49 protein-coding genes (2 of these 49 running past the window's edge) are annotated in these 57671 nt (G+C 40.4%); 15 read left to right on the top strand and 34 right to left on the bottom strand.

Annotation, left to right across the window (positions count from 1 at the left end; translation table 11 throughout):
* Nucleotides 1-679 carry the 3' portion of an SDR family NAD(P)-dependent oxidoreductase gene (locus ACQKL5_RS08515; RefSeq protein WP_427607945.1) on the top strand. It extends 131 nt beyond the left edge of the window, so 679 of the gene's 810 nt are visible here — the last part of the coding sequence; its start codon lies off the left edge, out of view; it ends in the stop codon at nucleotides 677-679.
* Between the two features lie 157 nt (nucleotides 680-836).
* On the opposite strand, the gene ACQKL5_RS08520 is transcribed toward ACQKL5_RS08515, so the two are convergent.
* On the bottom strand, nucleotides 837-1529 hold the full coding sequence (locus ACQKL5_RS08520; RefSeq protein WP_427607947.1) for a LuxR C-terminal-related transcriptional regulator: 693 nt from the start codon (nucleotides 1527-1529) through the stop codon (nucleotides 837-839).
* A 96-nt stretch (nucleotides 1530-1625) separates the two neighbouring features.
* Between ACQKL5_RS08520 and ACQKL5_RS08525 the strand changes: the two genes are divergently transcribed.
* The 3 genes from ACQKL5_RS08525 to ACQKL5_RS08535 are packed head-to-tail and all read left to right on the top strand — an operon-like array spanning nucleotide 1626 to nucleotide 5024.
* Nucleotides 1626-3242 (top strand): flavin-containing monooxygenase, encoded by a 1617-nt coding sequence (locus ACQKL5_RS08525; RefSeq protein WP_427607949.1) that lies wholly within the window; start codon nucleotides 1626-1628, stop codon nucleotides 3240-3242.
* 14 nt (nucleotides 3243-3256) lie between these two features.
* Complete coding sequence (locus tag ACQKL5_RS08530) at nucleotides 3257-4015, top strand: SDR family oxidoreductase (protein WP_427607950.1); 759 nt, start codon at nucleotides 3257-3259, stop codon at nucleotides 4013-4015.
* A gap of 52 nt (nucleotides 4016-4067) precedes the next feature.
* Nucleotides 4068-5024 (top strand): alpha/beta hydrolase, encoded by a 957-nt coding sequence (locus tag ACQKL5_RS08535; RefSeq protein WP_427607952.1) that lies wholly within the window; start codon nucleotides 4068-4070, stop codon nucleotides 5022-5024.
* Between the two features lie 251 nt (nucleotides 5025-5275).
* Here the strand turns inward: ACQKL5_RS08535 and ACQKL5_RS08540 are convergent, their stop codons facing one another.
* The 7 genes from ACQKL5_RS08540 to ACQKL5_RS08570 form a co-directional block, all read right to left on the bottom strand.
* Nucleotides 5276-5791: a cupin domain-containing protein gene (locus tag ACQKL5_RS08540; protein WP_427607953.1), complete on the bottom strand. Its 516-nt coding sequence runs from the start codon at nucleotides 5789-5791 to the stop codon at nucleotides 5276-5278.
* An 86-nt stretch (nucleotides 5792-5877) separates the two neighbouring features.
* Nucleotides 5878-6735, bottom strand: coding sequence for a DUF6843 domain-containing protein (locus tag ACQKL5_RS08545; protein ID WP_427607954.1), 858 nt, complete (start codon nucleotides 6733-6735; stop codon nucleotides 5878-5880).
* Nucleotides 6736-6762: 27 nt separating this feature from the next.
* Nucleotides 6763-7638: a zf-HC2 domain-containing protein gene (locus ACQKL5_RS08550; protein WP_427607955.1), complete on the bottom strand. Its 876-nt coding sequence runs from the start codon at nucleotides 7636-7638 to the stop codon at nucleotides 6763-6765.
* Complete coding sequence (locus ACQKL5_RS08555) at nucleotides 7631-8116, bottom strand: RNA polymerase sigma factor (RefSeq protein WP_427607957.1); 486 nt, start codon at nucleotides 8114-8116, stop codon at nucleotides 7631-7633. The genes ACQKL5_RS08550 and ACQKL5_RS08555 overlap by 8 nt, the downstream gene beginning before the upstream one ends.
* 276 nt (nucleotides 8117-8392) lie before the next feature.
* On the bottom strand, nucleotides 8393-8899 hold the full coding sequence (locus ACQKL5_RS08560) for a hypothetical protein (RefSeq protein ID WP_427607959.1): 507 nt from the start codon (nucleotides 8897-8899) through the stop codon (nucleotides 8393-8395).
* 145 nt (nucleotides 8900-9044) lie between these two features.
* Complete coding sequence (locus tag ACQKL5_RS08565) at nucleotides 9045-11498, bottom strand: DUF2357 domain-containing protein (RefSeq protein ID WP_427607961.1); 2454 nt, start codon at nucleotides 11496-11498, stop codon at nucleotides 9045-9047.
* Nucleotides 11470-13314, bottom strand: a complete 1845-nt coding sequence (locus ACQKL5_RS08570; protein WP_427607963.1) for an HI_0552 family protein — start codon at nucleotides 13312-13314, stop codon at nucleotides 11470-11472. The genes ACQKL5_RS08565 and ACQKL5_RS08570 overlap by 29 nt, the downstream gene beginning before the upstream one ends.
* A 234-nt stretch (nucleotides 13315-13548) precedes the next feature.
* Between ACQKL5_RS08570 and ACQKL5_RS08575 the strand changes: the two genes are divergently transcribed.
* On the top strand, nucleotides 13549-13989 hold the full coding sequence (locus tag ACQKL5_RS08575; RefSeq protein WP_427607964.1) for a very short patch repair endonuclease: 441 nt from the start codon (nucleotides 13549-13551) through the stop codon (nucleotides 13987-13989).
* Between the two features lie 35 nt (nucleotides 13990-14024).
* Here ACQKL5_RS08575 and dcm read toward each other — a convergent pair whose 3' ends face one another.
* A complete protein-coding gene (gene dcm / locus ACQKL5_RS08580; protein ID WP_427607965.1) occupies nucleotides 14025-15272 on the bottom strand; it encodes a DNA (cytosine-5-)-methyltransferase in 1248 nt (415 codons plus the stop codon).
* 246 nt (nucleotides 15273-15518) lie between these two features.
* On the opposite strand from dcm, the gene ACQKL5_RS08585 reads away from it, so the two are divergent.
* Entirely contained in the window at nucleotides 15519-16898 is a 1380-nt protein-coding gene (locus ACQKL5_RS08585; RefSeq protein WP_427607966.1) for a Sau3AI family type II restriction endonuclease, read from the top strand.
* Between the two features lie 49 nt (nucleotides 16899-16947).
* Here the strand turns inward: ACQKL5_RS08585 and dptH are convergent, their stop codons facing one another.
* The 7 genes from dptH to ACQKL5_RS08620 form a co-directional block, all read right to left on the bottom strand.
* Nucleotides 16948-22098, bottom strand: a complete 5151-nt coding sequence (gene dptH, locus ACQKL5_RS08590) for a DNA phosphorothioation-dependent restriction protein DptH (RefSeq protein WP_427607967.1) — start codon at nucleotides 22096-22098, stop codon at nucleotides 16948-16950.
* On the bottom strand, nucleotides 22079-23464 hold the full coding sequence (gene dptG, locus ACQKL5_RS08595) for a DNA phosphorothioation-dependent restriction protein DptG (protein ID WP_427607968.1): 1386 nt from the start codon (nucleotides 23462-23464) through the stop codon (nucleotides 22079-22081). The genes dptH and dptG overlap by 20 nt, the downstream gene beginning before the upstream one ends.
* Nucleotides 23465-23467: 3 nt before the next feature.
* Nucleotides 23468-25807 (bottom strand): DNA phosphorothioation-dependent restriction protein DptF, encoded by a 2340-nt coding sequence (dptF, locus tag ACQKL5_RS08600; protein ID WP_427607970.1) that lies wholly within the window; start codon nucleotides 25805-25807, stop codon nucleotides 23468-23470.
* Between the two features lie 320 nt (nucleotides 25808-26127).
* Nucleotides 26128-26691, bottom strand: coding sequence for a competence protein ComK (locus tag ACQKL5_RS08605; protein ID WP_427607971.1), 564 nt, complete (start codon nucleotides 26689-26691; stop codon nucleotides 26128-26130).
* 161 nt (nucleotides 26692-26852) lie between these two features.
* Complete coding sequence (locus ACQKL5_RS08610) at nucleotides 26853-27884, bottom strand: DNA sulfur modification protein DndB (protein WP_427607973.1); 1032 nt, start codon at nucleotides 27882-27884, stop codon at nucleotides 26853-26855.
* On the bottom strand, nucleotides 27871-28977 hold the full coding sequence (locus ACQKL5_RS08615) for a DNA sulfur modification protein DndB (protein ID WP_427607975.1): 1107 nt from the start codon (nucleotides 28975-28977) through the stop codon (nucleotides 27871-27873). Before ACQKL5_RS08615 ends, ACQKL5_RS08610 begins: the two co-directional genes overlap by 14 nt.
* Nucleotides 28978-29434: 457 nt before the next feature.
* A complete protein-coding gene (locus tag ACQKL5_RS08620) occupies nucleotides 29435-29896 on the bottom strand; it encodes an SMI1/KNR4 family protein (protein ID WP_427607977.1) in 462 nt (153 codons plus the stop codon).
* A gap of 351 nt (nucleotides 29897-30247) precedes the next feature.
* On the opposite strand from ACQKL5_RS08620, the gene ACQKL5_RS08625 reads away from it, so the two are divergent.
* Both ACQKL5_RS08625 and ACQKL5_RS08630 read left to right on the top strand, forming a co-directional pair.
* Complete coding sequence (locus tag ACQKL5_RS08625) at nucleotides 30248-30478, top strand: helix-turn-helix transcriptional regulator (RefSeq protein WP_427607979.1); 231 nt, start codon at nucleotides 30248-30250, stop codon at nucleotides 30476-30478.
* On the top strand, nucleotides 30478-30780 hold the full coding sequence (locus tag ACQKL5_RS08630) for a hypothetical protein (protein WP_427607980.1): 303 nt from the start codon (nucleotides 30478-30480) through the stop codon (nucleotides 30778-30780). Before ACQKL5_RS08625 ends, ACQKL5_RS08630 begins: the two co-directional genes overlap by 1 nt.
* A gap of 103 nt (nucleotides 30781-30883) precedes the next feature.
* Here the strand turns inward: ACQKL5_RS08630 and ACQKL5_RS08635 are convergent, their stop codons facing one another.
* The 7 genes from ACQKL5_RS08635 to ACQKL5_RS08665 form a co-directional block, all read right to left on the bottom strand.
* Entirely contained in the window at nucleotides 30884-31159 is a 276-nt protein-coding gene (locus ACQKL5_RS08635) for a hypothetical protein (protein ID WP_427607981.1), read from the bottom strand.
* Nucleotides 31160-31717: 558 nt separating this feature from the next.
* The gene (locus tag ACQKL5_RS08640; protein WP_427607983.1) at nucleotides 31718-32422 is read right to left on the bottom strand and encodes a S16 family serine protease; all 705 of its coding nucleotides are present in this window, start codon (nucleotides 32420-32422) and stop codon (nucleotides 31718-31720) included.
* A 382-nt stretch (nucleotides 32423-32804) separates the two neighbouring features.
* The gene (locus tag ACQKL5_RS08645) at nucleotides 32805-32972 is read right to left on the bottom strand and encodes a hypothetical protein (RefSeq protein ID WP_427607985.1); all 168 of its coding nucleotides are present in this window, start codon (nucleotides 32970-32972) and stop codon (nucleotides 32805-32807) included.
* Between the two features lie 341 nt (nucleotides 32973-33313).
* Nucleotides 33314-33928, bottom strand: a complete 615-nt coding sequence (locus ACQKL5_RS08650; protein WP_427607987.1) for an ABC-2 transporter permease — start codon at nucleotides 33926-33928, stop codon at nucleotides 33314-33316.
* Nucleotide 33929: 1 nt separating this feature from the next.
* Nucleotides 33930-34790: an ABC transporter ATP-binding protein gene (locus ACQKL5_RS08655; protein ID WP_427607989.1), complete on the bottom strand. Its 861-nt coding sequence runs from the start codon at nucleotides 34788-34790 to the stop codon at nucleotides 33930-33932.
* A 2-nt stretch (nucleotides 34791-34792) separates the two neighbouring features.
* Nucleotides 34793-35170 carry a GntR family transcriptional regulator gene (locus tag ACQKL5_RS08660; protein WP_427607991.1) on the bottom strand — a complete coding sequence of 126 codons (378 nt, stop codon included), beginning with the start codon at nucleotides 35168-35170 and terminating at the stop codon, nucleotides 34793-34795.
* Between the two features lie 182 nt (nucleotides 35171-35352).
* On the bottom strand, nucleotides 35353-36936 hold the full coding sequence (locus ACQKL5_RS08665; RefSeq protein ID WP_427607993.1) for an amidohydrolase: 1584 nt from the start codon (nucleotides 36934-36936) through the stop codon (nucleotides 35353-35355).
* Between the two features lie 276 nt (nucleotides 36937-37212).
* Between ACQKL5_RS08665 and ACQKL5_RS08670 the strand changes: the two genes are divergently transcribed.
* The gene (locus ACQKL5_RS08670) at nucleotides 37213-37605 is read left to right on the top strand and encodes a hypothetical protein (protein WP_427607995.1); all 393 of its coding nucleotides are present in this window, start codon (nucleotides 37213-37215) and stop codon (nucleotides 37603-37605) included.
* A 436-nt stretch (nucleotides 37606-38041) separates the two neighbouring features.
* On the opposite strand, the gene ACQKL5_RS08675 is transcribed toward ACQKL5_RS08670, so the two are convergent.
* Both ACQKL5_RS08675 and ACQKL5_RS08680 read right to left on the bottom strand, forming a co-directional pair.
* Nucleotides 38042-38803, bottom strand: coding sequence for a uracil-DNA glycosylase family protein (locus ACQKL5_RS08675; RefSeq protein WP_427607997.1), 762 nt, complete (start codon nucleotides 38801-38803; stop codon nucleotides 38042-38044).
* Nucleotides 38804-38889: 86 nt separating this feature from the next.
* A complete protein-coding gene (locus ACQKL5_RS08680; protein WP_427607999.1) occupies nucleotides 38890-39633 on the bottom strand; it encodes a hypothetical protein in 744 nt (247 codons plus the stop codon).
* A gap of 187 nt (nucleotides 39634-39820) precedes the next feature.
* Between ACQKL5_RS08680 and ACQKL5_RS08685 the strand changes: the two genes are divergently transcribed.
* A complete protein-coding gene (locus ACQKL5_RS08685) occupies nucleotides 39821-40339 on the top strand; it encodes a YfiT family bacillithiol transferase (protein ID WP_427608001.1) in 519 nt (172 codons plus the stop codon).
* A gap of 43 nt (nucleotides 40340-40382) precedes the next feature.
* Nucleotides 40383-40571 (top strand): hypothetical protein, encoded by a 189-nt coding sequence (locus ACQKL5_RS08690; RefSeq protein ID WP_427608003.1) that lies wholly within the window; start codon nucleotides 40383-40385, stop codon nucleotides 40569-40571.
* Between the two features lie 111 nt (nucleotides 40572-40682).
* Here the strand turns inward: ACQKL5_RS08690 and ACQKL5_RS08695 are convergent, their stop codons facing one another.
* From ACQKL5_RS08695 to ACQKL5_RS08715, 5 genes are all read right to left on the bottom strand, one after another.
* Nucleotides 40683-41852 carry a sugar ABC transporter permease gene (locus ACQKL5_RS08695; RefSeq protein WP_427608005.1) on the bottom strand — a complete coding sequence of 390 codons (1170 nt, stop codon included), beginning with the start codon at nucleotides 41850-41852 and terminating at the stop codon, nucleotides 40683-40685.
* Nucleotides 41830-43368, bottom strand: coding sequence for a xylose ABC transporter ATP-binding protein (locus ACQKL5_RS08700; protein WP_427608007.1), 1539 nt, complete (start codon nucleotides 43366-43368; stop codon nucleotides 41830-41832). Before ACQKL5_RS08700 ends, ACQKL5_RS08695 begins: the two co-directional genes overlap by 23 nt.
* 69 nt (nucleotides 43369-43437) lie before the next feature.
* The gene (gene xylF, locus ACQKL5_RS08705) at nucleotides 43438-44520 is read right to left on the bottom strand and encodes a D-xylose ABC transporter substrate-binding protein (RefSeq protein ID WP_427608009.1); all 1083 of its coding nucleotides are present in this window, start codon (nucleotides 44518-44520) and stop codon (nucleotides 43438-43440) included.
* A 452-nt stretch (nucleotides 44521-44972) separates the two neighbouring features.
* Entirely contained in the window at nucleotides 44973-51341 is a 6369-nt protein-coding gene (locus ACQKL5_RS08710) for a hypothetical protein (protein WP_427608011.1), read from the bottom strand.
* Nucleotides 51334-52041, bottom strand: a complete 708-nt coding sequence (locus tag ACQKL5_RS08715) for a hypothetical protein (protein WP_427608013.1) — start codon at nucleotides 52039-52041, stop codon at nucleotides 51334-51336. The genes ACQKL5_RS08710 and ACQKL5_RS08715 overlap by 8 nt, the downstream gene beginning before the upstream one ends.
* A gap of 285 nt (nucleotides 52042-52326) precedes the next feature.
* Here ACQKL5_RS08715 and ACQKL5_RS08720 point away from each other — a divergent pair, with 285 nt between their 5' ends.
* Nucleotides 52327-52734, top strand: a complete 408-nt coding sequence (locus tag ACQKL5_RS08720) for a DUF1648 domain-containing protein (RefSeq protein ID WP_427608015.1) — start codon at nucleotides 52327-52329, stop codon at nucleotides 52732-52734.
* 187 nt (nucleotides 52735-52921) lie between these two features.
* Here the strand turns inward: ACQKL5_RS08720 and ACQKL5_RS08725 are convergent, their stop codons facing one another.
* Entirely contained in the window at nucleotides 52922-53257 is a 336-nt protein-coding gene (locus ACQKL5_RS08725; RefSeq protein ID WP_427608017.1) for a DUF5658 family protein, read from the bottom strand.
* A 482-nt stretch (nucleotides 53258-53739) separates the two neighbouring features.
* Here ACQKL5_RS08725 and ACQKL5_RS08730 point away from each other — a divergent pair, with 482 nt between their 5' ends.
* The gene (locus ACQKL5_RS08730; RefSeq protein WP_427608019.1) at nucleotides 53740-54150 is read left to right on the top strand and encodes a hypothetical protein; all 411 of its coding nucleotides are present in this window, start codon (nucleotides 53740-53742) and stop codon (nucleotides 54148-54150) included.
* A gap of 85 nt (nucleotides 54151-54235) precedes the next feature.
* Here the strand turns inward: ACQKL5_RS08730 and ACQKL5_RS08735 are convergent, their stop codons facing one another.
* Nucleotides 54236-54796, bottom strand: coding sequence for a hypothetical protein (locus ACQKL5_RS08735; protein ID WP_427608020.1), 561 nt, complete (start codon nucleotides 54794-54796; stop codon nucleotides 54236-54238).
* A 142-nt stretch (nucleotides 54797-54938) separates the two neighbouring features.
* Between ACQKL5_RS08735 and ACQKL5_RS08740 the strand changes: the two genes are divergently transcribed.
* The gene (locus ACQKL5_RS08740; protein ID WP_427608022.1) at nucleotides 54939-55628 is read left to right on the top strand and encodes a hypothetical protein; all 690 of its coding nucleotides are present in this window, start codon (nucleotides 54939-54941) and stop codon (nucleotides 55626-55628) included.
* A gap of 148 nt (nucleotides 55629-55776) precedes the next feature.
* Here the strand turns inward: ACQKL5_RS08740 and ACQKL5_RS08745 are convergent, their stop codons facing one another.
* Both ACQKL5_RS08745 and ACQKL5_RS08750 read right to left on the bottom strand, forming a co-directional pair.
* The gene (locus ACQKL5_RS08745) at nucleotides 55777-56208 is read right to left on the bottom strand and encodes a hypothetical protein (protein WP_427608024.1); all 432 of its coding nucleotides are present in this window, start codon (nucleotides 56206-56208) and stop codon (nucleotides 55777-55779) included.
* A 90-nt stretch (nucleotides 56209-56298) separates the two neighbouring features.
* Entirely contained in the window at nucleotides 56299-56844 is a 546-nt protein-coding gene (locus tag ACQKL5_RS08750; protein ID WP_427608026.1) for a GNAT family N-acetyltransferase, read from the bottom strand.
* 471 nt (nucleotides 56845-57315) lie between these two features.
* Here ACQKL5_RS08750 and ACQKL5_RS08755 point away from each other — a divergent pair, with 471 nt between their 5' ends.
* Nucleotides 57316-57671, top strand: partial view of a hypothetical protein gene (locus ACQKL5_RS08755; protein WP_427608028.1) — the 5' portion only. 142 nt of this gene lie beyond the right edge of the window; 356 of the gene's 498 nt are visible here — the first part of the coding sequence; it begins with the start codon at nucleotides 57316-57318; the stop codon falls past the right edge of the window.

Raw genomic sequence — 57671 nt, forward strand, 5'->3', positions numbered from 1 at the left:
GCGAGTAGTTGCTGAAGTAAAAGCTACAGGCGGAGAAATCGTAGCAAAACAAGTTGATATCGGTAATGAAGAAATGATCAAAGACATGATTCAAACTGCTGTTGATACCTACGGCCGTCTAGACATTTTACACAACAATGCTGCACGCTTAGACTTCCAAAATGATGTGAATGTTCGTGATATGGACATATTCGAATGGGATGAAACAATGCGTTACAACTTAAAATCAGTGATGCTTGGTACAAAATATGCCATTCCTGTCATGCTTGAAAATGGTGGTGGCTCAATCATCAATACAACTTCCATGGGTGGGCAAGTTGGTGAAATGACAAAATCCGCTTATGCTGCTGCAAAAGCGGGGGTTATCTCTTTAACTCGCTCAACAGCTGTACAATTCGGTAAACAAGGCATCCGTTGTAATGCCATTTCACCAGGTATGGTTTTGCCAAAAGACAAAATCGACAATGCACCTGAAGGTTTAGCTGCTTTAATTGAAATATACAAAGACGTCAAGTTATTAGACCGTATCGGTGATCCGATGGATATTGCAAACTTAGCTCTATTCTTAGCAAGCGACGAGTCTTCTTTCATTACCGGTCAAACTATCAATTCTGACGGAGGTATGCTTGCACAAAATCCGACTGTAAATGCTGTGAAGAATGCTAATTTAAGTTGGTAACATCTTCAATACTTATGTAAAAAAGCTTACTCAAATTAATTTGAGTAAGCTTTTTAAATTTTTAATTTGCAGTCATCTAAAATACGCATAGTTATAATACATAGAAGTTGAAGTTATATCACTGTTAATCGTAATCCACCATGCTACATACAGCTTATTAAATCAAACCCATTTTACAAAGCTTTACGATGGCTTCTACACGATTTTGTGCCTGCATTTTTTTTATCGCTGATTTTATATACTGATTCACTGTTACATCACTTATTTGAATGGAAGAAGCTATTTCTTTCGTACTATCCCCTAATGCTACATACTGCATCACTTCAAGTTCACGTTTGCTTAAAGGACACACGTCTAAGGATTGATCTTGCATTACGAAGAGCTCCCCTGTTAAACGACCGAATAATGTAAACGCTTCCAATAAAGTGTTTGAAATTTGAAAGTTTTTATCAAACTCGTCTCCACATATATAGCCTAGTGATACGTTTCCATGAAAGATAGGAACGACGATAAATTGCTCAGACCCTTTGTTTGAAATGTATTTGCTAGGCATTACTTTTAAATAGTCGATCCCTTTTACATAAAGAGCACGACGTTCTTGCAAAGCTTGCATAATAATGGGTACGTTTCGGAGGTCCTCTGCATAATGCGTAATAAATTTATAATCATTCAATTTAATTGCAATAATACCTTCCCCTATATGGCCAATTGGAGAATAACGAAGTAAATATGCACTTTTTACGGGAAAACTCTGCAAGTATAATTCTAGTAATTTTATAAAAATTTCTTCTTGTGACCGAATGCTACGTAGCGATAATATGTTTTTTAAAAAGGTAGTAGATAATTGCAAATTCATTCCCCCTTATTGAATATAGATTACCCCAATCTAGAGGAATTTTCAATTTTCTGTATTTGTATTAAAATTTAAACATAAAGGAGGTTAATAATGCAAAATAAACAAGTAGATGCAGTCGTTGTAGGTGCAGGATTTGCTGGAATTTACATGCTTCATAAACTTCGCGAATTAAACTTAAATGCTATCGTATATGAGGCTGGTGCAGAAGTTGGAGGTGTATGGTACTGGAATTTGTATCCGGGTGCAAAATGTGATATTGATAGTATTTATTATTGTTACACCTTCTCCGAAGAGTTGTATAAAAAGTGGAATTGGACTTCTAAATACCCAATGCAGCGAGAAATATTAAACTACTTAAACTTTGTAACAGATGAGTTAGATCTAAGAAGAGATATCCAATTCAATACGCAAGTTGTAAGCGCAACATTCGATGAGCAACAGAACGTTTGGGATGTACGACTAAAAAATGGAGAAGTCGTAACGACGAAATATTTCATTTCCGCAGTTGGATGTTTATCAGCAACAAATTTACCTAAAATTGAAGGAATAAATCAGTTCAAAGGTACAGCTTATCATACCGGAAAATGGCCGAAAAACTCTGTCGACCTTACTAATAAAAGAGTAGGTATCATTGGAACAGGCTCTAGTGGTGTACAACTAATTCCTGAGGTAGCAAAAGTTGCAGCACAATTGACTGTGTTTCAACGTACAGCACAATACGTTTTACCAGCAAATAATCATGAATACACAGATCAGTTTATTGAGGAATCGAAAGACAACTACGAAGCAACCCGCAAATTATTACACCTTTCCCCATCCGGTAGCGCTATAACGGTTCGAAATATATCCGCATTTGAGGATTCACCTGAAAAACGTGAAGCTGTATTTGAAGAATCTTGGAAAACAGGTGGTTTTAATATGACGACCACATATAATGACTTAATGGTCAATGAACAAGCGAATTCATTTGTGTCAGATTTCATACGCAACAAAATTAAGACGATTGTTCAAGACACTGAAATAGCCGAATCATTATTACCAAATTACATGTATGGTGTTAAACGCTTAACTTTGGGGACGAATTATTATGAAACGTATAATCGCTCGAACGTCCGTTTAGTCAATTTACGTAAAACGCCAATTGAAAGAATTACCGCACATGGTATTCAAACGACGACCGCAGAAATACCATTAGATGTCATTATTTACGCAACAGGCTATGACGGTATGACCGGACCGTTGCTAAGAATGGATATTAAAGGACGACAAGGCATATCATTAAATGAAAAATGGGAAAATGGCGGTAGGGTTCGAACATTTCTCGGTATAGCCACAAATGATTTCCCGAATTTCTTTATGATTACAGGTCCAGAAAGCCCATCAGTTATTGTCGTGATGCCGACTGCTATCGAGCAGCATGTAGATTGGATAAGCAATTGTATCAAATATATAGAAAATCATGACATTGATGCGATTGAACCATCGAAAGCTGCTGAAGAAGCGTGGAGCAAACATAATCGTGAAGTAGCAGAAATGACACTGTATACAAAAGGTGACTCATGGTACACCGGTTCCAATATTGAAGGAAAACCGCGTAGTTTTCTTATTTATTTAGGTGGCTTTGATCATTACCGTGCGAAATGCGATGCAGTTGCTGCTGCGAATTATGCTGAATTTCAGTTGTATTCATCTATTCCAGAAAATTAAAGGAGTGTAACGACATGATACTACACGAGAAAGTAGCGATAATTACAGGTGCGGCACAAGGTATCGGTAAAGCCACAGCACTCTTATTTGTAGAGCATGGAGCAAAAGTAGTTATAGCTGATATTCAAATTGAAAAGGCAAACAAAACAGTAAATGAAATTATCGCAAACGGTGGAAAAGCGATAGCGTTAAAAGTTGATATTACATCGGCGAATGATGTTGAGCTTTTATTTCAACAAACGTTAGAAGCTTATGGAAAAGTTGATATTGTTGTTAATAATGCAGGCTTCATGGACGATTTTTCTCCTATAGGCGATATTCAAGATGATTATTGGGCTAAAATCATCGACATTAATTTAACGGGCACAATGCGGATGTGTCGCGCAGCAGTTCAATCATTTTTACCACAACAGCATGGCGTCATAATTAACTTAACCTCAGTGGCAGGCATGAGCGGTGCACGTGCAGGCGTAGCATACACTGCAGCCAAACATGGCATCATAGGTTTGACAAAAAATACGGCATTTATGTATGCAGATCAAGGGCTTCGGTGTAACGCAATAGCTCCTGGTGGAGTTAATACAGAAATGGGGACTGTGTTTAAAAAGCCAAATGAGTTAGGCCAACTTAAAGTGGGTTCAGGAGCTATGAACGCACCCAAGTTAGCAGAGCCAACCCATATTGCGAACGTCATATTGTTAGTGGCGAGTGAGCAGGCGAGCTTTATTAATGGTGCAGTCATTCCAGTAGATGCAGGTTGGTTAGCGTATTAATATTGACATTATTTCATAGGATTATATAAGCGTTATCAAAGGAGGATCACTTATGAGTAAACGTGTTCACCCGGAATTACGAGGCTTGTTAGATGCATTTCCACCATTAAATTTTGATTTTTTAGATTCAGTACGTGAGGGGATGGCGAGTTCGCCAAGACCACCAATTGCCGAAGATATAGATTTAGTAAATCAAATAATTGATGGTCCGGATGGTGACCCATTACGCGTGTGTGTTTATAAGCTGAAAAGCGAGACAAATAGATTGCCAGCATTGTTGTGGATTCATGGTGGTGGTTATGTAATGGGCGTACCAGAAGGTGATGATGGATTATGTCAGCGCTTCGTGAAAGAGGCAGGCTGTGTGGTAGTGTCTGTTGATTACCGTTTAGCGCCAGAGCATCCTTATCCAGCACCTTTGGAAGATTGCTATAGCGCCTTGAAGTGGATAGTTGACAATAGTGAAGAGTTAAATATTGATTTGAATCGCATCGGTATTGCAGGCGCGAGTGCAGGTGGTGGCTTAACCGCAGCGTTAGCGTTATTAGCAAAAGAACGCCAAGGACCGAATTTAATTTTCCAAATGCCTTTATATCCTATGATTAACGATTTAAACGATAGCTTTTCAAATAAAGAAATCACAGGTAATTACGTATGGAATTATAGCCTAAATGAATATGGGTGGTCGATGTATTTAGGTGATTTAAAAGACAGTGAAAATATTCCACATCATGCGGCACCAGCTCGAGCAACTGTCGAAGATTTAAAAGGCTTACCGTACACATACACGTGCGTAGGCCAACTCGATCCGTTCCGCGATGAGACACTGCAATATGTGACCAAATTAGCACAGGCAGGCGTCGATGTCGACTTCCACTTATATGCTGGTGCATACCATGGCTTCGAGTCATTAAATCCACAAGCTGACCTCTCGAACAAAACAATTCGAGAATATATTGATGCAGCCAAGTATGGATTGAATCGAACGATAGAAGTAGAAGTGAAATAATTGTGAAAGACTGTCCTCTTACAAAGAGCTCAGTATTTTTTAGATGATTAGTCCTATCGAAAGGAAAGGAAAAAAGCATTCAATCTGGAAGAAACACCTGGGTTCAGAATAAGTGTCTTAACTGATGATGCCTCTTAATCATTAAGGGCGGCGGTGCTTTGAAGCAGGTATTCATTTAGGACAAAAGAGAAGTGGATATTCTACTAGTGTGTAGAGGGATCCACTTCTCTTTTGTATGGTTTTTTAGAATGTTATGTAGGGATTTCTTCGTACGCCAGCTTCATGATGACATCTCTATGTTGAGGATATTTTGACAATAGCTCTTCTTGGGTGAACAACTCAAAGTCCTGAAACTCAAAACCAGGCGAAACCATGCACCCAACTAATGAGAACGTATCTTCATCTCTGACGGAAGAACCGAAGATGGAGTTTTTGGGCACCAATACTTGTGGAATTTCCCCTGCGTCCAGGTCAATCCCCAGTTTACTTTCTTTATAGTCCCCATTTTCATCAATCACAGAGATGGTTAAAGGGCTTCCCGCATGGTAATACCATAATTCATCGGATTTCAGGCGATGTAGGTGGGAGATGTCATTCGAACCCAATAGAAAGAAGATACTTGTATAAAGCTTTCTCTTTCCTTCAAAATTCACTGATAACTCCTGATCTGAAGTCCGCTCCTCGGATTCAAATGTCCGTTTATAAAACCCACCCTCAGGATGTGGTTCCATTCCGAGTTTCGTCACATAATAGTTCGCATCATTCATAGCAAATACCTCCAAGGCAAAAAGTCCACTCCGCCGTAAGACGGCGTCGTTCATTTGATACTACCATACCCTTCCTACATTTCAATCTAGTAGGTAAGCTTATCCAACCCTTCTTCCTCGATAATTTGGTCTACCGAAATGCCACGGGGCATATCGGGTGGATAACTCCCCTCCCCAAACGCTTCACCACATTGTGTCTGGGTGACAAAAAAGTAGGAACTGGAGTATTCGTATTCTCCGTTCCCCAAACCTTCCGTGCCTCCATAATTGATGCAACGATTGTCAATCTTTTCTTTATTTCCTTCTGCATCTACATAATAATATTGATCATTGATGATGCCTTCACTTACAGGAAGGGGGGTGAGTGTGTAGCCTTTATCATTGAATCGGTACACATCAAAGCCATCACTTTTCTCAGGTGGCGGCGCATCTTCGATATTGTGCACCACCCTCACTTCCCCCTCATACCCTTTTGGAATAAGATACGATTGATTCGTATACTCTTCAAACATCCTATCCGGAAATAGCACTAACCCGAATCCAGCCAACGAGAAGAAGAGGACGGTGGATAGCCCGTTCATGAACATCATCTTGTTCGCAGGCTTTTGCCCCCTGCCGTTTCCTCGTGCTCTCTGCCATTCCTCTGAAAGAAAGAAAAGCAAAGAGCAGACGACGGCTAAGACTCCGAACTTACCTAAAACGATGAAGGTTAGAAACCCAAACACCGAATAGATCAACGAAGCCAAAACAAAACGATACGGGCCTGCCTTTTTCGTGACAACATCCGATAAAAACGAAACTGGGACTCCGTATACGGCACACCCGATGAATGCATAGATCAACACGATTACAAACATCCAGCGCTCCAGAAGAAGAAAGAACCCGCTAAGGATAACGCTGGCAACTAGGACAGATTTAATTTTTCTACTGAGTATGTGCTGCATGGCATTTCTCCTTTAGAAACAACTAAATTAATCGATCAGACCGTTTAGCTGACTATTTTCTTCGTTTAGATAATACCAAATTATACCAACAACAATGAATATAATAAAGAATAAGATAGGTAACTGAAAGAAGCTCCAATATGAAGGCCCATAGTATTTTAACTGGTGATGCCTCTCAATGGTGCTTTCATACGAATCTTTGTATTCGTATTGAACAACCCATTTATCATTTGCCATAACAACATTTCCTAAATCATAATCACTTGGAGTAATTTGTTCTTTTCTATCAATGAATCCATCACTTCCAATGACAAGCATTGCCTTCTGATAGTCAACTGGATAAATGGTAGTAGGTTCCTGTTCTACAGATTTATTCTCTTCTACCCAATCTTCTATTTCTCCTGCAGGAAAAATAGACAAGTAACTGAGTTTATCTTGGTACTTATCAAAGATATGAAGAAGTTGTTCTTTCTCTTGTTTTGAAACACTATTCGAGGAACCAAGAATATGGAAAACATCAGTCGTAATCCCCTCTTTTTCTTTATCTACTACATCATACTTCCTTAATTCTTGTTTATATTCTTTCATCTCTGCAATTGAATTAGTCAGAAAGAAAATTCCTAACACCAATGAGATAAGTGCTAATGATTGTACATAAAAAGTGAGTTTTTTCTGGCTTTTAAAAATTTCCGATAGTTGTTTAAATGGTTTCTTCGCTTTCATTCTTTCTTTTGTATTCAGCTCATCGGGAAAATCAACTTCAGATTTCATATGATTGAGTATATTTCTGCATGAATCACACGAGCCTAGATGTTCCCCCACAAACTGCTTGCTCTCTTTACTGCATATATCATCTATATAAGAAGGCAATAAATCTCTTACGATAGCGCACTTATCATTCATAGCCTAACTTGCTCCTCTCCTTTAATTTCAATTTAGCTCTATAAAACGTAACCCTAGCCCAGTTCTCATTCTTCATTTGAATTTCACCGATTTCTTTAAAACTAAGATCACCTAATATTCTAAGAAGTAAGACCTCTTTATAAGGTTCTTCAAGTAGGTGGATGATTCGATATAGTGCAATTTTATCCTCCGAATGAATAAATTCAGTTTCAGGTGAAGTATGTAAAATATGGTCTTGAACAGCATCTCTCTGTTCCTTTTTATTCTTTTCCAGATACTTATAATAGGTGTGCTTTGCTATCTGGCATAACCAAACTGACATTTTACATTCGCCATTATATCTATCAATCGATTTTACAGCTTGATAGAATGTTTCTTGTGTTAACTCTTCTGATAAATCAACATTACGACAAAGACACATGAGATATTTAAAGACGTCTTGTTCATACCTATCATAAATTTCATGGAGATCCCCCAAGGCATATCCCCCTTTCACTCTATATATCCGAAATTCACTGTATTCGTTACAAAGAATAATAAAAAAATGTAACTCCCTACAGATATCAAAAAAACAGCTGCCAACTTTGTCGACAGCCTTAGATCACTCTTTTATCTCCATTGTCTTAGAATGGTGGATTAAAAAACCTCTTCTTCCCCATTTTCTCAGGTATAATTCGAAATTATCTTTTCTATGGCTTTTCCGTCTCTATTTGAATGATGACATTAGACCTTTTTCATAAAACTAAAACCAATTCTAATTTCCCTTAATCCACGATGCGAAGAAATTCCAATCTCGAATCGTTCCATCATTATGTAAAATTTCTAGATATACACCATCGCCTTTTCCAACCTGCCATATGGCTTGGGCTGAATTAGGCTTGTCCGATATCCCCATTATTTTCATATAGTGAAAGAATTGCTCTTTTCCAATACAGTGGTTTTCCGTCACATACGCCACTAAATACATATCAATACAGTTTGCCCCGAATTGTGTAGGTTCCCCTTTTAGAATATGATCTCTTATCAGTTTGATTCGTTCATTACCTTCTATAGAAAGTAAATCGTTCTTAATGTCTTCAAGCTGATACGCCTTAAAACACCTTTTCTCCCACTGTTTTAATTTGGATACATCACCATTCGCTTCAGTTAGTTTAGTTAGCATATTCTTCAAATTACAAACCGTCGGAATTACCTTTTCTTGCAAACTTCTTCCTCTTAATGTGCTGGGCAAATTAATTGTTTCGAAACGATTAGTTACCACACACATTCCCTCCCTTTTCTCTCAAGTTATTTTTTACTTAAATTACTTTTAATGTAAGTATAACGATAGTGACACATTTATTCGATACAATAAATTCCAAATAAAAAAATCCACTTTACGAATAGTAAAATGGATTTGCATCTTATTAAAGCATTCTAAGCACTTCCCTAAATACCTTCGATGGCTGGTGAATCAATAACTCTGTACTTAGTACCTGTATCTCGCTATTCTTACTTATCGATAAGGTTTGTTCTTCTTGGTTCAACCGAATATCGATATCTTTAAATGAAAATGTTCCAATCTTAGAGGCGTAATCGACGACCTGATTATCCAGGCTGATTTGAATCTGATCCGATATCCTTCTAAGCATCCTCCAAAGAGTTGTTTCCTGTTTGTTCTTCATGTATAACTCTGGCAACTCTTTCGCTTCGTTTAGTTGAGTTAGTGTGGTTGTCATATAGGTGGCGATTCCGTATTTAACCGGACGGATTACCTGCTTCGTATTCTTCCAGACTTCCACATAGAACTTCACGAAATGTTCATCCGTTGATAACCTCTTGATTTCACCATACTCTGTAATGCCGTTCTCTCCAAGATCCGAAGTCTTATAAAGGGCTACATATTTCGCTTCCTGCCAGCCTTTTCTCAAACTAGCAACCGGGATTTGATAGTATCCTTGTTGGATGAAATCTCGATAATCCCCCTCAGACGAAACCGTTCCGACAAGTACTTTTTCCTCTAAAGTGGATGTCCATTCCTCTTTCGTTCCCCTAGGTAAGATCCCTTCCGCTTGGATTTCCTCAGGACTTTTTTCAATGAGGTGTTCGATGAATTGTTCGACCATATCCGTGGCCTGTGGCAAAAATGGCAGGCCGCCAATATTGACCGAATCGATACTGTTATAAAAGTGGTGCTCTTTATAGCTTTGTTCATCAGACCAGGGAAACAACACATAAGCCCCGAATGCCGTCCGCTCGTATGGACCGTCATTCATCGAAACAATAGAATCCCGGTACCGATGCATCGTATTGATATCCTCTTCCATGGGTCCAGGTGTTTGATAACGACTTTGATAATAGCTGTCCGGCTGGGCATAATCAATTCGATATTTGGCATCGAATACATAGTTATAGCTGTGGTTCTTGCCTTTTTTCGCAATCGTCAGCATCGTATCAGGCTTTTGCGATACGGTCGGCAATTTCCCGACATACTTTTGATACGTGAGTTCGATCCTTTCCTTTGTCACTGGGTGCTGGAAGACTCGTCTTGCCGTACGATTGGCTTCCAAGTTTACGAAGAGCCCCTCTCTGTTCACACTGACAATATCTTGACTCACCAGCGTATACTTCCTGTTCAGAATCTGACCAAGCTTCAAAAAGGTCCAGTATTCATATAGGGTAGCCACGTCCTTCACTGACATTTGATAAAGTTTTCCTTGCAGCATAAGGCCTTTGGAAACCGTTAAGAAAATTTGAAACGCATCTCGATAACCCGGTGCCATCTGCAACACCAAACTCAGCACCGAACGATCAAGCCTACCGATCCTCTGCCAAAATACATTCTTCTTTATCGTTTCAAGCTTTTGTTTCATTTCACTCAAACGCAACAAAAGTTCCGGATCTGGTTTTTCCTTAAATCGTTTATTCTGGTTCGTCAAAGCCTCCAACAAATCATCGAATTTATGTATCAACCGTTCCATCATCCATTTGACATAGCGATTTTCATTCGTATCGTACCGCAGCTCTTTTTTGGGCTTGATCCCAACTCGTGGCATCATCGTCTTCCCATGAATGAGAACCCCTTTTTCCACTTCCACGAACGACTGACTTCGCTTTTGCAGATACTTCCGGGTATAGGAATCAGCCTTGCTCATTTGATCACCGCGTACTTTCACATACGTCGTTTCCAACTTGTGATGTGGTTGGCGCTCAATACGATTGACTGCCCGGACGAACTGGTTGAAGTGCTTAGTTATCAATCGGTAAAATTCCGCAAGGCTTGGCTTTCCATCCAACTTAATGCTCGCCCCTAAGTAGGTTTTTCGGATAAAGTGAAAAGCCAAGTTATAGATCTCATCATTCACTTCATCCAGCAACTGCCGGTAATCCTTCTGATAATCCAACTTGACCGGGAAAATCTCAAGTGTCACTTCCACTAGCACGCGATCTTTGGAGCGAACTTCGAAAGTCGTATACCCGACCTCATTCTGAAACTGAAGATTCCCCATCAACATCGGAATTTCCGCTAGGTCCACTCTTGATACCGCTTGGCGAAGGATGGGATGCTCATGATAGAATTCCATTTCTTGATTCCGTTTCGAAACCACAATCACTTGATACGTCCCATTCTCGAAGAAGATTGGGCGGACGTCCTGGGAGTCGGTTAACTCTCCTGACTCAATATCATAGACTTCCACATTTTGTATGCCTTCACCCTGTACGGAAAATTGCATCACATCATGATAATCCATCTTGCGGTACTGCTTTAATCCTTCATACCGGTGATGGAACGGCTTTCCCTTGATTGCAAGAGAAAGGCTATCAGTCTCTATTTTGACCAGCGTGACATCATCAGGAGATCCAGAAGGAAGTGAAGCCATCTTCTTCTAACCTCCCTAACATCTCGACTACCTTAGCCGCACTCTTTGGATACTTCAGCTTACCACTTTCATTCCAAGCTGGATCGTCGCTATATTCTTTGTTGGTAAATAACTGATATAACCCTTTAAGTAGCCTATCCACCCGACTGTCACTTCCGGAAATGCGCGGCAGAATCTTTTGTAATATGCAATGATCGAACGCTGTATTGAAATCCATCAATTCACTTTCTTCATTATAGGCAAGATAGAAGCAAATCTCATCGCGAACCCGATACCCGATATGGGCATTTGTTAGCTGCAACGATTTATTGATTTCTTCCAATTCATTCGTGACCTTTTGAACCAATTCTTGATTTCCGAGATAGAGATCCTTCAGGTGCAAATACTTCGACCTGAACATATGGTCCTGAACCAGCTTTGGCTCAACTTCTTCCTGTTCTTCCAAAAAGGAAAGATTCGATAACTCGACTCTGTTAAATTCAATCGTATTCGCCCGGTCAAGCACCTTTTTACTAAAAGGATGAGTCGTTTCATCCATATTGACCGTCCCGATGACATACATATTCACAGGCAGCCTGATATCCCGCTTCGCCATTTCCGCAGATAAAAGAGTGGACGTAACCATCTTTCCGTCCTCCCACTTCCGGCTCTCCATCACACTCAGCACATCACTGAAGTAATGCTCCACCCGTGCCAGGTTCATCTCATCCAGCAACACAAAATAAGGATCATCCGGATTCTGCTCTGCCTTTTCAATCACCCTCGTAAACGGACCCTGCTTGAAATCGCCCTTAATATCCACATACCCAAGCAAATCTGACCCATCATTCCAATCCGGACGAATCGGAATTAACGTAAACTGCCCATTCTCTTCCGTCGCCCCCACACTCTCCGCAAACCACTGCACAATCTTCGTCTTCCCCGTACCGGAAATACCCGAAAGGATTACGAATGGCTTTGTTTTTAGAGAGAGAAACAGATTCGTGACTTCTTCTCTCGTGTAGAAGAAACCTTTGGCAGTTATGTAGGAATGGATATGGGTGATGAGGTCTTTGTTCGATAAAAATGTATAGGAATTCTCCCTTATTTCACTGGGGGTTTCATTTTGAATAGGAACCTCATTTTTTTCTTCCTTTTCATCTAATTTAATAGTTTTTACAGCCACCTTTTTATAAATCCATTCTAGTTCACTCATTACAAGACCCATAACCTCGGTCATTTCTTCTTCTTTTATAACAGTTTCTTTCTTGAATACCTTGCCTACACGAATCCAATTTTTATTATCACTATTCAATACTTCCAATAGATTCTCTTTTACGCTTTTATCATGTATGAATTCAGCTAACGTATGATAGTTTAAATATTGCTCATCTTCGTCTTTATTAGTCCATACTTTATATTCAGTTGCATCAATGGATTTCTCTTTAATCCATTCCTCAATCAAAAAAATCCATTCATTATGTATTTTTCTCATGCCATGCAAATTTTTATCTTTATAAGCATGCCACTCTAAATAAACCCTTAAGTTATCCTTACTAATCATGGCAGCAATGCACGAACGGCTTTCCAATAACCGACTATCCTTTACCCTCGACCAAAATCTTTTGGATAGGTTCCCGCTATTTTGCCACATTTCCGTACTGTCAACTGATAGTCCTTCACATTTTGAATCCTTCACAGAAACACTAACAATCTCTTTCCATTCATTCCAAGCAGACGAATAATCACCTTTGACCTTCTTGGAATCTTCCCCGCCTACTCTATAAATAAAATCCTCTCTTTCAAAAACTTCAAATGATTTATTATCAATTCTCATGATTTTCCCTTCCCTGTATCTTGTAATTTCAATTTTCGCCACTGAAATAAAAAACAATCTATCATACATAACTATTATATATACAATGAAGTATTGCAATGTGAGATTCATTTCATTCAGGATATTTCCCCTTAACTTCTCACTTAATAAAAAATCAGTTTGAAAACTCGAGAGATTGGTACTAATAAAGTAAGGGGCTAAACTTCACTTCATTGCTGAAAGGGGAATCTTCAATTGAACAATCATGCACGAGTACCAGAGACGAAAGAAACCCGGAGTAAGATTATGTCATCCATTAAGGCTGTTTCGAAACTGGAAACCTTCGTTTCACACGAACTATGGCATAGGGGTTACCGATTCAGGAGAAATGTTAGGGGAATGAAGGGGACACCTGACCTTGCCATTAAGAAATATAAAGTCGTCATTTTCATCGATTCATGTTTTTGGCACTTCTGCCCGATTCACGGGAAGATGCCGAAGAGCAATGTGGACTTCTGGGTGAAGAAATTGGAGAGGAACCAGGAACGTGATGACGAAACCACCCAATATTATATTGAAAGAGATTGGAATATCCTCAGGATTTGGGAGCATGAGGTACGCAAGGACTTCGATAATACGATAGAGAAAATCACCCGTTTCATTGATAGAGCAAGACAGGATTCGGCTCATGCATGAGAAAAGCCCCTGACCTATGGTCAGGAGCTTTTTGTTTAGAATAGACTAAGTTGCTGAGGGTTCACTTTAATAGCTTCCGCATCTTCTTTATCGATTTCCATTATTCTTTTGGCCATTCTTTCAATCAAGCCGACCACCAAGGCATTTCCCATGCAGAAATACCTCATCCTCTCGGACATTCCTTCCGTCCAATGATCGGGGAATCCATTCAAACGTTCACATTCCAATGGAGTCAAAATACGAAGTCTTTTCGTTTCCGGATCCTCTACGACATGGCTGCTCCTGTTAGAAGATCCTTCACTTGTCAACATCGTGCGTCCCGGTCTATCCAACGGATCCGGGAAAGCCATTCCGCCCTCCGAGAAGATATACTTATGGCCATTGGCTGCGGTACGCTCTATTTTTTTGGGACCTTTAAGATAACGGAACTTTTCAATTGCTTCCGTACTCAGGTAATACTTTTCGTCGACGCCGGATTCCAAGATATCACCAAGCATCCGCGGCCGCTCTTCCATAGGAAGCAGTTCTTCCGTATAGACAGCCCCGTTCCTCATGATTCCCGCATTCAAGTAGGACATCGTGAACTGATCGGATATTTCCACTATCCCATCTTCCATTGCAAAAGAATGTGGAGCATGTCTGGTCGATATTTCCCACTTGACTGGAAATGCACTGGCGAAGAAACCTCGTTCATGCAACATGGATGCATCATCTTCTTTAGCTCTACTTATCATATAAGGTGTATCATTCCTGATGGCAAAGATGAAAACACGACGCCTTCTCTGGGCTTGTCCATACTCGGCTGCATTAACTACACGCCATTCTACAGAATAATTCAGATCCCTGAAACTAGCCAACATGATGGAAAAGTCCCTACCCCGCTGTTTAGATGGGGATTTCAATAACCTGTCCACATTTTCCAGCAAGATATATTTAGGCCTGATTGCTTCAGCCAGCCTCATGATTTCCCAGAACAGGACCCCTTTTTTCCCTTGAATCCCCTTTTCTCCGGAAAGGCCACGGGCTACCGAATAATCCTGACAAGGAAACCCTCCAACAATCAATTCAATACCTTTATTCACAAACATCTTTTCATCCACTGTGGAAATATCCTCGTTGGAATGTATTCCCGTATTGAACTGTCTTGCATAACAGTCAAAAGCATGTTGTGTTTTTTTCGAAGGTTCCCACTGGTTACCCCAAACCACATCAAATCCTTTTGCAGCCTCAAGGCCAAGGCGGAATCCGCCGACCCCTGCAAACAATTCAATTGCATTTATCATGACCGAACATCCTTTCGGCTTTTATACCTATTATAATGATAATCCCTAAAATGATCAAGGACTATCAATGAAAATTCTCAGGATTTTTCCTAAAACCTGTTTCAGTAATTTTTATACCAGAATTTTGAATATAGCAGTATAATATTATATATTCTAACCTTATCATTTTAAAGTGTTTCGAAGCAATTGTAAAAGATATTAAAGCTCCATTTTAACAGAACATCATGGAAAGGGGCCAGTTAAATTATGGAATACAAAACCACAGAGGAATTGATGTCCAAAGCACAGGAAGCTGTCGGAAAAACATTCGGGGAAATAGATATGAAAGGCCGGCTTGCAAACACCAAAGCCAAGGGAGGGCTCGGCCAGGTAATTGAAGAAAGTTTCTTTGGCTATAAAGTGAATTCCGATGCAAGACCCGACTTTGAGGAATTGGGCATCGAACTGAAAGTCACCCCCTTCAAGCATAATAAAAACAAGACCATTTCCGCAAAGGAACGATTGGTTTTAAATATCATCAACTACATGGATGAAGTAAAAACCACTTTCCAGACGTCTAGTTTTTGGAAGAAGAATAAGAACCTTTTACTGATGTTCTATGAATGGCTACCGAACTATGACCCTAAAGACTTCTACATATATAAGAGCGTACTGTTCACGTACCCCGCTGCAGATTTGGAAATCATTAAGCAGGACTGGGAAACAATTGTGGGGAAAGTACGAATTGGAAAGGCTCACGAGCTTTCAGAAGGGGATACAAACTATTTAGGCGCCTGTACTAAAGGGGCCACTAAGAACTCCCTACGTGCACAGCCACATTCGGATGTTTTGGCTATGCAAAGGGCCTTTTCCCTTAAACAATCCTATATGACAGCCTTACTTCGTAAATTTGTTGGAAATGAGGAGCTTGTATCTTTCGCAAAACAAAGCGACTTACAAGAAAATTCACTGGAAGGATTGCTACAAGACAAGTTTGCTCCATATATAGGTTTGAATACCAAAGAAATAGCCTCAAAGTTGAATGTTCCATATAATACAAACTTCAAATCCGTCGTACCTTCCTTAGTAAGCGCCCTATTAGGTATTAAAGGAACCCGCTTGGATAAAATTGAAGAGTTTGCAAAAGCAAATATCCAATTCAAGACAATTCGACTAGAACCAAATGGAAAACCTGAACAAAGCATGTCATTCAAAAATATCGACTTTCAACAATGGACGAGTGAAAGATGGGAAGAAAGCTACATTCGCGAAAAATTTATGACTACGAAGTTTCTTTTTGTCATCTTCGAATTCACCGAGACAAAGAAACAAAATCCAAACCGGGAATTGCAATTAAAGGGAATCAAACTATGGAATATGCCCTTACCGACAATCGATCACGAAATCAAGCAGGTTTGGGAAGAAGTAAATAGACTTATAAATCAGGGATTGCATATCGAATTTAAAAAACGTGGTAATAAAATGGTAGAGACGAATAATTTACCTAAAAGTAGATTTAATGGAGTGGCCCATATACGCCCAAAAGGCAAGGATGGCAGTGACAAAGTTGTTTTACCTAATGGGCAGACCATAACAAAACAATGCTTTTGGTTAAATAGTGGGTATATATCCCAAATAGTTAATTAAATAGGAAGAAGAAGGTTCCTGTTATTCAGGAGCCTTCTTCTTCCTATTTTTATTTCATTCTCTTATCCAGTGAACTTATATCAATAACTACCGGCCTACTATGTTGCAAACTACCATCTTCTTGAAGCATAGGGCCTGAAACAATGCATTGCCCTTTCTTCAATGTGGACAATTCTCGTTCCCATTCTTTCCTGGCAAGATTATCTTGAGCAAGGTTTGCAGCGATTGAAGTTATCTCGTTCTCCGGTGGCATAAAGTAAACCTTTTGACTGGAGCCTTGCAATCTTGAAACCTCATCATGTGCAAACTGTCCTTTGAACGATTGGGTTGCATACCATCCAGACCAGCCAAACTTTCTACCTTCCGAAAGAATCTTTGCACTAGGAGACTTTTCACGGTGATCTAAATTTTGTGCTTCGTCTAAAATCACAGCCAGGGGCCTTGACTTATCTCCATGGTTCAATTGATGATTCCACAAATCCCATAAGATGAACTCGGTAATCATCATTTGTACCTCCCTGATGTATCCAGTCAGCTGAACAATGAATACCTTGCCTTTTTGTGAGAGAATTTGTTCCCAATCATACTCACCGTCACTATCGAATGGATTCTTATCGATTAGCGGCTTAATCTGTGAACGAACGGTTTTGGCTGGACCTGAATTATCCTCTTCCAGTTCGACCAAGAGCAATTTTAGATTCATGCTATCGCCATACTTATCCAGCCCTCGAAGAGCAGCTTCGTATATTGCATTCTTCTGCTGATTTCCCAGATCTTTGAACACGGAAGAAAAAACACCCTTAATCCTCTCCGCGATGTCCATATTGTCCTCATCTATATAATCATCTTCATCGAGTTCTTTTTGGTTTCGCTTAAATGGATTAATTGGAAACTTATCCCTAGCGACCAGGAATTGTTCTAGGTTACTTCCTAAATGTTCTTTGAATAATGGTTCCAGCTTGGAGTTCTTAAATCCATCTGTATAATCAAATATAATGCTGGATATCCCACTTGTGGATAACTCCAGTAATAAACACTGGATGAAATAACTCTTACCTTGTCCTGATTTTCCTGAAATCAGGATATGACGATTTGCAAGTTCCTCATGCCCATATTCCCAGTACACTTCCTTAGTGGAGCCTTCTACAGTTCCCAGCAGCACCCTCACATCTTTCAATTCCTGAGTATTAGGACCAATTCGCCGTATTTGATTCGTTTCTGGTTCACTATCTATTTCCTTGTCTATTTCTATTTCTTTTTCTATTCCTTTTTCTATTTCTGGCAACTCTAATACTGAATCCAGCTCTGTACTAATCATTCCTCTTCCCTTATTATATTGATATTTATGAAACAATAGGCTAGACGGATTGATGTCCGTTTCCCCATTCCTCATATTTGTTTTAAGGGACTCAATCTCGTTAATTACACCTGAATATCCATCTTTCTCGGTTAATTCCACTACCAATATATCCTCTTCCAGTTTTATGGATTTCCAAGTCTGTTCCTTTTTAAAAGATAGAACAGCTCCCTTACCCATGAATGGGTTAAGGTGGTCACTTAACTGGTAATCGTCATTCAATAATCTTTCTTTTAAAAGATAGATTTTGGAATAATCCTTTTCTGGCCAAATATCATTATCGATAAATTTTTCTGCATTAGATAATAATAACTGGATGAAGAAGTTCCTAAAGAACTCGTTCTTAAATAGAGGTACATTATCTTCATCCATCTTGGCCAATTGTGTAGAAAATAATAATTTCGTTTTATTTATTTGTACTTTAGCCTTAGAAATTGTTGATTCTTGATTAAATCCTATTTTCACTTCCACAGGATAATAATGAACGAATAATTGCTCGCCCCTAGTTTCTATACCGATTAGCAATAAATCATCACTATGCATCCCTTTGACATCCAGGTTTTTAGCAGAGAAAACCCCTTCACTTTTCGTCAAACGGACCATTCCGGCAATCCGCAATATTTCCTCCATGGATATCGGCACCCATAGGATGTCATCATGATCGAATATACTTAAACTATATTTTATCGCTGAAATGATACTCAACTTTTCTCGGGAGAAATGGCCTTTACTCCCAATGATTCGAAGAAGCCACTCTCCATTCAGGCTATTAAAGGCTCGGATGGCCGTTTCAATCTGAGATGAGGTTGCTACAATTTCTTTACCTGCAAGGTATTGTTCAATGATTAATTTATATTGAGCCGATTTATCAGTAACCGTTATGGCATCATATTGGGTGGATGAAGAGTATTGATCGCTATAATGTATTACTAACAGATTACGTGAGGAACTCTGAAAAAAGTTCAAATCTACGTTTGGCTCAATGAACGTCACCCAGTAAGACATATCATAAAGCCTATTTAATATCTTCTCGTCATAATTAGCTGTCCTTGTGACTATGGTTTCATCCTTATGATATGGACTAGTTCCATCAGAATCTAAATTACTGGCTAGCTCATTCAAGCATTTAGCCACCGAAATAAGATTATTTGATTGATGTTCAGCATTCTTCAAACCGAACCCGGTACGGTAATCCTTTTCTGTTTCCAAGAATGAAATAGAAGATAGAAGACCTTTCAATGATAAACCCGTTTCAATTCCTTGAATTTTATTTTTAGCCGGTAAATCATTTGAATTCATTTTATAAAAGGAGATATGGGCATAACCATACTCTTTCTTATTTAGTGGTGTGTAATAAAGAATATTTTCACGGATTAATCTTAAAACGTCCACTGCGTCTAATTTTTTAGTTGTCAAAGAAACATTGAAAGTTGCTTCGAACTCTTCTACATCATCATTCAGGGAAAATTTCTCAAACTCACTGACAGCATTTAAATCATTAAATATAGCAACCTCTATTGGAACGATACCAGCTGCACCCTTTTTATCAATTTGTTTTTTGATGAAATGAATCAGCCCTCGTACCACCTCATGGTCATTACTGATATTAATTACATTTAATTGAATAGGGGACTTGGACTTTTCCAGAAATAAGAATGGAAAATGTTGCACAAATTGATTTAATTTCTCTTCTACTACATGCGAAAGAAACGCATTTGATTCACCTATTGCAACTTTGTGCAACGGTTCATATATCATCCATTGTGGGACATTCTTTTGATTAATGGGACGATAGATTTCTTTATTGTCTCCATAAATATATGGTAACAGGTTATTCGGATGCAACCGATCTAGAATGTGCAAATCAATTGGTTCACTGCCCAACCTATTCTGTATTTCCAATTGATAAGCAATATTCAATGGGTGCAATGGCGTTAAAGAAATCCTCTCATCTTCCATAATTGTTCCAAGCCTAAATAAATCCTTGGACTCTTCATCCATGATGGCATTCTCCTTGATGCCTGAAACAAGTTCGATAAAAGAAGTTACAAATTCAAGAGAAAGATCTAAAAGGTCATCATTCATGTAGGCTAGGCTAGGTAATAGATTTCCAAACTTATAATAGTCCATTAACTTTGAATAAGACTTTTCAATTTTGTCATTCAATTTCAAGTCTACATTTTCAAGACCAGAAACTGTCCTTATGGCACATCTAAGCTCTTTATCTATCCATTCCTTTTCGACTAACAAATATCTTTTTGTTTCCTCATGGGCTGAAAATTCATAAGTATCCTGTTTTAGCTTATTGGATTCCAAATCGTATCGGAAATCGTTCATTTTCTCCCTTTTAAGTTTCCAAATTCTGTTCCCTGCAATTGGGATGACCCTCGAGACTTCTTCCTTAATTATGAACGGAATGAGAGTGTCATTTCTTTGAATTTGGAAACTCAACATATCATCATTCCATGCTGTTGATGAACTGGAAATTTCGATTCCTCTGTTTGCAGCAATAATGACTTGATTTTCATCTTCAATGATGACTTCATCCATTGCAACATCCGAAACTCCAAAGGTAATCGATTCGTCTTTTCTATTTAAAATGATTTTCTCCGTTTTCCCATTCACCTCATAAAGGGTTTTAATTCCCAAGAGGTAATCCTCATCACATTCCACGATTACAACATTGAATTCGAATTTTGATTTGGATTGATTGTTATGGGTATAAATAATTTGATAAAAGGAGGTGCTATTCGGTTCATGCAATAATTTCATTATTATTTTTTTCCCTGAGACTGTACACCATTCTTCAGATTTCTTATGAATGAAGTCCTTTTTCAATCGTTCATTGAATTCAAAGGTAAGATTCACTTCTTTCTCTTTTGAAGAGTTAAAGACAATCAAATATCGTTTACGTTGCCCTGTTTTGGTTTCTTTATGGGGTTTCTCCCAATAGGCTAACCCTTCATCAGATTTCTTTTTCATATTTTCCTTATATTCAAGGGGCCTGTCTCCATCTATTCCCTTTTCCCTTGATTCCTTGACAAAGGTGTAGTCTTTTTCTTTCCAATTGTCTTTTTTCAGCGCTTGGACACCTTTATCATCAAAAAGCTTTTCTAATTGATTCTGCAGGTTCTCATACTCATGTATATGTTGCACCTGTTCAAATAGGTTGTAATTTTCCTCTAATCTTTTTTTCATTTGACCCGGATACTGGTTCAGATGTCTATCGTAGAATAGACCCAGTTGCGAATAATCTTTTTCTTTGATTTCCCCTTGTGACAGAAACCCTAGTATTTCCTCGTAATCCCATAAAGAAGACTGGATGAACGATTCCTCCAATTTCTTTTTCAAATGGAATTTCAGCACTTCTTTTTGGTCAGTATCAAGAGTTTTGTTTTTATCAATCTCTTCTTTCAAAGTCTTCACTATTGACTTTACATTCAGAGGCATTCCTTCTTTTTGTAAATCACTGCTGCCACCCCTGATACTATCAAGCGTTTCATGACAAATACTCAACAGCCCAGTTCCTGACCAAATCCCTTTCTGCTCTCCCACTTGATTGCGGAGCGTCACTAGGAAATCCGGTGTAACGTGTTCGGTTGTTGCCGCAACTACGATTTTCACACTTCCTGACTGCATGGCAAAGGTTGTATAGGGGGAACCATGATGATGTTGATATCTGAATTCCTCAGTTTTTCCATCTGATTTCAGGAATTCATAAAATTCCTGAACTTGCCGTTCATTATCAAATTGTAAATAGAACCGTTCCCCACCTTGCAATGTAATTTGATTAAAGTAACTGATTAATTTCTCTGATAGGTATTTATAAAATTGGTTTGACATATTGGGCATCACCACTATCACTCTTTTTGTCTAATAAATTCAATTTATCATATAGTTTTACAATTTCTTCACGAGAATATCTATCGAAATATAACCCTCTATGTTCTAATTCCAAAAAAACCTGTTTCAATGACTTTCTCTCCTCTTTAAGGCTAAGGGCCGTCAATAATAACAATAAATCCTGGCTTACGTTCAACATATATCCCAATGAACCCCTTGTTTTCATGAAAAACTTTTTCCCTATCTCTTCGATAGAGAGTTGATAACGGTTACGTGGTCCCTGCATCGTCGGCTTTTCATAGGCCTCCTCGATGCTGGAATATAGCTTGTCAACCAAAACATCATATTCTAAATCTTTAGCCAGATATTCCTCTTGTAAGGACAAAATTGAGCGGTATTCAATAATCCATTCACGAACCATAGTCAAAAACATTTCTTGTTCTGTCGTAGTCAACTGTTCATAGGTCGACTGTAGTTCAGGATAGCTCTGGGAGTCATCTGTGCCCATTATGAAATTCAAGTGTTCCAGAGTATTAATGTCAATCAGTAGATTTCGGGAAGCTTCCTTAATCATCTGATAACCAAAACCATATCCTTTACGGTTTTTACTGGTAGCTTCCCAATCCAAGGTAAAATAGACTTCATTATTCGAATTAAATCTACCTTTTGCTTTTTGGGAAAACTTCAAGGTAACTTGTGTAATATAGTAAAAATAGTAATAGCTTAGGAATATTTCATAATGTCCCTTAAAATAATCCTCATGTTTAGTCAAGTAAAGGAAATCTGCTTTAAAGACTTCAGATAGATGGGGAAGTTTGCTCTTGTATTTAATCTTTCTTTCACTCTTCTCCAAACCATCAAGATGATGCAATATCAATTTGGCAACTAGGTCCTCAGATGAGCTTTTTTCGAAAAACAGTTTAAATTGCTCATTATTCTCATTTAAGATATCCGATAAAAATCTTGCTATTTCCTGTTCCCCTTTAGCTTCAGGCCCTTCACTAAACGGCAAGTATTGAAAAACATGGGGATGAAATACCTTCATGTTCCCTTTCTTATCCTGTAGAAAACGTCGCAGTATTTTTTCAAAGAATGGCTTATCCTCGTTCGATATATCAACGACCTTACTAATATTCTTAATTAAATAGTCAAGGTTCAGGTCTTCATTCAAGTGATTATCGGAAATACTTCGGGTAAAGCCCCCCAACACTCCTTCAAATCCCTTACGGAACTTTGGTCTCTCTGTTGCTCTAGTTGTAAAGGGAAGAAAAATGCTCTTTCGATTAATTGTATGTGAAAGGCCAGATTTATCTGCTTTAATAGATAAGGACTTTCTTAATTGCTGTAAATTTTCAAGTTCAACCATCATTTAATCCCTTCTAAATGTAAATTCTTCATAATCATCGTCATAAATCAATTTGAAAGATTTATTTAATTGAAGGTTTACGAATAATAGTTCTTTATCTTTGTTTCCGTGTTTCATTATTTTATCGATATATTCAACAAATTGAATACAATCTTCCTTATCTTTCTTATTCGGACGGTATCCACGGGTCAACTTGACAAGCATTTCATAAAGTGGATAATCAATCTCTAAAAAGTTAGGATTAGTCTTATCTTTATCACCAAAAGCTAAAATAACAGATAAGTGAAAGTGTTCTAGAATATCACGCCTATTTTCTTTCAAGTGTCCGAAGTATGGCTTAATAGTCAAGGATTGTGCCACCTGAATGTCTTGGTTCGACTTGTCTATATAAACGTAATCGTTCTTCGGTGTACCATTCCAAAGAAAAATGGACTCTTTCAATAAAGAATTTATCTTTCTTAGTCCAGTTCTGTCACCGATATTGTAATAATACAAATATGCAAGATACTCATTGTACTCATGGTCGATAAAGACTTCCTTCACAGTATTATCCGCCAAGAAAAAGGACAAACGAATTAGGGCCTTATTATATAATTGACGTGAAGCATCTGTTAAGTTATGGAACGCTCCCACGCCTACCAATTCTTCTCTCCAATTAGCCAGAGACGACAATTCGACATATTTAACAAATGTCGATTCTACATTCAAAGAATTATTCAATTCAATCAATATCTGATCAATTACATTCGACCGTTTATGGATAGGGTCTAACTCTGCCATGACTGACAAAAGCGGAGACCTCTCTTTTCCTTCGAATAGAAGGTAGGGTAATAACCCTTCGGTCTTCTGAACAATATCCGCATTACTAAAATCATCAATGTCGTTAGCCGGTACAAGGATATCATGGATGAAGTTGAGCAATGAACGCGTCGAAATAATCATTTTGTATTTAATGATTGCTTGAATTAAGAGATTGACTATCCCTGTTCTCAACTCCGGAAGCATAAGCAATTCATAGTTAGTCATGAAAAACCCTTGAATTTTATTTTCCTTATCCTTGAGATAAGCCCTGTAAAAAGGATTATCATCTGATTTTGTAATCAAGCGTTCTAATAAGGAAGAATAATATTCTGAAACGACATCACTTTTCGTCAGCTCGAAAGGTTGATAATCACTGAAGCTGAGCAAATAAAAATTATCACCCTCTAGACTTTCTGTAATTGAAGACGTTTCAAACACATTGGTCGTTTCAATGAAAGCAGCTAACTTTTTGAAATTTTCTTTTGCGTAAATCGATTCCATGAAGTTATGAAGGACTCCCAGGTTGATTGCCAAGATTAGCTTATCTTGTGATTCTTCTATTCTTTCGTCATTGAAGGGTTCCAAGACTTCTGCCAAAGTGTCCAGCGAACTCTTTTGTGGATTGAAACTCTCGGTTGCGTCATTATGCACCTGGAACCGATTGACCAAATCCGAGTGTTTATTTTTCATATAAGCAAGCAAATGCGACTTTCCATCCCCTACACTTCCGCATAGAAGTATCAATTGTGAGTGTGGTTTTGCCGCCGCGCGATTAAGTACCATCTCCAAATCGTCTTGAATTGACCTTTTGACATGCAAATATTCTTTGAATCCACTAAATTGATTAGCGTTTTCTACCGCTTCTTGTGCGGACTCCTTAAGCTTCGAAAGTTCCTTAAGTAGATGGCTCTCCCCTTCATCCAGTCTGAATTCAAATTCTTCGTCAATCACCGACCGATTAGATAATAGCGGTAGCTCACTTATGGCTCCTTCAGACTTTATATTGCTTTCCCAGTCAACAGCTACTGCAGTTGTTTTCGACGCTTCCAAAATCAATTCCAATTTCTCTTCTAGACTCGTGGTTTTTTCCTTCAATTCACGGAAAAGATCAGAATCTTTCTTAGGTTGAGGATATTTATATTTTGGTGCCTCGAATGAATAATCCCCATACAACTCCATAAACCAAACGGATACTTCAAACAATCGCTTGTGCATCTTAAAAGCATTTTCCAAATCCACTTCCAAAAATTCATGAGTTGCCTTGTTGCCCAAATGACGAATCGTATCAAAAGATCTAGCAATCTCTTTCGTGAGGATATCCTCACTTTCCAGAAGTTGAATTCTTTCAAATAGCTTTAAATACTTTATATTGCTCAACTCTTCATGATGTTGAGCAATTTCTTTTATCAGCTCTTCTGTAAAAACCCTTCCCTTCATCAACACCGCTTGAGGATCTAGATAAAACACCTCTTCTATCTGTTCACCAATTTTATACATATTTGGAAACTTGTTCTCTAAAAACCCAAAAATATTATTCTGCAATTGCTAACACCTCGATTTTTGTGTCAAATCTCGAATCTATTTAGAATTATATATAAAGTCATCATAATCTAATCCCTTTTTTCAAAAGCAAAAATACTATAAACGCAACAAAATACTTATAAATTCACCCTTCATTATAGCAAATGCTAGACGATGAACCTAGGATAATCCCTATCTCTGCCAAAATCCCTTCACGAATACAAAGATACATTACTAGAGGTTGAGAATAATAGTTATGAGCGAATATTATTCTGCAAAAGGTTGAAAAACTCAAACAAAAAAACAGCCACCCCTAAGGTCAGCTGTTCTCCAACTAATTCTTATTTTTCTTCATTTTCCCTCACTCTATAATTAAGATCACCAGGATCCTTACATAAGGTAAATCCGCTTTCCGGTTCATATAAGAATTTCTTGATTCCTTGCCAACGTCCCACGAAGGTTGTGTGCAGGAAGGCTGATTGATTTTTCTTGAGATCGATATGGTTGAGACTCATGGGTACGGGTATGCGATGACCATTGCTCGTAACGACCATGGTTTCTTTTTTACTTATTGGCACTAAGTCATGTATGTGCTTATAGGCTAACCAGATGCCTCCGCTTTTCCTGAAAGAGTTGGAGGAGAACCAGACCATTCCGAGCTCTGCGTTAATGCAGACTGGCACCATGTATCTTCCTCCAAGTAGGGTTTTGGCTCCTTTGAGGGCTCCTTCCAGATCAAAGCCTAAGTGGATGAAGGTGTTATTTAAGATATCGAAAGGAGTTTCGTTCACTAGGAACATCTCTTTTCCTTCTATTACTCTCGTCATTTCTTCTCCGTTGTGTTGGTATTCCCCTACCATTGCTTCTGTGTTCTGATTGATAATATAACTAGTTCGTATACTCATGTCTTTCGCCTCCCATTTAATTTTTTTTATAATAGGAGTATACTGGACATAGTGTCAGGTATACTCCTGATCGCAAGCCCTTAGGTGACGGTCCTCCACGACTTTCTCACCTAAGGGTTTTTCCTGTTTGTGCACATCACATTGTTCTCACCTCCTTCACTTCAGGTTTGATATAGCCATCTAACTAGTTCTTGAATGTTCTTTTTGTCGTTGCTTATATGAAAAAGCTGTGGTCTCCCTTTATAGGTCCCCTTGAACTCTTTCCACTCAGGATTGGTTGGGCTCCAGTCCACCTCTTTTAAATGGGCCATTCTGGTTGTAATCCGTTCTTTTCTTTGTTCAAAAGGCTGATTTTCCATTTTGTCATTGGCGTATAGTGCAACAGAAACAAAAACGGGATAACTTGCGAGCATGCTTTGCGTGTAGTCACCCATCGTTTCCGCTGGATATAATTTAAATAGTTCATTGAGCCAAAGATGAATAAGCGCTATATACTCACTGTTTGTTAGTGGACTGGATGAGACTTTTTCTTCTATATTCATATAAAGCTTTCCGGTCATGAAGATCCCGATTATTTGCCTTAGTTGGGATAGAGATAGTAGTTTTTTGTTGGCTGGCCGATTGATGGAGCGCTTTTCAAGTTCTATCCCGGCCGTTTTTAACAACGGATGGGTATGCAGCACCTGATTTGTAATGACGTTTAAGTTGTTACGTGAGTCGAATGATATTCGTTTGGATAGTGCCACTTTCTTTCCTTTTAAGTTAAGATCCAAGTAGAGTTGAGATTCTTCCGCTTCCGTTAGGTTTTCGAAGATTTGGATGGCAATTTGAGAATCCTTCATAAAGGAATCAAGCTTATACGCCTGTTTCATTTTTTCCTCATCCTTCTTTAAAGCGTTTAGAATCGTGTCCTCTAATTGCATAAAGGCAGCTAATCTTTGTGACCCGTCAATAATGTTCAATTGGATCGTTTCCGGTTGTTGTAGAGAGCCTTCTTTCAAAGAGCCTACAAGGGGAGGCAAATAGATATTTTCCGTTAAGGCATTATCGAGAATGTAGTTTTTAATAGACCGAACCCGTACCTGATTGATTTCACGGATGGAGATTTGCTGATTATGAAACATGTTAACTAATTCGTTTATGGAAAGGGAGGTAATGGCCCTTCTTTTTCTGTCTAATTCACTTAGTATCAATCATCTGCACTCCTTCTTGTTCTATTTTCCTCTTGAATCCCAAGGCAGTCCTCTGCATGGCATTTGTCGCGGAATGATTGATGATTCTTTTTTTGACGGGATCGTAAATATGGGCATACAAGGGATCGTCATGTTTCCAAGAGCAGGCTACCTTTAACAGCAACAGTTGGTTGATTGCTTCTTCATACGATATGTCGTAATGCTTGTGAATCTGATACACCGTTTGAGCCAGAGCGATCTGGATTCCTGTATAACCTGCTGTGAATTTCTTTCGGTCTGTCATTTTCTTCGGGAAAATTTCGAGCCATGATTCGAAAAACAATCTGGCAACGCTTACAATCCTGTCCCTTGTCAACTCCCCATGATTCACTTTATTGTCATTTGAAGTTAAACTTCCTTCAAATAATGCAATGAGACAGCGGCGCATAACGGTTAATGAAGTCAAAGCCGAGTTGTTCACTGTAATGCGGGAAAGCTTCGATTCAACTTCCATTAGATTTTCTAGTTGCCCCGCGATCAACCGTGTTAGTTCAGCGTACTCATCCCGTTGATCATATTGCATCACCAAGCCAACATGAGGTTCTTTTCGCTTTGTGTTTATATCATTGAATAGCTGCTTCTCTTCCTTCGTTTCCAGGTCCAGATAAATCTGTATCGAGACAGGGTACGTTTTTAACTTATCAATCTGACTTTGCAGTTGCTTGGCTTCTTTGAAATTCCCCATCTCTTCTTCCGTCTCCATGCGTGCCCTTAAATGGTTAATCGCCGATAACAGACCATATGTTCGGTGTTGACCGTCCAAAATGTATATTTTGCAGCCGGGTGGCAATTCTCCGCCATCCGGTACTTCCTTGATATTTCCCCTGCTTGAAAAGATGAACGGTGAAAAGTAAAAATCACCTTCCGCAACGGATTCGATGATGAACTCCCTGATTTCTGACCGCCTTTTAAGATCAAGCTTCCTTTGAACTGCATCGTCGACTTCGAATATTGCTTCCAGTGTAGAGAACTGAATTTGCGAGATTAATATCTTTTTCCCAAATTGAGTAAACGTCTTACCCGGGATTGTCACTTTCATCTCTTGATATGTCATATCATCACCCCTGTGAACATTATCCTATTTTATGTAATTTTTGTAAAACCACTCTAATTCGGTATACCTATAAAATACTTGTTCTTTTTGGTTCTTATACGAGTTCAATTGGCTTACTATTTACAAAAATAAACTACCAAGGTATAATATTTTGTTTCCTTAATGAATGTTCCATTAATCCTAGTAATTTTGCTTCTGAGTTGTGACGTTTAATAGAACTTTTAGATTTGGACCCATTGAAAATGACAATTCGATGAAATTTACAATGCACGCATTAAAAATTGTCCACGTTCATGAAAACATTTCAAAACCACCTTACTTTCCTCTCCTATTTTCACGCTTTCCTTTGTTCGTCTGCTAATCCCTTTTTTACTAGTTTTTAAATTCATAGAATAAAAAAGAAAGCAACCCTAATGGCCGCTTTCCTACTTTCTTATACACTGTACGTGTTGTTGCGTTAGTCCTCATCTTCCCACACGGTTAATCCATTTAAGAATGTTTCAAAGTCGGGAGCTAGATTAATAATCTTCTCCTCTTCCACATCAACGAATATAACAGGTGGGTTTTCTTTCGTCTTCCTGTAATCGAGAGCCGTCCATGTATGTCCATCGCCGGATATAAGAACAATATTTTTTGGCAAGTCCCATTCTTCGATTAAATAATCGCTTTCCAGGATGCCGTCTTCTTCGGCAATTCCGCTGATATATTCCACGTTCACATGGTCATCCGCCCATGATGTCGGAACATCAGTTGGAAAAGCGTTGCATTCAATATAGCCACCGTTCTGTTCTTTGAGGAGCATTATATAAGCTTGTGGTAATTTTACTTTCAACTGTTTTTCTGCTTTTTTGACCATTTCATCTGTTAATGGTTCTAACTTCTCGATTTCTACGTCTTCTAACCAGATGCTTTTCCCCATTGGTTGCACTTCCTATACGTTCATATTTTCATTCAAGACACATGATACATGGTTCATTATTACTTGTATAGGATTTTCATCCTTTTTATAGTGCTATTCAATATTCTGTTTGGACTCCCCAAACTTATATGTAAAGTAAATTTACGAACCAAATACTCAATGATTTCAAATCCCACATAATCTCTTTTGGCTAAATATTTACTTCGATAATAAAAATTCCACTACTCGACTCTCGAAAAGTATATTGCAAATTTTACGACCTTTCTTTAAAACGAAATGTAAAACAAACTTTATTTTTAGTTAAGTTTGTTTTACAATTAGTTAAACATATTTTACATAAGGAGGATATTAATGTTAGAAAACGGATGTGCATTATCAAATCGAATCCGTATTTTGAGAGCTGAACGAAAAATGACTCAACAGGATTTAGCTAAAAAAGTGGGGGTTAGTAGACAAACAATTATATCTACGGAAAAAGGTAATTATACCCCTTCATTAGTGTTAGGCTTTGAAATTGCAAATGCTTTTAATGTCGGGATTAATGATGTATTCCAATATAAAAAAGAAGGGGAGGGGCTCTAATGGAAGCGCTACTATTTATTAGTAGATTAGTTTATATCATTATATTTTTTGTATCGGTATTCTTCAGCCTGAAATTCCAATTCGGTGAAGAAAGTCAGGATGAAAGAGGCAAGAAGATATTAAATAAATCCTATGGAGTGGCGTTCCCTATATTTATTTTAGGATGGTTGCTGATTTATTTAATTGAGGAATTGATTACACCTCTTTCTTTTGAAAGTTACAAAGTAGCCATATGGTTCCTGATAACTGGTGCATATATTGTTCACGCTGTTAGCCTGTTTCATTTAAAAAGGATATCCTAATTTCTTAACACATAAAAAACCCAGATAAGGGATACTTTTTATGTGTATCCGTTATCCGGGGTATCGTTCAATTAGTTAGGTCGTGGTTTATTTACCGTTTGAGTCATAACTTTTCACCAGTGTTATGCCTTTTTTTCCATAAAAGGTCAAGTTCTTCTTTTATGCCATTTACATGATTAACTGATTCCATATAATGATCATAATTTATTAATGCCAGACCCTTGTATGATAATACTGGGAATTCCTTTGTGGAAAGCAAGAGAATTTTTGTATAAGCTTTGTTTTTAATTCTTTTCTTTTTACTTCTTTTTAATATGAGGATTTGTTTTTTAATTTCGGGATTTTTGTAGGGAGCTTCTAACATATCATGAATTACCATTTGTTTATCTCCATTCTTTGTTGTGAATCAATGCTGTGAATCAATATAGCATACCATATTGTTTCTGAAGCTTGTTATTTAAGCCATGTCACTTAAGAAGGGTGCGCCTCTACTCACTGATGTTTAAACAACACATTTCGTTTCCGGAAATTTAAAACGCTTCTATATTCTGAAACTGAAAATCCTAGATTTCAAGACTAAAATAGCAATGGTCTCTGGTATGGTTGGGCTAATATCTTTCGTTCTTACTGGATTCATATACTTACGATAAACAATATCATTTAACGCAGTATTAAATAAAGAGATACTCCGATAAAGTGGCACTTATGTCAATGGACTGCGAACGTTTAGTCATTCATGAATACTTGTTATACCTTAAGGTATGGAGCTTAAGGTATAGAGCTTACGGCTTTAGCCGTGGGAGTCTCAATTGTATAGGATTTTTATCCTTTTTTAAGTTATTCCACATTCATATTGGGGGATACCCCATGCTTAAGCTATATGTATAAAAGATTTACGAATGAATGATATCAAAACTACTTTCAAACAAAAAGTATATTATTTATATATATCGTTCAGGTAATTAATTTGTTTCACTGCTTCATCTACCTGGTTTACATCAAGAATACGGATATTTGCATGAAGTTCTTTTTGAAAAGTCTCTGCTTCTTTGCCATTTTCACTTGGGATGATCATGAATTGAAAACCGGATTTTTCTGCGATTTGTATTTTTTCTTTGATGCCTCCCACAGCTGTTACTTCTCCTTTGCCATTTATGGCTCCAGTAACCGCTATTGGTATGTGATTTTGAAAGGTTCCGTTTATTATTAATTCAGTGAGTAGTATGGCAAGCCCTGCACTATTTCCTGTCGCATGATCGTTATGAAAGTAGTCGGTAAGTCTTTGCTCTTCTTTCCCGAAATATTCTCTTAAGTCCTCTCTCATCTTTTCTTTTGGCGATTTTGCATTTAGCCCGAACCAACTTAGTAGAGTCCTATTTTTGTTTGTATAGCTCATTGAATTGTTTATTTCGGTAATGGTTAAGACATCTTTATGCTCATTGGTTAATTGATCACGAACCGCCTGTTTACTTTCCATATTATTTAATGTTTCCACGTCTATACCAATTATATAAATTCCCGAGCGTTCTACTGTCTCACTTGGCTCATGGTAGATGTCTGCTATATGTGATTGTACTGCGAAACCTATAAGGGGCAGCTCATAGCAAAATAGCAGGAAGAGGATGGATAGTGAGATAGTCATTTTTCTTCTTATCTTATGTTTCTTCCGGAGTACTACGATTGAGATCAATAAAATCACTAAGCTAATAAGCAATATAACTAAATATGAAATTTCATCAATCACATCTTGAAGATATAAGAAAAGAAAGAGGAGATAAAAAAGAAGTGTTAAAGAAATATGGAGTATAGTAGTAAAACGTTTTGCTTTTTGAATGTTAATCAGCCCTCTCTTATTAACTTTGGGGACAGTCTTCTTTTATTGTCAACTTAAAGGGAGTTACTATCATTCTCTAAAATTATTCCATGTATGTTAAACCCGTAATAGAATCTATTAAAAAAAGGTCAACCAGTAAAAATCGGCTAACCTTATCATACGATCGCCCCCGTTCATCCTGTAAAGTTGTTTATTTGTTGTTTTTTAACATTCGAACCTCTTCTTCTAATTGATCAATTCTTTGTTGAAGTTCTTTCTTAGGTTCTAAAATTCTTCGACTTAATATAACGAGGAAGCCGATAATAGCAATAACTCCCCCAGCAGAGGCAATAATCAATATCAAGGCTATGTCAACCATAAAAACAGCTCCCAATTTATTTTCTATAATGCAGGTGAATTCCTCAAAACAGGTAATTAGGTTAATTTTAACATAAATCCCATTACACTATAGACTAATGACAGCTCCTAATATCAGATATTGAAACCACTTTATATTGGTATAATTTATTCAAGATTGCTGAACAATGAACAGCCGCTGCTAGGCGTATCCGAATACTATAAATAATTAAGAAACCCAGCTAATCTTCTGATATGAAGGTAGCTGGGTTTTTAAAGTTGGATGTTCAAATAACACGTAAAAATATACGTCATTTATCGGTCAAAGTGGCACCTATTGCTTAGAAACGGACTTATCTTCGGTTAAAAAACCTTCCTATTATAAATGCGGATTGACAGAAGCCAAGAGCCGCTGTACAAAAGCAAAATGATAATTGTTGCTGATCCGTACAACTGAAGGTCAGTTAATTCAGCTATCCATTGAACCAAATTTGCGAAAGCATCCCTGAAAACATAAAGAATAATCTTGTAGGTGAACATAAATAGTCCAATCAAAAAGAAGGAAGCAATCAACAGGAATTGTTGCTTGAATTTATAAAAGAATGGAAAGATTAACGCGGTCAAGGTCATCGTCATGCCAAAGGTGAAAAGCATGTCCTTCCATGAGAACGGAACATCCTTTCCATTCACGATTAGGTTACTAATATAGACGACACCGATGATAACGGCCGTATAAAAAAGGGTACCGACATATTTGGAACTGACGATTTCTTTTCTCGTATATGGCAAGGAGTTGAACAAAACATGACTATTCCCTTTTTCCTCATAATAAAAGGCATTCATCATAAGCGTTATGCTCAAGAGAAAAATAAGGAACGAAAGCGGCGTTCCCAAAAATAAATATACGAGTGCAATAGCAAGATACAAGGGAATAAGTGACTTTTGGACCAATGCGTCCTTTTTAATCAGATTGAACATGTCATTGCCACCCCTGTTTTGTGTAATACATAATATGTTCGAGAGTAGGTTTTTCGATGATGACCGTATCTCCAAATAGGTCTGACATGCGATTTTTGCAGGCCGTCAATGCCTCGAAGCCGCTGTTCGCCGTGCGAATCCCGATGAATTCCTTCTCCATGTCTCGGTCCAATAGATCGAGCGTTCCTTTCACAAGGGCGTATTCTTCCTCAATTTTATACAGCTCCTTCGTGAAGATCAGCTCCCCTTGATGGATGAAGATAATATAGTCGGCAATCTGTTCCAGATCCGTGGTGATGTGCGTTGAAAAGAATATAGTCTTATTTTCTTCCTGCATGATATCCTGCAATGCACCGAGCAATTCCTTGCGGGAAATTGGGTCGAGGCCGGATGTCGGCTCATCCATAATAATCAATTCGGCATGATGGGAAAAAGCGATCGCCAAGGAGGCTTTCATCTTCATCCCTTTCGAAAACGTCTTGACCTTTTTCTTGAGTGGCAGCTCGAAATAGTCCACATAGTGTTCAAAGACGGCATCATCCCAGTTATCGTAGGCAGGTTTGATAATGTTTTTCATTTCCTTCAGAGTCAAATGCTCATAAAAGATGTTTTCATCATAAACAAAGCCTATCCGCTGCTTGATCTGTCTTTCATGCTCCTTGTAATTCAATCCGAATATCGAAATCGTTCCACATTCCTGCTTCAATAAATTCATAATTAGTTTGATTGTGGTCGATTTTCCAGCCCCGTTTCCACCTATGAAACCTGTTATGAATCCCTTTTTGACTGAAAGAGAGAAATCTTTCATTTGAAAATCCTTAAAGTTCTTTTCGATGTTCTGCAACTCTATCACATGTTCCATCATCATTCATCCTCCGTAAATAATAATGTAAGCATTTCCTTCAATTCCTTTAGGCTGAACCCCATTTCTTTCCCATTTTGGACCGCAATCATCAAATTCTCTTCTATGACCGCTATCTTCCTCTCTCTCATCATCTCCTTATTTTGTTCGGATACGAAAGATCCTTTTCCGACAATCGAATAAATGAACCCGCTCTTTTCCAGTTCCTCATAGGCCCGTTTCGTGGTGATGATGCTGATCTGGAGATCCCTCGCCAGCTGACGCATCGACGGGAGGGAATCCCCTTCCTGCAAGTCCCCGCTTAAGATCAACTTTTTGATTTGATAATAAATTTGTTCATAAATTGGCTCCTTGGAGCCGTTCGAAATCATAATTTGCATGGTTTACCTCTTTACTTATTGTATATATACGTTATATACAATATATACTATATTACATTATTTTACAAGGTAATATTTTCTAAATATTCGAATTCCCAAAAAAAGATTTTCCTTATTTTTATTAAAAATCTCAATCACGTAAAAAAGAGATACTCCAATATTCGAAGTATCTCCCCATCTTTTCAATTTTCCCTTTCAAATACGACCCTTCCCGCCACGACTGTTTTCAAGGCTTTTGCTGTAAGCATCTCGTCTGTCGTGCCATCGAATAGGTCACGATCGAATACCGTGAAGTCTGCGACGTAGCCTGGTTTGATGTAGCCACGTTCATGCTCTTTGTTGATCGCCTGGCTACTGCCGATCGTATACAGTTGGATCGCTTCGAAACGCGATAGCTTTTGTTCGGGTATGTAGCCACCATGATTAGCATCTGGTTTTTTCCGCTCGACTGCTGCATAGATGGTTACGAGTGGATTGATGTCCTCCACTGGTGCATCCGTTCCCGCTGCACACATGATGCCCCGGTCCAGTAGCGTTTTCCATGGATAGGCTAAGTGGAGCCGGTCTTCACCCAGGCGGTCGATGACCCAAGGGAAGTCGGATGGGACGAATGCCGGCTGGATGTCCACGACAAGCGGTAGTTTGGCCATCCTTTCGACTAGGTCCTCGCGCAATACGCAGCAGTGGATGAAGCGGTCCCGCTTGCCGCTTGGTGCCGGGTATTTTTCAATGGCACGGAGAACTTGTTCCGTCGCCGCATCCCCGATCATATGGACGGCAACGACTTCGTTATGCTTGCGTGCCAGTTTCACCAATTCTTCTAATTCTTCATCGGTTTGGATGAAGAGCCCTTTGTTATCCGGCTGATCGGCATACGGTTGGGACAGGGCCGCGGTCGAACCGCCAAGGGCTCCGTCGGCAAAGATCTTCATCGCGCCCGGTTCTACATAGGGCTCGTCAAACGCTGCATCCGCTTCGATCATTTTCTCAAATACGGCGTTATGTCGCAATATATTCACGCGGAAATGCTTCTTCTTGCCAACGACGCGGTGAAACGCCGTTAGTGGGTTCCTGAAGTCTCCGAAATAGTTCATTTCCTCAGTATGCCCACCCGTCAGGCCATAAGAAAGCATGTTATCCACAGCAAGGTTCAGTGTGTTCGTCAATGAATCGATGTACGCTTCCCCTTCTTTTGGCACAGCTTCTGTTACGCTATTGATCGCTTGGTCGAACAACAGACCATTCAATGTGCCTTCTGCATCTCTACCGATTTCCCCACCCGCTGGAGATTGACTGTCTGATGTGATGCCTCCGGCTGCAAGGGCTGCTGAATTGCCCAACACGACGTGATGGCACACCCGCGTCAACAGGATCGGTTCTTCCCGGATTGCATCAAGTTCGTCAATCGTCGGAATGCGCTTGTCAGGAAAGTTATTTTCATTCCAGCCTTCCCCATACAACCAGCTGTCCCTAGGGGCCGTTTTCGCTGCCTCCTTCACCATGTCCAACATTTCGGTTGCTGAACGGGCTTTTGTTAAATCGAGGCGAATTAACTTCTCACCTTGGAAAAGAATATGAAGATGGCTATCAACGAACCCCGGATACATGGTAGCCCCTTTCAGATCCATCCGTTCATCAGCCTGGGCGCTCAGTTCTTCGAATGATCCCGTAGCGAGTATATTGTCACCCTCGACAAGGACGGCTTCTACCGTTTCATGTTCTTTCTCCATTGTGTAAATTGTGCCGCCATACCAAAGTTTCTTCATCGAAAGATCCCTTTCTCTCTCTGCTGTTTTCGTATAAAGCAGGGCTTACCCCACTACTATACTTTGTGTTACTTTCGCCACTTTTCTCATTTTTACCTTTTTTAAAATGAAATAATTACTTTAAAATAAGCTTATACCTATACTACATCCTTACCAACCGTTTTTTTCCATAAAGAAAGCTTACTCTTCGTTGTAACATGTTACAATGACATATGATTTTTCTTATACGAGGCTCGTTTATTATCAAAGGGATAGATAAGGAGTAGAAAGGGGGAAATGGCTATTATTTTAAAGAGAAAACTGTTAACGGCTTTTCTTAGTAGCTTATTATTTGCACTGATCTTTTCATCGCTTGGTGGCTTTGATGGGAATGCCTTTATGAATTTTTATTATTTAAACCTTATGATTGTCATAACCTACGGAGTGATTACTTCCTTCTTTAGTGACTGGCTTAGTAGCAAGGTCTCAAAAAAAGCTTATATTCGTGAAATTATCTCCTTCTTACTTCATTGCTTATTCGGAGGCACATTCCAAGTGCTAAGTCTTGTTTCTTCCGTTTTATTCTTTATTGTTGACCGTTTGTTATCAAGAGTGAAGATTGGATGGCTGTCCGTCATCATCGCTTTCTTAATCGTTGTACTAGTATTTATTATTGCGGTTAATAGGTAGCTAAAAAATACAGGATGCGAGAATCCTAATAACAAGATTGCTGGCATCGAGGTACTTCTGTTCCGTTAAATAGATTAGTACCTAAGTTATTATGATATTTTATATATAAGAGCCCTATCAAGTAATAGTGCGTCATATAAATGGAACGAAGGAGAAAATGAAGGTGAAACCAACGTTTTATTATTTTTTAATCATGTTATTTCTCTTAAATATGAAAGCTACATATGATAATACGCATATTTTTTCGCTAATAATCATAAGTACATCGATATTAATCATACTAATGATCAAACTGAAAGCAGCTGTAGAAGATGATTTTAAATTTAGACATTTATTTATAGGTTTTATATGTTCACATGGAGTCTATTATTTAGAGGAACTTATAAGGAATTAATTCATGCACTAAGGCATTATTGAATCTTTTCCCACATCAAACTTACTTGTCCATCGGATGCTGCAAAAAGTAATCCCGAATCATCTCTTGCATCTGTTCTTTATTCTCTGCGAATTGCCGGTGCCTGTGTCCATTGCCCCCGGAAGGATGCGGGAAACCCAAAAGCAGGTTGCCGGAATCGAGGTACTTCTCTTTTGCCAAGTAGGTTAATACCTTGGAGACGTTGACGCCCAGTGGAATGATGAGCGGCTGATCCATGTTGCTGATTTCGGTCGCAAACCCTTCCATGATATGTTTCCGTAGGAGCTCTGTCTTTAAGATGTCCGGCGTCGTCCCGCTGTAGTTTTTCCCCTGATAAAACACCGGGTAGTTCAGGACGGATCCTGTATGGACCAAGGAATTGGCCTCATCGAAAAGCTCGATTGTGGAGGACAGACCTAAGTATTCGTGTAAACCTAACTCGTCCAGCATCTTAACCAGGTTCTTGCGCATCGGTCCTTCAAAGCTGGAGCGTTTCTTCACTTCATGCAGGATGTCTTCCTCACTATTTAGTTGATCCTTTGTTTCAATGACGGTCGAAAAGGACTTTTTCATTTGGTGTAATCCGGGGGTGATCCCCACGATCACGACTTTGGCGCGTTCATTCACATATTCAAAAGGAGCATAATAGATTTCGAGTTTTTTCTTCTCATCCCGATCAAGGAGAAACTCCTCGTTTCTGATCATGTCCACTGTATAGGAGGATGGTAAAGCATACAGTAGATCTCTGTATTGCTTGAATTTAGAAAAGCGTACGATACTCATGTATGTTGATCCCTTCTTCTTATAGTTAGCTGCCTCTAGGTGAGTGATTTAACGTAGAATAAGTGTTTCATGAATAGGCGGATCTATCAATGAATCATACCAAATTCATCGCAACTGAATTCGACGGTGAAGGCTTTCTTTGTCGCTATCCGATTAAGCGTATACACCCCTTCAATAAGAAGGCTATATGTGCGGCCATTATCTATAAGTTTGGCCTCCGAGAAGGTTTGCTTCCATTCTCCACTAGACGAACTGGCTATGTGTGAGGTAATCTGGTCTACCTTTGAAAACACTTGACCTTTGCGATATCCACTGAATTGCGTATCAAATTCACCCGAAACCTCGACTGAAAAGACCTTATCGCTAACATAAAGATACGCTGTTTTCTTCATTTCTCCATTCGAACCCCTAACGACTTCAGACTTAGATGAGGATAGATTGCCTAATGCCTCACGTTCACTTGCCAAGAAGGAATCGATATGTTCCTGAATTCTCTGTTCATATTCCTCCGGCTCAGCCCAATCTTCCGGTTCGAACTCCTCAATCGAAGGTACGCCTAGATTAATCCCTATTTTTGTCTCGTTCGCCTGATTCACCATTTCCTCATACTGCTTGTGGTACGCTTCCTTTTGTTCCTGCGTTAATGGCAGAGGGCTTTTCGTTTCGACCACAGCGTTAGTAGGCACAGGCCTATGTTCATTAGTTTGTTCATTGGCTAACACTTTAGCCGCTTCATCGCTCTTTGTTTGAGCATTCGTTTCCTCCTTTGCACTACACCCTGCTAACATAACGGTTCCAAGTAAAACGCCTATGTATAAAGCCTGTTTCATATTCCCGCACCCCATATCTTTATCATTAATAGATACTCCAATTGTAAACTTTAGTCAAAATAATTAGAATAGTTAATTTCATACAATGAAAATTGTCTCTTGCCTGCTGGTTATCAGATAGGCAGGATTTAAAGGATAGGACAAAGAACTTAATCAGTACACTGAGTTTTTAAAGGAGGAATCGTGGATGGATGAGAGATATCCCATCGGCTATTTTGAACTGGAGGGGGAGATGACTCCTAGTCTTATTGAGAGTTGGATCCAGGAGATTGAAGCGTTACCTAAGTCATTGCGGGAAGCTGTTCAGGACTTGGATGAAGAACAGCTTGATACGGCTTACCGTGTCGAAGGTTGGACGGTCCGACAAGTGGTGCATCACCTCGCGGATAGCCATATGAATGCCTATATCCGCTTTAAGTTGGCACTTACGGAACTGCAACCCGTAATCAAGCCGTATGAAGAAGCGAAATGGGCCGAGCTTTCGGATTACACATTACCGATTGAGATTTCATTATCGCTGCTAGAGGCATTGCATCAACGATGGACCACACTTTTACATAACCTAAGTCCTTCTGAGATGAAAAAGACATTTATTCACCCAGATTCGGGCGAAGTTTCAGTCGGTGAAAATATAGGCATCTACGCTTGGCATGGTCGACACCACCTCGCTCATATTACTTCTTTATCTAATTGTAAGAACTGGTAAAGGGCCATAACCTTTTAGCAAGAAACGGCTGGAGGTCATTGACATGATCAAAAGGATACGAGTGATTATTGGATTAATAAGTTGCCTTGTTATATGTATTTGGGGAGGCTATCGTTTGATAACTGGCTATCCCCAATCTAGTTCTTTATTTATTCCTCTACTATTTATAGTTGGTGGCTTTATCGGATTTATTAGTAACATGATAGAATTAAAAAAAATGAATGTTTCCTGACTAACAGATGCATTCCTTGTTTAAAGCGCATTAGTGGGAAGTAAAAAAACGCCAAGTGGCGTTTTTTTGTAAAATAGATTTCACCTGTTTCTTCCTATTAAAAATGGACTATTATTTTTTGTTTGAAATATCAAGCCACACAGCAAATATCAAAATCAACCCTTTAACGATATATTGCCAAAACGTCTCGATATTCATCATGCTCATTCCATTATCAATGCTGGCCATGATAAGTGCACCAATGATTGCACCCACGATTTTTCCTTTTCCACCCATTAAACTGGTTCCACCGATGACACAGGCGGCAATTACATCTAATTCAAGCATGTTACCTGCACTCACGGTTGCCGCATTCAACCTGCTTGTTAAAAGCACGCCAGCCAAACCGACAAGTGCCCCCATTAAGATAAAGACATACAGGACATTACGTTTAATGTTAATCCCTGAAAGTGCTGCTGCCTCAACGTTCCCACCAATCGCATATACGTATCGTCCAAAAGACGTTTTCAGAGATACGAAAAGAAATAGTCCGGCAAACGAAACAGCAATTAACATGGCAATCGGGATTCCTAAATAACGATTTAGCATATATGTAATGAATAGCGTGAAAAAGGAATAGACGGTCATTTTTCCATAATCCACTAGAGTAGAAGGGACCGATAATCCCATACTTTGGCGTTTTGCTCTCGTTCGTGCTGTTATCACAAAGAGAAGGACAACGCTGACAGCAGCAATTATATACCCCCAAGTATATGGTATGTAGTTGTTACCAATGTGTTTAAAGCTATCATTCAATGGGGCAACTGTCTGTCCTTTACTAATGCCAATTAGAATTCCGCGGAATATCAACATACCGCCCAATGTGACAATAAACGCCGGTACATGACGATAAGCAACCCACCAGCCTTGCCACAAGCCTGCAATGGCGCCAACTACAATGGCAGCTAGGACGACAACGCCTGTACTCATTCCAAACCAAACTTGGAGAATGGCTGCGATTCCACCCGTTAAACCAACTAGAGATCCAATGGATAAATCAATATGTCCGGAGACAATAACAAGCGTCATCCCAATTGCAAGGACGGCAACAACAGACATCTGCGTAAACAAATTGGATAAATTACGAGAAGATAAAAATTCGCCATTGGTAAAAAAACCAAAAATGAGGGCGATTAAAATGAGTGCAATGATTAAGGTATACGCTTGAAAATCCAATTTAAAGCTTAATTTTTTGCTTTGCCTTGGCTCTAAATTGCTATTAGTGGGCAATGGACTGTTCACTAAACTTCCCTCCCGTGGCACATGCCATGATTTTTTCCTGTGTCGCTTCTTTTCTTGTGAATTCACCACTGATTCTTCCTTCTGTCATGACTAATACTCGGTCAGACATCCCAAGAATCTCTGGTAATTCAGATGATATAAGGACAATTCCTACTCCTTGATCTGCGAGTTCATTAATGATTTTATAGATTTCATATTTGGCGCCTACGTCAATTCCTCTTGTGGGTTCATCTAAAATAAGGATTTTGGGATTATTCAATATCCATTTACTAAGGACAACCTTTTGCTGATTCCCACCGCTCAACTGACCGACCTTGGTTTCAAGGTTAGGGGCCTTTAATTTCATCTTTCTTGTCATTTCATCCGCACGCTTCACTTCAAGAGCATTATCAATGATATTGAATTTCATGACTTTGTTTAATGCAACAAGTGTCGTGTTCTTTGCGATATCCATACCTAGGATAAGACCGTACCTTTTTCGATCTTCTGAAACATAAGCTAAGCCTTCTTTAATGGCATCGGCCGGCTTTAGAATAGTGACTTCTTTTCCATCAATCTTCACTTTTCCTTGCTTCTTCTCATTAGTTCCTCCAAAAAGGCCAGTGAATAGCTCGCTTCTTCCGGCACCCATCAATCCAGAAAAGCCAAGAATTTCTCCTTTTTTCAATCGGAATGACACATCTTTTATGACTGCTTTCCCAGTATGCGCTTCGAAAGAAGAATAGTTCTCCACTTCCAAGACCGGTTCTCCTATTTCTCGAGTTTCGTAGGGGAAAAGCTCCGTTAGTTCCCTTCCGACCATTTTGGTTACTATTTTATCCTCTGACATATCAACAATGGAATCGGTACTGATTGTTTTGCCATCACGCAAGATGGTTACGGTATCAGCTAGTTTCATGACTTCTCCAAGTTTATGAGAGATATAAATACACGTGACACCCTGCGATTTCAGATCCTTTAATAACCCTATTAATATCTCAACATCACTTTCTGTTAAAGCAGCAGTCGGTTCATCTAGAATTAAAATATCCGTTTTATTGGTAAGGGCCTTCGCAATTTCGATTAATTGCTGTTTTCCTACCGTTAACTCCCCAACCTTTGTGTGCGGATCAATAGACAATCCGATGTGGGAAAGCCACTTCTGCGCTTGTGCATCTATCTTGTTCCAATTAATCACTTTTTGTCTCATCAGGTCATGACTAAGAAATAGATTCTCAGCAACAGTCATTTCATTTACAAGAGCCAGTTCTTGGTGAATGATTGATACGCCGCTCTCTCTCGACTCCTTTATTGATTTAAAGGATACATCTTCTCCATTAATCACAATCTGACCACTATACGTACCTGCTGGGTATACACCACTTAAAATTTTCATTAACGTTGATTTCCCAGCTCCGTTTTCCCCACACAACGCATGAATTTCACCCTTACGTACGGAAAAAGTCACGTTATCTAACGCCTTTACACCTGGAAATACTTTAGTAATGCCTTCCATCTGAAGCGCGAAAGTACCCATGTCGATAACCTCCTTAGTAAGAATAGGGGGAGACTCTGCTCCCCCACATTCCTTGTTAGGCTTTCACTATTACGGTTTTTTTGGACGTTCGCTCTCAGGAACATTTTTATAAACATCTTCATATGAATGGAATTTGTCTTTCACAACAGTATCCATGATATTCTCTTGATCTACCATAATTGGGTCAAGCTTAATGAACGGTACATCCATTTTCCCATTGTTAATGGATCCTTCCGCTTTAACCTTCTCACCATTTGCAAGTTTAACCGCTACTTCTGCACTCGTTGTTGCAATCGTTTTAATCGGCTTATAAACGGTCATGGATTGCGTACCTTCTGCAATACGCTGGACCCCAGTGATATCTGCATCTTGCCCCGAGATCACTACTTTACCATCCAAGTTTTGTCCTGATAATGCCTGAATGGCCCCACCAGCCGTGTTGTCGTTTGAAGCAACAACCGCATCAATTTTATTCTTATTAGCTGTAAGTGCATTCTCCATGATTTTCAGTGCTTCGTTTGCATCCCAGTTCTTTGCCCATTGATCTCCTACGATTTCAATGTCGCCTTTGTCCACAAGGGGTTGGATAATGTTCATCTGTCCCTCTCTAAACATCTTTGCATTATTATCTGTTGGTGAACCGCCCATTAGGAAATACTTCCCTTTAGGCATTTTTTTCACTAAGTATTCTGCCTGCATTTCTCCAACGCGGATATTATCGAATGAAACATAGGCATCGATTTCCGAGTTATTGATTAAACGGTCGTAGGCTAATACAGGAATATCTTCCGCTTTAGCTTGATCCACAACAGGTGTTAGGGAATCAGAATTGATTGGAATGATAACAAGTGCATCGATTTCCTGTGAAAGCATATTCTGAATCTGGGACAATTGTTTCGCTTCATCACCATCTGCTGATTGAACGACTACTTCTGCACCTAATTCTTCGGCCTTCTTAACAAATAAATCTCTATCATGTTGCCATCTTTCTAGAGATAAGTCAGAAACAGAAAGACCAATTTTGATTGTCTTATCCTTCTTCTCCTCCTTGGTACCGCTTACATTTTTGCCTGTATCCTGCCCACAGGCTGCCAGGATAAATACTAATACAGATACCATTAAAGCACTTAGTAACCCCTTACGTATGCCCATTTAATTAGCCTCCCTTTTTCATTTAAATTTAACAACTATTCCAAATATTTCAATTGATTATAGCATGGCGAAATAAGTTTGTCTATCGGATGAACAAACTTTTTCTGTTATCGTCCCCTCTGTCTGAATAGCTTTTTTTCAATGGCCCGATGATAACGCTCCAAGCTGAGAAGAAGAATGATGAACAGCTGCATTGCTTCACCTAATGCTTAATAGATTAGTATTTGTCTAAAAAATAAAAACAAGTCACGACAAAGATAATCGTTACAATGAGTGCGGTTCTCCGGATTTCCTCACTAAACACATGCTAAAAATACTATTTCACAATAAAAAAAAGCCGACTGATCATAGAATCAATCAATCAATCGGCTTTTTGAGCTATTTATCACACACACTACTTTAAAGCATTTTAATAATCAGCTATTTCCTTACACTACTTTCTCGCCACTTCATTAAGGAAAGCGTATCGCGTTTAAATCAACATTTACAGCACTGGACGCTGATATGCTTACAGCTGCTGTGAACGCAATCCTAATTTCATAGGTTGTAGTTCCAGTAACTGCAGCCGTACTCACATTGGTGGATGCTACCGGGAATCTTGATGTATCTGCAATATTTAAACTCCTTTGAATAGAACGTGTGTCAATTAACGTTCCATTACGGTACAAGCGAGTTTGAACGGTCAAATTGGCGTTTGCCAACGTCGTCACATCAATGGATACGGCATAGTCCACTTTGACGTTCTGTCCAATGGTAGTTGGTACATTCAACGTAGCCACTGATACTTCGCCAGTTACTGGGATAGTAATTGGACCAGCTACCTCTGTAAAAAATAATTGTGGTCCTACTCCGGTGGCTCCGGTAACTCCTGTCGCTCCGGTTACACCTGTTGCTCCTGTTACACCCGTGGCTCCTGTTAAGCCCGTGGCTCCTGTTAGACCCGTTGCTCCTGTTAATCCTGTTGCTCCCGTTTGGCCGGTCGCTCCTGTTACACCTGTTGCACCAGTGAGGCCGGTTGCTCCTGTAATTCCAGTCGCTCCGGTTACACCTGTTGCTCCCGTTAGACCTGTCGTTCCTGTTAGGCCCGTTGCTCCCGTTAGACCTGTTACTCCTGTTACTCCTGTTACACCTGTTGCTCCCGTTAGACCTGTGGCTCCTGTTAGACCCGTTGCTCCTGTTAGGCCGGTCGCTCCCGTTACACCTGTTGCTCCCGTTAGACCTGTTACTCCTGTTGCCCCTGTTAGACCTGTGGCTCCCGTTAGACCTGTGGCTCCTGTTAGACCCGTGGCTCCCGTTAAGCCCGTGGCTCCCGTTAGACCGGTTGCTCCCGTTAGACCGGTTGCTCCCGTTAGACCTGTCGCTCCCGTTAGACCGGTTGCTCCCGTTAGACCTGTCGCTCCGGTTAGACCCGTTGCCCCGGTAATTCCGGTTGCTCCCGTTAAGCCAGTGACTCCTGTTAAACCTGTCGCTCCGGTGATTCCGGTTGCTCCCGTTAAGCCGGTGACTCCTGTTAAACCTGTCGCTCCGGTGAGGCCGGTTGCTCCGGTTACACCTGTTGCACCAGTGAGACCTGTCGCTCCCGTTAGGCCGGTGGCTCCTGTTAAACCTGTCGACCCTGTTAACCCTATCGCACCAGTGAGGCCGGTTGCTCCCGTTAAGCCCGTGGCTCCTGTTAAACCAGTCGCTCCTGTTAAACCTGTTGCTCCAGTGAGACCCGTGGCTCCGGTGAGGCCGGTCGCTCCCGTTAAACCTGTTGCTCCAGTGAGACCGGTCGCTCCTGTTAGGCCGGTTGATCCTGTAATTCCGGTCTCTCCGGTTACACCTGTTGCTCCAGTGAGACCCGTGGCTCCGGTGAGGCCGGTTGCTCCCGTTAAACCTGTTGCTCCAGTGAGACCGGTCGCTCCTGTTAGGCCGGTTGATCCTGTAATTCCGGTCGCTCCTGTTACACCTGTTGCACCAGTGAGACCGGTCGCTCCTGTTAGACCTGTTGCACCTGTTAGGCCAGTGGCTCCCGTTAAACCTGTTGCTCCCGTGAGGCCTGTGGCTCCGGTTAGGCCTGTCGCTCCTGTTACACCTGTTGCTCCCGTTAGGCCTGTTGCCCCTGTTAAACCCGTGGCTCCCGTTAAGCCTGTTGCTCCGGTAATTCCGGTCGCTCCTGTTAGACCCGTTGCTCCTGTTACACCTGTCGATCCTGTTACACCTGTCGATCCTGTTACACCTGTCGCTCCTGTCAGGCCGGTTGACCCTGTTAAACCTGTCGCTCCTGTTACACCTGTTGCACCAGTGAGGCCGGTCGCTCCCGTTACACCTGTTACTCCTGTTGCCCCTGTTAGACCTGTCGATCCCGTTAGACCTGTTGCTCCAGTTAATCCTGTCGCACCTGTCAGGCCCGTTGCACCAGTGAGACCCGTGGCTCCCGTTAGACCTGTTGCTCCCGTTAGACCTGTTGCTCCGGTTAGACCCGTTGCCCCGGTAAGACCTGTTGCTCCGGTTAGACCGGTTGCTCCTGTAATTCCAGTCGCTCCGGTTACACCTGTTGCACCAGTGAGACCCGTGGCTCCGGTGAGGCCGGTTGCTCCCGTTAAACCTGTGGCTCCCGTTAAACCTGTCGCTCCCGTGAGACCTGTCGCTCCAGTGAGACCCGTTACTCCGGTGAGGCCGGTTGCTCCTGTTAAGCCCGTTGCTCCCGTTAATCCTGTTGCTCCCGTGAGGCCGGTTGCTCCGGTAATTCCGGTCTCTCCTGTTAGACCTGTTGCTCCTGTTAGACCTGTTGCACCAGTGAGGCCGGTCGCTCCTGTTAAGCCCGTTGCTCCCGTTAGACCGGTTACTCCTGTTAAGCCCGTTGCTCCCGTTAGACCCGTTGCTCCTGTTAATCCTGTTGACCCTGTTACACCTGTTGCTCCCGTGAGGCCGGTTACTCCCGTAATTCCTGTCGCTCCTGTTAAGCCTGTTGCTCCTGTTAAACCTGTTGCTCCCGTTAGGCCGGTCGCTCCTGTAATTCCTGTAGCTCCTGTCAGGCCTGTCGCTCCTGTTAGACCCGTTGCTCCTGTTAAACCTGTTGCTCCCGTTAAGCCCGTTGCTCCACTTGACACAAGTATTGTGTAATCTGCAGATTGACCCGGAATTCCTGTAGGGCTTGCTATATTTGCTCGATAAAGACTACCTTCATATACTACAACCTGACCTGCTAGATAACCTGGCGCTTCTGCTGGATCAAATGTTACTGCATCATCTAGACCTGCTCCGGTTGCTCCCGTTACTCCTCTTTCTCCCGTATCACCTGTTGCCCCTGTTGGCCCAACATCTCCTGTCGCACCCGTTACACCAGTTGGTCCTGTTTCTCCACTCACTACAACTAATTCATAATCCGCGGATTGTCCTGGAATTCCTGTGGGGCCCGCTACATTTGCTCGATAAAGATTTCCCTCAAAACTAACTAGCTCACCTGCTGGATAACTCGGCGCTTCTGCTGCATTAAAAGTTTCTGCATCCTGTATACCAACACCCGTTACTCCTGTGGGGCCAGTAATTCCTGTTGGTCCCGTTTCACCAGTTGCACCCGTGATTCCTGTAGCTCCTGCTTCTCCAGTTGGACCCGTGATTCCTGTTGGTCCTGTTTCTCCAGTCGGACCTGTTACACCCGTCGCTCCACTTGATACAAGCAAGGTATAATCTGCCGATTGCCCTGGGATTCCCGTAGGGCCCGCTACATTTGCTCGATAGAGACTTCCTTCATATAATAAAATTTGGCCTGCCGGATAACTCGGCGCTTCTGCCGGATCAAATGCTACTGCATCACCCAACCCTGATCCCGTTGCTCCTGTGATCCCTGTAGCTCCTGCTTCTCCAGTCGGACCTGTTACACCCGTCGCTCCACTTGATACAAGCAATGTATAATCTGCCGATTGTCCTGGGATTCCCGTAGGGCCCGCTACATTTGCTCGATAAAGACTTCCTTCATATAGTAAAATCTGGCCTGCTGGATAACTCGGCGCTTCTGCTGGATCAAATGCTACTGCATCACCCAACCCTGATCCAGTTGCTCCTGTGATCCCTGTAGCTCCTGCTTCTCCAGTTGGACCTGTTACACCCGTCGCTCCACTTGATACAAGCAATGTATAATCTGCCGATTGTCCTGGGATTCCAGTTGGACCCGCTACACTCGCTTGATAAAGGCTTCCTTCATACAACACAATCTGACCTGCTGGATAACTCGGTGCTTCCGCTGGATTAAATGTTACTGCATCATCTAGACCTGCTCCGGTTGCTCCTGTCTCTCCAGTTGCACCAGTGATTCCTGTAGCTCCCGCTTCTCCCGTCGGACCTGTTACACCCGTCGCTCCACTTGACACAAGCAAAGTATAATCTGCTGATTGTCCTGGGATTCCCGTAGGGCCTGCCACATTCGCTCGATAAAGGCTTCCTTCATATAATAAGATTTGGCCTGCCGGATAATTCGGTGCTTCTGCCGGATCAAATGTTACTGCATCACCCAAGCCTGACCCAGTAGCCCCTGTCTCTCCAGTAGGACCTGTTACACCCGTTGCTCCACTGGACACAAGCAAGGTATAGTCTGCTGATTGTCCTGGGATTCCCGTCGGACCCGCTACATTTGCTCGGTAAAGGCTTCCTTCATATAGTAAAATCTGCCCTGCTGGATAATTCGGTGCTTCTGCCGGATCAAATGTTACTGCATCACCCAATCCTGATCCCGTTGCTCCGGTAATTCCTGTAGCTCCTGCTTCTCCCGTTGGACCAGTGATTCCTGTAACTCCTGTTTCTCCGGTTGGACCAGTTGCTCCACTTGATAGAAGCAAAGTATAATCTGCCGATTGTCCTGGAATTCCAGTTGGCCCCGCTACACTCGCTTGATAGAGACTTCCTTCATACAGCACAATCTGGCCTGCCGGATAATTCGGTGCTTCTGCCGGATCAAAAGATACAACATCATCCAATCCTACTCCCGTCGCACCGGTGGTACCTTTTTCTCCGGTTGCCCCTATATCTCCTGTAGCTCCGGTTACACCCGTCGCTCCACTTGACACAAGCAAGGTATAGTCTGCTGATTGTCCTGGGATTCCTGTAGGACCCGCTACATTTGCTCGATAAAGGCTTCCTTCATATAATAAGATTTGGCCTGCTGGATAATTCGGTGCTTCTGCCGGATCAAATGTTACTGCATCACCCAAGCCTGATCCCGTTGCACCAGTAGAGCCCGTTATTCCAGTGGCTCCTATCTCTCCAGTTGCTCCTGTGATTCCTGGGGCTCCCGCTTCTCCAGTCGGACCTGTTACACCCGTTGCTCCACTTGATACAAGCAAGGTATAATCTGCCGATTGCCCTGGGATTCCCGTCGGACCTGCCACATTTGCTCGATAAAGGCTTCCTTCATATAATAAGATTTGGCCTGCCGGATAATTCGGTGCTTCTGCCTGATCAAATGTTATTGCATCACCCAAGCCTGATCCCGTTGCACCGGTAGAGCCTGTTATTCCAGGGGCTCCCACTTCTCCTGTTGCTCCTGTGATCCCTGGAGCTCCCGCTTCTCCAGTTGGACCTGTTACACCCGTCGCTCCACTTGATACAAGCAAGGTATAATCTGCTGATTGTCCTGGGATTCCTGTAGGACCCCCTACATTCGCTCGATAAAGACTTCCTTCATATAGTAAGATTTGGCCTGCCGGATAATTCGGAGCTTCTGCTGGATCAAATATTACTGCATCACCCAAGCCTGATCCGGTAGCCCCTGTCTCTCCAGTAGGACCTGTTACACCCGTTGCTCCACTGGACACAAGCAAGGTATAGTCTGCTGATTGTCCTGGGATTCCCGTCGGACCTGCCACATTTGCTCGATAAAGGCTTCCTTCATATAATAAGATTTGGCCTGCTGGATAACCCGGAGCTTCTGCCGGATCGAAAGTTACTGCATCACCCAAGCCTGATCCCGTTGCACCAGTAGAGCCCGTTATTCCAGTGGCTCCTATCTCTCCAGTTGCACCAGTGATCCCTGTAGCTCCAGCTTCTCCAGTTGGACCGGTTACACCCGTCGCTCCACTTGATACAAGCAAAGTATAATCTGCCGATTGGCCTGGGATTCCCGTCGGACCTGCCACATTTGCTCGATAAAGGCTTCCTTCATATAATAAGATTTGGCCTGCTGGATAACCCGGAGCTTCTGCCGGATCGAAAGTTACTGCATCACCCAATCCTGATCCCGTTGCACCAGTAGATCCTGTTATTCCAGTTGCTCCTGTGATCCCTGGGGCTCCCGCTTCTCCAGTCGGTCCTGTTACACCCGTCGCTCCACTTGATACAAGCAAGGTATAATCTGCCGATTGTCCTGGAATTCCAGTTGGACCCGATACATTCGCTCGATAAAGACTTCCTTCATATAGTAAGATTTGGCCTGCCGGATAATTCGGAGCTTCTGCTGGATCAAATGTTACTGCATCACCCAATCCCGATCCGGTAGCCCCTGTCTCTCCAGTTGCACCAGTGATTCCTGTAGCTCCCGCTTCTCCAGTCGGTCCTGTTACACCCGTCGCTCCACTTGACACAAGTAAGGTATAATCTGCTGATTGTCCTGGGATTCCTGTCGGGCTCGCTACATTCGCTCGATAGAGACTTCCTTCAAATAATAAGATCTGACCTGCTGGGTAACCCGGGGCTTCTGCCGGATTAAATGTTACTGCATCACCCAAGCCTGATCCCGTTGCACCCGTAGGGCCCGTTATTCCAGGGGCTCCTACTTCACCAGTCGGTCCTGTTGGTCCTGTTGGTCCCGTTGACCCAGCAGATACAAGTAATGTATAATCACTCACCTGGAATCCCCCTCGGATTTGCTACATTCGCTATATAAATACTTCCCTCATACAAGACTATTTGGCCTGCCTGATAACCTGGTGCTGCAGCCGGATTGAAAGTTACTGCATCCTCTAAGCCTACACCCGTCGCTCCTGTTATTCCTGTTGCACCCGTTTCACCAGTAGCTCCCGTTATTCCGGTGGGTCCTGTTTCTCCTGTTGGGCCCGTTAACCCGGTCGCTCCTGTTTGCCCAGTCGCCCCCGTTATTCCTGTTGCTCCTACTTCACCAGTCGGTCCAGTTACACCCGTTGACCCGCCTGATACAAGTAATGTATAATCTGCCGATTGACCTGGGACTCCTGTTGGGCCCGCGACATTTGCTCGATAAAAGCTTCCTTCATACAGCACAATTTGACCTGCCGGATAACCCGGTGCCTCTGCTGGATTAAAAGCTATTGCATCTTCCAAGCCTGCTCCCGTTGCTCCTGTTGGTCCTGTTGGTCCTGTTGGTCCTGTTGGTCCAATAATCCCGGTGACTCCTGTAATACCCGTGAATCCGGTTGGACTTATCGGTTCACTTCCTCTTGGTATGCTAATATCCACTATTACTTCTTGCTTTACACTTTGACCACTGGTTTTATGTTTATGGTTAGATTCACATTGACATTTTTTATGTCCACAATGCTTACACTTTTTATGTTTTCTATCTTTATGCAATTCATTTCCTCCTTTAATCACCTGTCTGTATACTATGAGTCTGGCGAATTAAAGGAGTAGACAATTATCTTATAAAATGTGCCCTTCTAACGGAAATGCCCCCTGTTTGTACAAAAATCTAAAACTCACCTGTGAATTTGCCTCTTCACATAAACGAAATGGTATCTTAATTAACTTCTGCTCTGGGATTATTTTAGAGAGATTCACATTGTACACCACCCCCATGCTAAAATAGGGATAAACTATATTGCTTTTACACCGGTAATTTTTATCATTGAAATGGGGTTGAGAGGAATTAAACAGCTGCGGCAAATTATAAAACGTAATAGAACGCCATTAGAAATCATTCTAGATATCCTTTCGCTCTTATTTCTGATTGCTAGTCTCCTATACATCATTACGGAATGGTCATCTTTACCAAGTCGAATTCCCTTTCAATTTAATTTCGGGGAAGTGAAAATTTGGGGCTCGAAAGGAAGCGTCATTGCTCTTCCGCTTTTTGGGGTAGTCATTTGGATTGGATTAAGTATTCTTGAAAAATTCCCGCAGCACATTAACTTCCCTTTTTTTGTTCAAGAAAACAAGGAAATGGAGCATAGAAATAACCGGATTTTGTTAAATATGACCAAGAATGTAGTGGTCATCTTTTTTACTTATACAAATTGGACGAGCATTCAATTAGCTTTAATCTAGTTTTATCTAGAAATCAAAGAAAAAAGGCGGAGAAGTCCGTAGCAACAACAGTTAAAGGAATATATAACGAATAATTGCCTACGCGGTAATTATTCTTTTTTTATCCATTAGAAGATATATCGGTCAGTTTGACGTTTTTATCGGTCTATTTCAAGGATATATCGGTCAATTCCGGACTAATATCAGTCTAATCGAACATACCCTTCCAAACTATCATCATCCAGGTAACATGGTATACCGTGACTGCCGCATAAATGACCAAACAAAACACGGCTCCCCCGTTCACCATTTTGCGATGCTCTACCCTCGGATAGATCCATAATAAAAGCAAAGGAAGGAAAAGCTTGCATCCATAGAAAGAGAACCGGCTCCAGTGATACACCTCTTTCATGAGGGGATTCAATTCTCTTATATATCCTGCCTGGATACCCAAATCGGTTACAACAGCATCGAACAGACATAGCCCCAAAATCCATACAAGTAGCTTCTTCATTTTTGATTCGGAAATTCTTGCATCTCTCACTTGATCTCCTCCTTCCTCTATCTTTACAAAAAGACAATCGGCACATACCTTTTCAAAGATGAATGACAATAAAGAGCATGTAATCTTCATAACGAATCACAAGTTCATTATAACGAACAATAAACTTTTAAAAAATCTTGCAATGCCCCCCTTAAGAAGCATTGCATACATAGCACCCGGTCACTTTCACCTATCTAAATCTTCCGGTTAATTAGTAAAACCACAGATGTATCCACAATTCGAACGAAAATCGGTGAGTGCTTTTTATTTTGGCTATGTTAAAGGGAAGGGTTGATTTTTCGTGAAAATTACACTTAAACTAACCGGGCAGCATAGTTTTGGAAGCGTAGTGTATTCGAAATGTACAGTACAACCTTATGCTATGATTAACTAAAAAAGGAGAATTATTTTGGCCGACTAATTATCTCTGTATATTAAAGAGGCAGCATAGTTAAATATGATTACCAAAGGATTGAGTGAGAATGAGTTTAGCTTCCTACATTGGATGCAATATAGAATTATCAATTAACGATGATGAATATTCAGATGATTTTTTTTACATTGGAAGTTGTTTTGCAGGAGAAAGGGAACTCCAAAATGTAAAGAAATATCAGTTGACTACCCCTTATGTTTACGAGGTATCAAGTCACTGGGGAATTGAGATTTCGGAATATATGAATCTAGAAACCTGTGCTGAATCAAAAGTAAAGTTGTTAGAACTTTGTAAAAGAATGGACAGCTATCTTGAAAAAGGAGATTATTTTGAACTGTTTAGTTGTTGGATTGGAGAAGAAACCGATAAGCGAGATGGTGAGAAAACTCTTCAAATCAATAACTTTGATATTGACCAGATTGAAATACTAGAAAAAACGTTAGTGAGATTTAAAAAGTAAAGGCTTCTTCAAGTGAAAAACGGACATCAAAGTAAAATGATGTTGGAAATAAATTTCCAACTCATTGTTACCTTTAACATAACCTTTATTTTTTACCTTCCTTCTCCATAAGCTCTTTATCTATTTCTTCAACATTTTCTTCTCTGCCATCTTCTTTTACCGCTTTCACTTTAACGGTTTGTACATCGCTAATGGCATACCAAAACCTTTTTCCTTCCTCTACTTCGATGATTTCAGCTGGTTCATCCCCCACCAACACATCTGTAATGGAATCATCCGTAAGCGTACCTGAATATATGTATGGTTCTTCGTTCATGGAAGACCATTGCACAGCACTATCCCACTCAGCTCCCCTTGTTTGCTTCCACTCCCACTTCCCATTTTCTTTTTCAAAATAAGCAAGGAAGATTTGATCACCATTTGGATTGTGCTCGGTGAAGATGGCTATGCTATCTTGATGTTGGTTCAATGTATGGACTTTCTTATATACGAGGGAGTAGGAATAATCAAACTCCTTTCCATACTCTTCCTTCGTTTTCTCCATCTCCGTATCGAAATACTCTTCGAATGTCGGTTCTTTCGATTTCGAACATCCGAATAGAAAGAGTAAGCAGAGGATGGTCACTGCTATCATTCTATTTTTCAAATAAATCCCTCCATCGTTCCAGTTATGTATTATCACCCTAATTTTACCATTTATAGCAGACTATGAATTGTTTTTTTGTTACGCCACTTACTAATGAATTCTCATCCATGATCCGATATATAAAGTAAACAGGGGGAATTCGATGAAAATTTCTTTGGGAACGGAATCTGTTCCGTTATATAAGCAACCTGAGCAGTACCATGTAAAGGCATCGGTATCAGAAAGTTCATTTGCCAAAAAGGATACAGTCACGATTAGCGGCAGTTCACTCCAATTATTCGGACAAATGCAACAAAAACAAACCTCCATGATTGAAGGTCTCATGAAACAGCGCGAAGGCATTCAAGAAATGAAAAGCAACTTAACCGAACGAACATTGGAAAAGGGAGAAGACATATCTTCCATTGAAGAACAACTCAAACAATACGAGCTCCAATTAACGGATATCGACCAACAAATAGCCGAAATGGAAATGGAAGAGCGCCAAAAGGCACTAGGGAAAGAAGAAAAACCTGAAGATGAGGACTTGTCTGGAACTGACATACAGGCTTCTTTAACAAAATCTTCACAAGCCATGGATCGCATCGAAAAGGTGTACCAAGTGAAGAGCTCCATGGAACGTGAACATAGAAGCATAGCAAGTGCAATGAAAATGGACGCATCACGGGGCGTGTTCAGCGAAGCGAAGGCTGACCGCTTAAATGAACTGGAAAATCGAATGGAAGATGTCGAACAAAACATGATGAAAGATATAAATGCGATTCATGAACCATCTGAAGTTGAGGAAGAAAATAAGTTAGCCGATCAACAAGAAGACGCTAGGCACGTATAAATAAATGAGCTTGGCTGTCCTTCTCCAAGCTCATTCTCATTTCTCTGTTTTTTAGTAGATAAATAGGACCCGCTATCAAAAAACAAAGTCCGAAAGAAGCTCCATTACATACAAGTGATAAACACCGAATATCAATCGACTTTTCTACTCACCACTCCCCATAGATGTTCTCCCGTTTGGCTCCCAATAGGCTAGGAAAAAGCGTCAACCCTGCCACAATCGGTATGATTCTAAAACCATCCCTAGAAAGCAGCCAAAATGGGTTGGGTAAGTGTTCTATGTTTGGGGAAAAGGTATAAACGCTTGGAACATATAATGAAAGAATTAGACAGGGTATGGTCACGCATAAAAAAAGGGGCTTATGAATCTTGAGCGTCCATCCCTTCATGAAAAGCAATGACAGGTAGACACCAAACACAAGTGGTGCAAGGGTATCGAACCAAAATAGTGGGTCGATTATAAACGATTCGTCGACTTTCTTTTGAATGCTCAATCCAAGGGTGAAGCTACTATTGATTAGAACGAATAATCCCGCTAACCAAAGTAATCTCCAGACATACGATGACCAATGAGAACGCATATGCAATAACCTCCCGTTAAATGTGGATTCCTTTTCTCTCACCATAATTTTCTAGGTTCATAATTTCATTTCCCTAGAAATTCGAACGATTCATTTCCATTCATTAGCCAAAAGTCCATAAATAACGTGATCCACATAATGGTCATATAGCCACTCTGCTTGTCTAATCCGTCCTTCCTCCTTAAAACCAAACCTTTCAGGGAGCGCCCTACTTTTTCTATTTTCAACGGCGACTCTCACTTCAATCCGATTTAGCTTAAGGTCGATAAATCCGTAATCCATTAAGGTTTTGAATGCTTTAGACATGATACCTTTACCTTGAAATTCTTCGCCTAACCAATAACCCACAACACCAATTTTATTAGCCTTGTTTATTGTATTAAAACCGATTGTACCCGCAATTCTCCCATTATAAATAATGGCAAACGATTGTGGATATCCCCCATTATCAATTAGTTCTCTACATCTTGATTGAATATTTTGTGCAGTATCTTCCACACTCTTTGTATAATCGAGCCAACCAAGCCACTCTCTTAAATAGGATTTTGACTTAATCGTCAGATCGTAGAACTCACCTGCGTCATCTTTAGTAAACATTCTCAAAGATACTTCCTCATCTATCTTATGCACTAACATAATCCCCACACCCTTTCATCTAAATTTTACCATGATTTGTTTATCAGGTAATTCCTTATTGAAGTTCAATTGCAGCGTTAGTTGCTTATTGCTATTCAGGCTACTACTTACTATCCCAATCAGTCCAAGTTGCAAAGGCTTCCAAATCGAAAGAAATCCGAAGTGGTCATTTGCCTCTTCTCTTAAAATACTGACTCCTGTGAGGGTTAGTTGTTGCCCGATTGCATGTGCGGCGTCAAGTCGATGAACGGCCGGCCAACGATTGGTTCCCTCTGTAGCAGGATAGAGTTCTGGTGTAATTCGATTGGGTAAATGGTATTTTTCCTAATAGGATTCTTGAAAAAAATATAGTAAAAGGAGATAATATATAAATCAGTGTGTAGAGATATTGGCCATGATTATTGGCCAAAAATATATGTCTCACGATACGTCTGCCATCTGAAATATTTTTAATATGGAGATGGTTTCAATATGCACGAAGAAACAAGATTACCACGGAATGGAAAAGAATTTATATTGTTCTTGGCGATTATATCCATTCTTTCAGTCAACATCATCGGACCCCTTATTATGGGTTTCGAATTCGGTTTCAATAAAGATGTGTATTTTGATACCTTACAAGTCATTCCATTCGTATGGGTTTGTGTCGTTATATTGGTAACCTTCGTTGCCAATCCACTCGTTACTAAACTCGTACCAAAGTTTGTTAAACCAACGGACAGCTTTAATGCCAGAGTGTTATTCACGATATTATTCAGCGTAACCATCCTGTCCATTCTACTGACAATCATGGGATCTTGGATTGGCATGGGTGAAATTAGTTGGGA

The sequence above is a fragment of the Peribacillus sp. NPDC097675 genome (genome assembly GCF_050277655.1).
Taxonomy (GTDB): domain Bacteria; phylum Bacillota; class Bacilli; order Bacillales; family DSM-1321; genus Peribacillus.

Coding starts and splice junctions, on each gene's coding strand:
- ACQKL5_RS08525 (WP_427607949.1), top strand. CDS start 1,626: ATGCAAAATAAACAAGTAGATGCAGTCGTTGTAGGTGCAGGATTTGCT.
- ACQKL5_RS08530 (WP_427607950.1), top strand. CDS start 3,257: ATGATACTACACGAGAAAGTAGCGATAATTACAGGTGCGGCACAAGGT.
- ACQKL5_RS08535 (WP_427607952.1), top strand. CDS start 4,068: ATGAGTAAACGTGTTCACCCGGAATTACGAGGCTTGTTAGATGCATTT.
- ACQKL5_RS08540 (WP_427607953.1), bottom strand. CDS start 5,791: ATGAATGATGCGAACTATTATGTGACGAAACTCGGAATGGAACCACAT.
- ACQKL5_RS08545 (WP_427607954.1), bottom strand. CDS start 6,735: ATGCAGCACATACTCAGTAGAAAAATTAAATCTGTCCTAGTTGCCAGC.
- ACQKL5_RS08550 (WP_427607955.1), bottom strand. CDS start 7,638: ATGAATGATAAGTGCGCTATCGTAAGAGATTTATTGCCTTCTTATATA.
- ACQKL5_RS08565 (WP_427607961.1), bottom strand. CDS start 11,498: ATGGCTTCACTTCCTTCTGGATCTCCTGATGATGTCACGCTGGTCAAA.
- ACQKL5_RS08570 (WP_427607963.1), bottom strand. CDS start 13,314: ATGAGAATTGATAATAAATCATTTGAAGTTTTTGAAAGAGAGGATTTT.
- dcm (WP_427607965.1), bottom strand. CDS start 15,272: ATGATAAATGCAATTGAATTGTTTGCAGGGGTCGGCGGATTCCGCCTT.
- ACQKL5_RS08585 (WP_427607966.1), top strand. CDS start 15,519: ATGGAATACAAAACCACAGAGGAATTGATGTCCAAAGCACAGGAAGCT.
- dptH (WP_427607967.1), bottom strand. CDS start 22,098: ATGTCAAACCAATTTTATAAATACCTATCAGAGAAATTAATCAGTTAC.
- dptG (WP_427607968.1), bottom strand. CDS start 23,464: ATGGTTGAACTTGAAAATTTACAGCAATTAAGAAAGTCCTTATCTATT.
- ACQKL5_RS08605 (WP_427607971.1), bottom strand. CDS start 26,691: ATGAGTATACGAACTAGTTATATTATCAATCAGAACACAGAAGCAATG.
- ACQKL5_RS08615 (WP_427607975.1), bottom strand. CDS start 28,977: ATGACATATCAAGAGATGAAAGTGACAATCCCGGGTAAGACGTTTACT.
- ACQKL5_RS08620 (WP_427607977.1), bottom strand. CDS start 29,896: ATGGGGAAAAGCATCTGGTTAGAAGACGTAGAAATCGAGAAGTTAGAA.
- ACQKL5_RS08625 (WP_427607979.1), top strand. CDS start 30,248: ATGTTAGAAAACGGATGTGCATTATCAAATCGAATCCGTATTTTGAGA.
- ACQKL5_RS08630 (WP_427607980.1), top strand. CDS start 30,478: ATGGAAGCGCTACTATTTATTAGTAGATTAGTTTATATCATTATATTT.
- ACQKL5_RS08635 (WP_427607981.1), bottom strand. CDS start 31,159: ATGGTAATTCATGATATGTTAGAAGCTCCCTACAAAAATCCCGAAATT.
- ACQKL5_RS08640 (WP_427607983.1), bottom strand. CDS start 32,422: ATGACTATCTCACTATCCATCCTCTTCCTGCTATTTTGCTATGAGCTG.
- ACQKL5_RS08645 (WP_427607985.1), bottom strand. CDS start 32,972: ATGGTTGACATAGCCTTGATATTGATTATTGCCTCTGCTGGGGGAGTT.
- ACQKL5_RS08650 (WP_427607987.1), bottom strand. CDS start 33,928: ATGTTCAATCTGATTAAAAAGGACGCATTGGTCCAAAAGTCACTTATT.
- ACQKL5_RS08655 (WP_427607989.1), bottom strand. CDS start 34,790: ATGGAACATGTGATAGAGTTGCAGAACATCGAAAAGAACTTTAAGGAT.
- ACQKL5_RS08660 (WP_427607991.1), bottom strand. CDS start 35,170: ATGCAAATTATGATTTCGAACGGCTCCAAGGAGCCAATTTATGAACAA.
- ACQKL5_RS08665 (WP_427607993.1), bottom strand. CDS start 36,936: ATGAAGAAACTTTGGTATGGCGGCACAATTTACACAATGGAGAAAGAA.
- ACQKL5_RS08670 (WP_427607995.1), top strand. CDS start 37,213: ATGGCTATTATTTTAAAGAGAAAACTGTTAACGGCTTTTCTTAGTAGC.
- ACQKL5_RS08675 (WP_427607997.1), bottom strand. CDS start 38,803: ATGAGTATCGTACGCTTTTCTAAATTCAAGCAATACAGAGATCTACTG.
- ACQKL5_RS08680 (WP_427607999.1), bottom strand. CDS start 39,633: ATGAAACAGGCTTTATACATAGGCGTTTTACTTGGAACCGTTATGTTA.
- ACQKL5_RS08685 (WP_427608001.1), top strand. CDS start 39,821: ATGGATGAGAGATATCCCATCGGCTATTTTGAACTGGAGGGGGAGATG.
- ACQKL5_RS08690 (WP_427608003.1), top strand. CDS start 40,383: ATGATCAAAAGGATACGAGTGATTATTGGATTAATAAGTTGCCTTGTT.
- ACQKL5_RS08700 (WP_427608007.1), bottom strand. CDS start 43,368: ATGGGTACTTTCGCGCTTCAGATGGAAGGCATTACTAAAGTATTTCCA.
- xylF (WP_427608009.1), bottom strand. CDS start 44,520: ATGGGCATACGTAAGGGGTTACTAAGTGCTTTAATGGTATCTGTATTA.
- ACQKL5_RS08730 (WP_427608019.1), top strand. CDS start 53,740: ATGAGTTTAGCTTCCTACATTGGATGCAATATAGAATTATCAATTAAC.
- ACQKL5_RS08740 (WP_427608022.1), top strand. CDS start 54,939: ATGAAAATTTCTTTGGGAACGGAATCTGTTCCGTTATATAAGCAACCT.
- ACQKL5_RS08745 (WP_427608024.1), bottom strand. CDS start 56,208: ATGCGTTCTCATTGGTCATCGTATGTCTGGAGATTACTTTGGTTAGCG.
- ACQKL5_RS08750 (WP_427608026.1), bottom strand. CDS start 56,844: ATGTTAGTGCATAAGATAGATGAGGAAGTATCTTTGAGAATGTTTACT.